Source organism: Cupriavidus phytohabitans, from assembly GCF_000426345.1.
Lineage (GTDB): Bacteria > Pseudomonadota > Gammaproteobacteria > Burkholderiales > Burkholderiaceae > Cupriavidus.
This window is the reverse complement of the sequence record NZ_AUFE01000050.1, coordinates 1-42,248: the sequence shown is the minus strand read 5'-3', so window position 1 is coordinate 42,248 and position 42,248 is coordinate 1. Positions and strand designations below refer to the sequence as shown.

The 42,248-nt window shown below is 69.7% G+C and carries 34 protein-coding genes and 1 pseudogene; 15 read left to right on the top strand and 20 right to left on the bottom strand.

The features are described from left to right. A pseudogene (locus K309_RS0126215) lies at window positions 1-193 on the bottom strand (IS256 family transposase); the annotation flags it as partial. Window positions 194-757: 564 nt separating this feature from the next. On the opposite strand from K309_RS0126215, the gene K309_RS37495 reads away from it, so the two are divergent. Further along, window positions 758-1,447, top strand: a complete 690-nt coding sequence (locus K309_RS37495; RefSeq protein WP_232232492.1) for a malto-oligosyltrehalose synthase — start codon at window positions 758-760, stop codon at window positions 1,445-1,447. 8 nt (window positions 1,448-1,455) lie between these two features. Here K309_RS37495 and treY read toward each other — a convergent pair whose 3' ends face one another. The 8 genes from treY to K309_RS0126170 all read right to left on the bottom strand — a co-directional run bounded on the left by treY (window position 1,456) and on the right by K309_RS0126170 (window position 22,586). Beyond that, the gene (gene treY, locus K309_RS0126205) at window positions 1,456-4,119 is read right to left on the bottom strand and encodes a malto-oligosyltrehalose synthase (RefSeq protein ID WP_051320613.1); all 2,664 of its coding nucleotides are present in this window, start codon (window positions 4,117-4,119) and stop codon (window positions 1,456-1,458) included. Continuing rightward, window positions 4,119-6,125: a malto-oligosyltrehalose trehalohydrolase gene (gene treZ / locus K309_RS0126200; protein WP_029049150.1), complete on the bottom strand. Its 2,007-nt coding sequence runs from the start codon at window positions 6,123-6,125 to the stop codon at window positions 4,119-4,121. The genes treY and treZ overlap by 1 nt, the downstream gene beginning before the upstream one ends. Before the next feature lie 239 nt (window positions 6,126-6,364). Then, window positions 6,365-8,908 carry a glycogen/starch/alpha-glucan phosphorylase gene (locus tag K309_RS0126195; RefSeq protein WP_029049149.1) on the bottom strand — a complete coding sequence of 848 codons (2,544 nt, stop codon included), beginning with the start codon at window positions 8,906-8,908 and terminating at the stop codon, window positions 6,365-6,367. Window positions 8,909-9,021: 113 nt separating this feature from the next. Next, on the bottom strand, window positions 9,022-11,277 hold the full coding sequence (gene malQ / locus K309_RS0126190) for a 4-alpha-glucanotransferase (RefSeq protein WP_029049148.1): 2,256 nt from the start codon (window positions 11,275-11,277) through the stop codon (window positions 9,022-9,024). Beyond that, window positions 11,274-13,514, bottom strand: coding sequence for a glycogen debranching protein GlgX (gene glgX, locus K309_RS0126185; protein ID WP_029049147.1), 2,241 nt, complete (start codon window positions 13,512-13,514; stop codon window positions 11,274-11,276). Before glgX ends, malQ begins: the two co-directional genes overlap by 4 nt. A gap of 11 nt (window positions 13,515-13,525) precedes the next feature. After that, window positions 13,526-15,799 (bottom strand): 1,4-alpha-glucan branching protein GlgB, encoded by a 2,274-nt coding sequence (gene glgB / locus K309_RS0126180; protein WP_029049146.1) that lies wholly within the window; start codon window positions 15,797-15,799, stop codon window positions 13,526-13,528. Next, a complete protein-coding gene (treS, locus tag K309_RS0126175; protein WP_029049145.1) occupies window positions 15,796-19,158 on the bottom strand; it encodes a maltose alpha-D-glucosyltransferase in 3,363 nt (1,120 codons plus the stop codon). The genes glgB and treS overlap by 4 nt, the downstream gene beginning before the upstream one ends. A gap of 20 nt (window positions 19,159-19,178) precedes the next feature. Next, window positions 19,179-22,586 carry an alpha-1,4-glucan--maltose-1-phosphate maltosyltransferase gene (locus tag K309_RS0126170; RefSeq protein ID WP_029049144.1) on the bottom strand — a complete coding sequence of 1,136 codons (3,408 nt, stop codon included), beginning with the start codon at window positions 22,584-22,586 and terminating at the stop codon, window positions 19,179-19,181. Between the two features lie 327 nt (window positions 22,587-22,913). On the opposite strand from K309_RS0126170, the gene K309_RS0126165 reads away from it, so the two are divergent. The 3 genes from K309_RS0126165 to K309_RS0126155 are packed head-to-tail and all read left to right on the top strand — an operon-like array spanning window position 22,914 to window position 24,403. Then, window positions 22,914-23,297 carry a hypothetical protein gene (locus K309_RS0126165; protein WP_029049143.1) on the top strand — a complete coding sequence of 128 codons (384 nt, stop codon included), beginning with the start codon at window positions 22,914-22,916 and terminating at the stop codon, window positions 23,295-23,297. 36 nt (window positions 23,298-23,333) lie between these two features. After that, a complete protein-coding gene (locus K309_RS37490; protein ID WP_084402553.1) occupies window positions 23,334-23,834 on the top strand; it encodes a PA2169 family four-helix-bundle protein in 501 nt (166 codons plus the stop codon). After that, a complete protein-coding gene (locus K309_RS0126155; RefSeq protein WP_051320612.1) occupies window positions 23,774-24,403 on the top strand; it encodes a hypothetical protein in 630 nt (209 codons plus the stop codon). Before K309_RS37490 ends, K309_RS0126155 begins: the two co-directional genes overlap by 61 nt. Before the next feature lie 77 nt (window positions 24,404-24,480). Here K309_RS0126155 and K309_RS0126150 read toward each other — a convergent pair whose 3' ends face one another. Continuing rightward, window positions 24,481-24,819: a hypothetical protein gene (locus K309_RS0126150; protein WP_029049141.1), complete on the bottom strand. Its 339-nt coding sequence runs from the start codon at window positions 24,817-24,819 to the stop codon at window positions 24,481-24,483. Window positions 24,820-24,900: 81 nt separating this feature from the next. Beyond that, window positions 24,901-25,488 carry a CinA family protein gene (locus K309_RS0126145; protein ID WP_029049140.1) on the bottom strand — a complete coding sequence of 196 codons (588 nt, stop codon included), beginning with the start codon at window positions 25,486-25,488 and terminating at the stop codon, window positions 24,901-24,903. Between the two features lie 348 nt (window positions 25,489-25,836). Between K309_RS0126145 and K309_RS0126135 the strand changes: the two genes are divergently transcribed. From K309_RS0126135 to K309_RS0126120, 4 genes are all read left to right on the top strand, one after another. Further along, a complete protein-coding gene (locus K309_RS0126135) occupies window positions 25,837-26,979 on the top strand; it encodes a flavodoxin family protein (RefSeq protein ID WP_029049138.1) in 1,143 nt (380 codons plus the stop codon). A gap of 83 nt (window positions 26,980-27,062) precedes the next feature. Further along, window positions 27,063-27,617: a BON domain-containing protein gene (locus K309_RS0126130; protein WP_029049137.1), complete on the top strand. Its 555-nt coding sequence runs from the start codon at window positions 27,063-27,065 to the stop codon at window positions 27,615-27,617. Window positions 27,618-27,632: 15 nt separating this feature from the next. Then, window positions 27,633-27,911 carry a BON domain-containing protein gene (locus tag K309_RS0126125; protein ID WP_029049136.1) on the top strand — a complete coding sequence of 93 codons (279 nt, stop codon included), beginning with the start codon at window positions 27,633-27,635 and terminating at the stop codon, window positions 27,909-27,911. A gap of 114 nt (window positions 27,912-28,025) precedes the next feature. Further along, a complete protein-coding gene (locus tag K309_RS0126120; RefSeq protein ID WP_029049135.1) occupies window positions 28,026-28,337 on the top strand; it encodes a hypothetical protein in 312 nt (103 codons plus the stop codon). A gap of 8 nt (window positions 28,338-28,345) precedes the next feature. On the opposite strand, the gene K309_RS0126115 is transcribed toward K309_RS0126120, so the two are convergent. Beyond that, complete coding sequence (locus tag K309_RS0126115; protein WP_084402552.1) at window positions 28,346-28,624, bottom strand: erythromycin esterase family protein; 279 nt, start codon at window positions 28,622-28,624, stop codon at window positions 28,346-28,348. Between the two features lie 26 nt (window positions 28,625-28,650). Between K309_RS0126115 and K309_RS41955 the strand changes: the two genes are divergently transcribed. Further along, entirely contained in the window at window positions 28,651-28,824 is a 174-nt protein-coding gene (locus tag K309_RS41955; protein ID WP_156914454.1) for a hypothetical protein, read from the top strand. 89 nt (window positions 28,825-28,913) lie between these two features. Here the strand turns inward: K309_RS41955 and K309_RS0126105 are convergent, their stop codons facing one another. After that, a complete protein-coding gene (locus K309_RS0126105; RefSeq protein WP_029049133.1) occupies window positions 28,914-29,135 on the bottom strand; it encodes a DUF2188 domain-containing protein in 222 nt (73 codons plus the stop codon). A gap of 183 nt (window positions 29,136-29,318) precedes the next feature. Here K309_RS0126105 and K309_RS0126100 point away from each other — a divergent pair, with 183 nt between their 5' ends. After that, window positions 29,319-29,627: a hypothetical protein gene (locus K309_RS0126100; protein WP_029049132.1), complete on the top strand. Its 309-nt coding sequence runs from the start codon at window positions 29,319-29,321 to the stop codon at window positions 29,625-29,627. A 66-nt stretch (window positions 29,628-29,693) separates the two neighbouring features. Here K309_RS0126100 and K309_RS0126095 read toward each other — a convergent pair whose 3' ends face one another. The 4 genes from K309_RS0126095 to K309_RS0126080 form a co-directional block, all read right to left on the bottom strand. After that, window positions 29,694-31,100 carry an MFS transporter gene (locus K309_RS0126095; protein WP_029049131.1) on the bottom strand — a complete coding sequence of 469 codons (1,407 nt, stop codon included), beginning with the start codon at window positions 31,098-31,100 and terminating at the stop codon, window positions 29,694-29,696. Between the two features lie 173 nt (window positions 31,101-31,273). Then, complete coding sequence (locus K309_RS0126090) at window positions 31,274-31,504, bottom strand: DUF2783 domain-containing protein (RefSeq protein WP_029049130.1); 231 nt, start codon at window positions 31,502-31,504, stop codon at window positions 31,274-31,276. 48 nt (window positions 31,505-31,552) lie between these two features. After that, on the bottom strand, window positions 31,553-33,271 hold the full coding sequence (locus K309_RS0126085) for an FAD-dependent oxidoreductase (RefSeq protein ID WP_029049129.1): 1,719 nt from the start codon (window positions 33,269-33,271) through the stop codon (window positions 31,553-31,555). A 64-nt stretch (window positions 33,272-33,335) separates the two neighbouring features. Then, window positions 33,336-34,295 (bottom strand): MBL fold metallo-hydrolase, encoded by a 960-nt coding sequence (locus K309_RS0126080; protein WP_029049128.1) that lies wholly within the window; start codon window positions 34,293-34,295, stop codon window positions 33,336-33,338. Window positions 34,296-34,616: 321 nt separating this feature from the next. Here K309_RS0126080 and K309_RS0126075 point away from each other — a divergent pair, with 321 nt between their 5' ends. Then, complete coding sequence (locus tag K309_RS0126075; protein ID WP_029049127.1) at window positions 34,617-35,480, top strand: IclR family transcriptional regulator; 864 nt, start codon at window positions 34,617-34,619, stop codon at window positions 35,478-35,480. Beyond that, the gene (locus tag K309_RS0126070; RefSeq protein WP_051320611.1) at window positions 35,477-36,337 is read left to right on the top strand and encodes an IclR family transcriptional regulator; all 861 of its coding nucleotides are present in this window, start codon (window positions 35,477-35,479) and stop codon (window positions 36,335-36,337) included. The genes K309_RS0126075 and K309_RS0126070 overlap by 4 nt, the downstream gene beginning before the upstream one ends. A 9-nt stretch (window positions 36,338-36,346) precedes the next feature. Here K309_RS0126070 and K309_RS0126065 read toward each other — a convergent pair whose 3' ends face one another. Together K309_RS0126065 and K309_RS0126060 are read right to left on the bottom strand one after the other, a co-directional pair. Beyond that, window positions 36,347-37,327 carry a Bug family tripartite tricarboxylate transporter substrate binding protein gene (locus K309_RS0126065; protein ID WP_029049125.1) on the bottom strand — a complete coding sequence of 327 codons (981 nt, stop codon included), beginning with the start codon at window positions 37,325-37,327 and terminating at the stop codon, window positions 36,347-36,349. Between the two features lie 135 nt (window positions 37,328-37,462). After that, complete coding sequence (locus tag K309_RS0126060) at window positions 37,463-39,430, bottom strand: PAS domain-containing hybrid sensor histidine kinase/response regulator (RefSeq protein ID WP_029049124.1); 1,968 nt, start codon at window positions 39,428-39,430, stop codon at window positions 37,463-37,465. A gap of 237 nt (window positions 39,431-39,667) precedes the next feature. On the opposite strand from K309_RS0126060, the gene K309_RS37485 reads away from it, so the two are divergent. From K309_RS37485 to K309_RS37480, 3 genes are all read left to right on the top strand, one after another. Further along, window positions 39,668-40,468: a helix-turn-helix domain-containing protein gene (locus K309_RS37485; RefSeq protein ID WP_232232491.1), complete on the top strand. Its 801-nt coding sequence runs from the start codon at window positions 39,668-39,670 to the stop codon at window positions 40,466-40,468. Then, window positions 40,465-40,857 carry a flagellar transcriptional regulator FlhD gene (gene flhD, locus K309_RS0126050; protein WP_084402550.1) on the top strand — a complete coding sequence of 131 codons (393 nt, stop codon included), beginning with the start codon at window positions 40,465-40,467 and terminating at the stop codon, window positions 40,855-40,857. Before K309_RS37485 ends, flhD begins: the two co-directional genes overlap by 4 nt. Window positions 40,858-40,928: 71 nt before the next feature. Further along, the gene (locus K309_RS37480) at window positions 40,929-41,720 is read left to right on the top strand and encodes a hypothetical protein (protein ID WP_051320610.1); all 792 of its coding nucleotides are present in this window, start codon (window positions 40,929-40,931) and stop codon (window positions 41,718-41,720) included. A 36-nt stretch (window positions 41,721-41,756) separates the two neighbouring features. Here K309_RS37480 and K309_RS0126040 read toward each other — a convergent pair. Then, window positions 41,757-42,248: aldehyde dehydrogenase family protein (locus K309_RS0126040; RefSeq protein ID WP_029049122.1), on the bottom strand; the 492-nt coding region annotated here is incomplete at its 5' end.

Sequence of the window (42,248 nt, the reverse complement as noted above, 5' to 3'; positions counted from 1 at the left end):
GGAGGTAGCCATTGCGAACCACGGCACGCTGCCCGCTCAACGTCTTGACGTTACTGAACTGCTCAAGCAGCTCTGCCAGCTCCACTTCAATCGCCTCCTGGATGACCCGTCGGGCCCCGCGCCTGATCAGCTCCTCGAGCCCAAGCCCGATTTCCGATAGACCGACTGCTTCTTTCCCTTTATCCTTGCTCATGGTGGACCTTTCTTGTGCTGGTTTCCGATCTCGACAATCAGATTCTCAGCGGAAAGCTCCACCGCCCTCTACTCCGCGCCTCAAATTCCCCGCCTGTACACCAGTTTCGACTTTAGCTCCTGCGTGAGCGGCGGGCTGCGCAACGTTGCCCGCACCTGCCCCACACCTGCAAGCTCCGTTCCCGCCGGCCGTGAAGGCGGATTGTGCGCCTTGCGCCGCAGCGTAGCGGGCCATGCGGAGGCGCTTCACGGTCGGCCGGCGCCGTACTTTTTACAGTAGCAGCAGAAAGTGCACGCGTCCCGCGGACAGCGTGAATGGTGCCGTCGGGGCCGCCCGCGGCGGTGCGCACTGCAACAGGTGGCGCGCCGCTTGCGTAGCGTGTGCTTGCGTGCCGCCCTGTCTATAGTGAAAGCAATGCTGGCCAGAACTGGCGGACGGCATGTGCCGCCGAGCACAACCCGCCACGCCGGCCCCACGCCGCGGCGGCTCCGTTGGCCGCGTGCTGGCGGGGCCTATCAGGGCAGCCGGCCCGGGGGAGCGGCACATCCTGTTGCGAGGGTAGAAATGAATTTCGCCAGCATCCTGTCCACCGTCATCCTGGCCTCGTCAGTGTCGGTTTCCTCGGCGCCGGTCGAACGCCAGCTGCTCGCGATCACACCCCTGGATTTCGCCCAGCGCTTTAACACGGTCGCGCAGGACACGGGCTCGGGGTTGACGCTGCCCAGTTTCAAGATCAAGCCCGGCTGGCATCGCGCCGCGCCGAGTTCCGGCGTCTCGGTCCTGGTGCGTGCCAGCCGTTCCGGTTACGCGCTCGATGAAGTGGTGGTGGTCTGCCGCGAAGTCGAGCGCTGCTTCCTGACCATCTGCACCGCCGCGCTTGCGATCGACGACAGTGTCAACCCGCTGCTGCTGCAGCGCTTTATCGTGGCGCGCATCGCCACCGAACTGGGCGAAGTGGGGCTGGTCATGTCCGGGCTTGCCTATATCGTGGTGACGCCGAAGGAAGACGACTACGTCGCCGTCGTGATCCGGCCCTACCTGCCGCAGGACCGCGGCGCCTCGCCCAGCCAGGCCCTGCGCGAGCCGCCCGCCGGAGCCCGCCCATTCCACCATGGCCAGGCGGTCCCCCACGACCCGCATGGGCTGAATGGTCCGCATGGACTGCCTGGACCCTATGCAGCGCCGAGCGCCCCGCGGCCGCCGCTGACCCCGATCATTTCGCAAGCCACGATCTCCCGGTTGTCCAGCCTGTGACGAGCGCTTCATGGCTCGCGCAGCAGCAGTGCCACCGGCAGCCCGCCCAGCACGTCGCGCAGGCGCAGGCGCCCCGCCGGCGCGTCGAGCGGGTGCCCCGTCAACGCGTCGATCCAGCGGCCTGGCTGCGGCGCGCCAAGGTTCAGCGTGGTGTCGCCCCAGCATGCCGGCGGAATGCGCGGCACGGCCGGGTCGACCAGCGCCGCTGACAGCCGCGTGACCACGGTGACGGCCTGGCGCGCAGCGGTGCTGCGCGCAAATGCCAGCACCTGCTGCGCCAGCGTGCCCTGCGCGGCCAGCATGCTGTACTGGCCATCGGCAAACAGCGCGGGGTCGGCGCCGCGCGCCGCGAGCACATGGCGCACCAGCTGCTGCTTGAGCCGGCCGTCGCGCCAGTGCGCCAGCCAGTGCGCCCAGCCCGCGCCGCACGCCAGCCGTGCCTGCAGCCGCCCGAAGTCCGGCGCGCGGCGGTTGTCCGGATCGACCAGGCTCAGGTCCCAGCCCTCGGTGCCCTGGTAACGGTCGGGAATGCCGGGGGCGGTCAGTTCCACCATCACCTGCGCCAGGCTGTTGAGGGCACCGGCGGTGGCGATGCGCTGCGAGAAGCGGCCGATCTGCGCCAGCACGCCCTGTGGCCACGCGGCCGCGATGCCGCGCAGGAAGGCCTCGCATGCTGCTTCGTACTCGGTATCGGGGCAGGTCCAGTTGCCATGGCGCTTGGCTTCGCGGATGGCCTTGACCTGCCACGCGGAAATCCGCGCCAGCAGTGCTTCAGGTACAGGCTCGGCGTCGCCGGCATGCTCCATTGGCCAGGTCCCTACCAGCGCCTGGTACAGCATCAGCCGGTCGGCCGCGTCGGGCGCGCGCGGCAGCGTGGCGAGCAGCGGCGCGCAGTCGCGCTCCCACGCGGCGACCGCGTCGGCGAAGGTGCCCGGCAGTTCGCTCAGCACGGCCAGCCGCATGCGCGTGTCCTCGCCGCGCTTGTGGTCGTGCGTGGCAGTGGCCAGCATCGCATGCGGGACGGCCAGCCGGCGCGCGGCCATGCGGGCGTGGAACTGCGCCGGCGGCATGGCCAGCCGCGCCGGGTCGCTGCCAACCTCGTTGCGCGACAGCAACCGCCCATAGCGGTAGAAGGCGGTGTCCTCGCCGGCCTTGGCCGCGAGCGCCGGCATCAGCTGCTGCAGGCGGCGGCGCAGCACGCCGGTGTCGCTGTCAGGCGCTGCCTGCGTGCGCAGGCAGCCGGCGATGAATGCCAGCGCCACGGCCTCGTCCGGCGCCAGGCCGCTGCGCGCAGACTGCAGGGCCTGATCGACCATGGCGTCATCGGCATGTGCCGCGGCCGCGTCGCGTGCCGACGGCTGCGCGTCGTAGTAGCTGCGGTAGACCGGCACGGCCGCCATCAGCGCCATCAGCGCGTGCCGCAGCGCGGCCGGCGTGAGGTCGCGCGTGCCGGGCTCCTGCTGCGCGCTGGCGTGCAGGCGGGCGGTCAGGCCCTCGCATTCGGTAACGAGGTGCCGCCGCAGCACCAGGCAGCGGGCCGCGCGCACGTGCTCGGCATACGGGCGCGCGTCGCCGCTGGTGATGGCCCACAGCGCGGTCAGCGCCGCTTCGCCGGCCTGGTCGTGCAGCACTGCGGCCACGTCATCCATGAAGTCGTAGCCGGTGGTGCCATCGACCTGCCAGTCCGGCGGCAGCCGTTCGCTGCTGCCGAGGATTTTCTCGACCACCAGCCAAGGGCGCTCCAGCTGCAGCGGCGGCGGCCGCGCGGCGGCGTGCCGGTCGAGTCCGGCGCGCAGGCGGCGGCAGTAGCCGGCGGGATCGGCGAGGCCGTCGACATGGTCCACGCGCACGCCGTCGATCCAGCCTTCGCGCAGCAGGCGGAAGACGAGCGCATGGACCGCGTCGAAGACCTGCTGGTCTTCCTCGCGCACGCCGACCAGGTCGCTGATCTCGAAAAAGCGGCGCCAGTTCAGCGAGGCGGCAGCGGTGCGCCACCAGGCCAGCCGGTAGTGCTGGCGCTCCAGCAGCGCATGCAGCCGGATGCGTCCGGCGTGCTGCGTGGTGTCGTACCAGCCGGGGTCGGCGGTGGCCTCCGCTTCAGGGCTGTCCGGCGCCAGCGGCAGCACATGGTCGAAGTACCGTACGTGGGCCGGCTGCTCGCCGCTCGCGGGCACCCACTGCAGCTCCCCGGCGACGACTGTGTCCCAGTACGGCTGCCCCAGGATCGGCAACAGGACCTTGCCATGCAGCGCCGGGTCGCACGGCGTCCAGTCGATATCGAAGCAGCCGGCATGGGGACTGGCGCGTCCACGCGCCAGCACGTCGCGCCACCAGCCGTTGTGGGTGCAGTCGGCCGCCATGTGGTTGGGCACGATATCGGCGATCAGCCCGAGGCCGGCGCTGCGTGCGCGCGCAGCCAGCGCCTTCAGGCCCGTCTCGCCGCCCAGTTCCTCGCGCACGCGGGTGAAGTCGGTGACGTCGTAGCCGTGCGTGGAGCCTGGCCTGGCCTCGCAGACCGGCGACAGGTACAGGTGGCTGACCCCAAGCGCGGCGTAGTAGTCGACCACGCCGGCGGCATCGGCAAAGGTGAAGGCAGGGTGCAGCTGCAGCCGGGCGGTGGCGCGCGGCAGGCCGCGCGCTGTTGCCGGCGCGGTGGCTGCCTTGGCCGGCATTACCTGGGGCGCGCCGCGGCGGGCTCGCACAGGGTGGCGACGCAGGCCAGCGGCGGCAGCATGCCGGCGGAAAGCTCCGCGGCAGCGCCCGGCGCGCTCTCGTGCAGCGCAGTGCGTTGGTCGCGGCAGGAGTGGGTGGCGGGCACCGCTTCGTCGCCCAGGTTCAGCCACAGGCTCAGCTCCACGCCGTCCACCAGATGCCAGCGCGCGCACAGCGCCGCGGGGCCAAGGATGTCGACGCCGGCGGACTGGCTGCCCGGCAGCCGGTGCAGCAGCTCGCGCCGCCGGATCGACAGCAGCTCGCGGTAGTAGGGGGCCCAGTCGGCGTCGTCCGCCAGCGCAGGCCGCGACGCTTCGAACGTTGCCGGGTCGTTGGGATCGGGGATGGCCGCGGCGCGCGCATCGTCGCCGAAGGCCGCGCTGGCGGCGAATTCGCGGCGGCGGCCGTCGCGCACGGCTTTGGCCAGTTCCGGCGAATGGCTGGTGAAGTAGAGGAATGGCTGCCGCGCGCCGGTTTCTTCGCCCATGAACACCAACGGCACCTGCGGGCACAGCAACTGCAGCGCCACCGCGGCACGCAGCGCACGGGGGTCGGCCAGGCTGGCCAGCCGTTCGCCGAAGGCGCGGTTGCCGGCCTGGTCGTGGTTCTGCAGGAAGGTGACGAAGGCGGTAGGCGGCAGATGCGCGCTGGGCTGGCCGCGGCACACGGCGGCCGTGGCGGTGGCGGTGGCGGTGGCGGTGGCGCCGCCGGAACGGTGCAGCGACGGCTCGCCCTGGTAGGCGAAGCCTTCCGCCAGCACGCGTGCGAGATGGCGCAGCGCGTGTTGGCCACGCTCCCCTGCATCGACGGCGGCGACAGCGCCGGCGGGCCTGGCGTAGTCGCGATAGTAGCTATCGTCCTCGCCGGTCAGCAGCACATGCAGCGCATGGTGGGCGTCATCGTTCCATTGCGCATCGAAGCCGTGCGCCAGCAGCGCGGCGTCGTTTTCGTCGTTCTCCAGCACCAGGTGCAGGTGGCGGTTGCCGCCAGCGCCATCGGCCAGCATGGGGCGCAGTTCGCCAGGCAGCGCGGCCAGCCAGCCTTCGTCCTCGATGGCGTGGACCGCGTCGAGCCGCAGTCCGTCAAAGCGGAACTGGTCCAGCCAGTAGCGCGCATTCTCGGTGAAGAAGCGCCGTACCTGCGGCCGCCGGAAATCGATGGCGGGGCCCCACGGGGTCCGCCGGTCGGCGCGGAAGAAGGCGCTGGCATAGCGGTGCAGGTAGTTGCCCTCCGGCCCGAAGTGGTTGTAGACCACATCCAGCAGCACCATCAGGCCGAGCGCGTGCGCACGGTCGACCAGCGCGCGCAGCTCGTCCGGCGTGCCGTAACTGGACTCCGGCGCGAACGGCAATACGCCGTCATAACCCCAGTTGCGTCCGCCGGGAAACTCCGCCAGCGGCATCAGTTCGATGGCGGTGAAGCCCAGCGCGGCCAGCCGCGGCAATTGCTGCGCGGCGCCCGCAAAGCCGCCGCACAGGCCGACGTGCATTTCATAGACGATGGCTTCATGCCACGGCCGGCCGCGCCAGTCGGGGCAGGTCCAGGCGTACGAGGCACCGGCATCGCGCGCCGGCACGATGCTCGGGCCGTGCACGTCGTCGGCCTGCCAGCGCGAGGCCGGGTCGGGCACCGTGGTGCCGTCATCGAGCCGGAACCAGTACCGCGCGCCCTCGCAGCACGGCACGATCGCCTCGAACCAGCCGTTGGGTCCCGCCGCCATATGGACGGGCCCCAGTCCCGCGATCTCCAGCCGCACGGCATGGCCCTGCTCCGCCGCATCGGGCGCCCACAGGCGGAAGCGCACGCGCCCATCGGGCAACCAGGCCGGCCCGAACAGGTAGTCCTGCGCATGTTCGTCATTGGAGGAGAAGGCCCGCGAAGAGGGCGCGGCAAAGCAGTCGAACGGGGCCAGGCTGGGCAGGGCGGACCTGGCACCCGGGGCGAGTAGAAACGGGTTTGCGTTCAAATTCGGCTCCTGCCATCGGTTGGCGTCCGGGTAGGCGGACTCAAGTTGCCTTGCGGCGGACCCCTGGCGCGATGCGAACTCCATGCCAGCAGAACGGCGCTTTTGCGGCGCGGCGCGCGGGCAGGGGAGCGGCCGTGCCGAAGCCTTGTTACAAGGGCGATTGTAGAAAGTACTGCCCGGCATGCGGCGCCCCGCGCATGCGATACCGCACACTACGCGCGCGTCCTGCGCGTGCATGGCTATGCCGCGCGCGGCCCGCGGGCGCCCGGGTCGACCTGCCACGGCGCGCCGCTGGCGCGGTGCAGCAGCCGCACCGGCACCGCCTCGACGTTCCAGATGCGCTCGCAGTACTCGCGGATGGCTCGGTCCGACGAAAAACGGCCGGAACGCGCACACGACAACACCGACATGCGCTGCCAGCGATCCGGGTCGGCATAGGCGTCGGAGACGATCTGCTGGCATTCGGCATAGGAAGCGAAGTCCGCCAGCAGCAGGTAGGGATCATGCCCCGCCTGGGGATCGAACAGCGGCCGGAACAGCGCCGGATCGCCGCGCGAGAAAAACCCCTGCTGCACCAGGTCGATCACCGCGCGCAGTTGCGGGTTGCTGTGGTAATAGGCGGCCGGGTCGTAGCCGCTCGCGCGCAGTGCGTAGACCTCGGGCGCGGTCAGCCCGAACGGGAAGAAGTTGTCGTTGCCGACGGCCTCGCGCAGCTCGATATTGGCGCCATCCATGGTGCCGATGTTGAGCACGCCGTTCATCGCGAACTTCATGTTGCCGGTGCCGGAGGCTTCCTTGCCCGCCAGCGAGATCTGCTCGGACAGGTCCGCCGCCGGATAGATGCGCTGGCCGTAGGTGACATTGAAGTTGGGCAGGAACACCACCTTGAGCCGGTCGCGCACCTGCGGGTCACGGTTGATCACGTCGGCGACCGAGGTGATGAAGCGGATCATCAGCTTGGCGTATTCGTAGCCCGGCGCGGCCTTGCCGCCGAACAGGAAGGTGCGCGGCTGGATCTCGGCGTGCGCGTCGGACTTGATGCGGTGGTACAGCGCGATCACGTGCAGCACCGCCAGATGCTGGCGCTTGTATTCGTGGATGCGCTTGACCATCACATCGAACATCGAGGTCGGGTCCACCACCACGCCGGTGATGTCGCGGATCAGCTGCGCCAGGTCTTCCTTGTTGGCGCGCCGCATCGCCTGCCATTGCTGGCGGAAGCCGGCATCGTCGGCATAGGGCTCGAGCACGCGGATCCGCTCCAGGTCGGAGATCCAGCCATCGCCGATCGCATCCGTCACCAGCCGCGTCAGCCTCGGGTTGGACAGCGCCAGCCAGCGCCGCGGCGTGACGCCGTTGGTGATGCTGGTGAATTTCTCCGGCCACATGGCGTAGAAGTCCTTGAGCACGTCTTCGCGCATCAGCTGCGAGTGCAGTTCGGCCACGCCGTTGATGGCATGGCTGCCGACGCAGGCCAGGTTGGCCATGCGCACATGGCGCTCGCCGTGCTCGTCGATCAGCGACAGCCGCGACAGCCGCGATTCGTCCCCGTAGAAGCGGATGCGCACCTCGTCGAGGAAGCGCGCGTTGATCTCCAGGATGATCTCCAGGTGACGCGGCAGCACGCGGCGGAACAGCGGCAGCGGCCAGCGCTCGAGCGCCTCGGGCAGCAGCGTGTGGTTGGTGTAGGCGAAGGCACGACAGGTGATATCCCAGGCCTGGTTCCATGGCAGGTCGTTTTCGTCGACCAGCAGCCGCATCAGTTCGGCGATGCCTACCGCCGGGTGCGTGTCGTTCAGCTGGACCGCGAACTTCTCGTGGAAGCGCGTCACCGGGATGCCGTCGACGGCCAGCAGCCGCAGCATGTCCTGCAGCGAGCAGGCGACGAAGAAGTACTGCTGTTCCAGCCGCAGCTCCTTGCCCTGGGTGGTCTCGTCGTTGGGGTAGAGCACCTTGGTCAGGTTTTCCGACGTCACCTTCTTGCTCACGGCGCCGAGGTAGTCGCCGCGGTTGAAGGTATGGAAGTCGAAGGCTTCGGTCGCATCGGCGCGCCACAGCCGCAGCGTGTTCACGGTGTTGACGCGGTAGCCCAGGATCGGCGAGTCGAAGGGCACGCCGGCCACGGTCTTGGCCGGCACCCAGCGCACGCGGTAGTGGCCGCGGTCGTCGGTGTAGTGCTCGGTGTGGCCGCCCAGGCGCACCTGCACCGCCCATTCGGAGCGCTGGATCTCCCACGGGTTGCCGTTGCGCAGCCAGGTATCGGTCTTCTCCACCTGCATGCCATCCATGATGGTCTGCTGGAAGATGCCGTACTCGTAACGGATGCCGTAGCCGAGCGCCGGGATCTCCAGCGTCGCCAGGGAATCCATGAAGCACGCCGCCAGCCGGCCCAGGCCGCCGTTGCCGAGCCCCGGCTCGACTTCCTGCTCCAGGATGCGCTCGAGGTCGAGTCCTGCCGCCGCCATGGCCTCGTTGACTTCGTCGAAGATGCCGAGGTTGACCAGGTTGTTGCCCAGGTGCGGCCCCATCAGGAATTCGGCCGACAGGTAGGCCACGGTGCGCGAAGGCTGGCCCAGGTAGGCTTCCGCGGTGCTGATCCAGCGCTGCACCAGGCGGTCGCGCACGGTATGCGCCGCAGCCTGGTAGAGGTCGTTCTGGCTGGCGTGGCCGGGCAGCTTGCCCTGGGTATGGAACACGTGGTCGAGGAACGCGCGGCGCAGGCTGGCGCCGGACAGGGCGGTACGGGTATCGTCGGCGTGCTCGGGCCGGATCACTTCCTTCATGGCGGAACCTCCTGCGCATGCTGGTGGGTCAAGCTTAGCGGATGGGGGACAAGTGCGCGCCCGGATCGCGGCGCGGGTGGGTTCGGCGCCACCCTGGCAGGCGGCACCGGCGGCTAGCCGCGCGGCGGCGGATGCCGGGTGCCGTGGCCGCCACTGCGGACGGCTTGCCGGATCGAATGCGCCCGGTCGCGCAGCGCCGGCGCGTCGGCCAGCGTGCGCACGTCGGGGTCGAGCCGGCGCTGCCAGTTGGGATGGACGCTGGTGGTGCCGGGCAGGTTGGGCTGCTCGAACTCGCCCAGCAGGTCTTCCAGCGGCACCACGCGCATGGCGGTGCGGGCGGTGCCCAGCCAGGCCAGCACGGCATCCAGCGGCGCGTGCGCGGGGTCGGGTTCGGGGCCGTGGCACAGCCCGGCCTGGTTCAGCGCCTGCCACAGCGCGCTGCGCTCGCGGGCGCGGCCTGCCTGCGCCTGCGCCAGGGTTGCGCCGGGCGCGAGCAGCTTCAGCCGGTCGCGCCAGTCGAGGTCGCGTCCGGCCCACCAGCCGGCAACGGTGGGCAGGTCGTGCGTGGAAGTGGTGGCGATGGCTTCGGGCGGCCACTGCGCGGGCGGCTGGAACGGCGCCGGATCGGCCTCGATGGCCGGATCGGCCGCCTCTGCGGCCGCCTTCACTTCCTCGCGCTGGAACCACAGCACGTCGATGCCGAGCACGCCGCGCGCGGCCAGCGCCGCGTTCAGCTCGGGGGGAACCGTGCCAAGGTTCTCGCCGATGATGATGGCGCGGTGCCGCCAGGATTCCAGCGCCACCAGCCGCAGCAGGTCTTTGAGCGGGTAGCGCAGGTAGGCGCCGTCGCTGGCGGACGCGCCCGCGGGCACCAGCCACATACGTGCCAGCCCCAGGACGTGGTCGATGCGCAGCCCGCCGCAATGGGAAAGGTTGGCGCGCAGCATCTCCAGGAAGGCGGCATAGCCTTGCCGGCGCAGGCCGCGCGGCGAGAACACCGCCACGCCCCAGTCCTGGCCAAGCGGGTTGTACACGTCCGGCGGCGCGCCGGCATGGAAGCCGGCCAGGATTTCCTGCTGTCGTGTCCACGCCTGGCTGCCGCCCGGGTCGGCGCCGACGGCCAGGTCGCAGACCACGCCCACCGCCATCCCGGCGTCGCGCGCGGCGCGCTGCGCACGTGCCATGCCATCGGCGGCGAGCCATTGCAGGAAGGCGTGAAAGGCCACGTCGTCGGCGTGGTCGCGGGCGAAGGCCGCCACCGCGGCATCAGCGGGCGAGCGCAGCGTGACTGGCCAGCAGCGCCAGTCCGGCGCCGCAGCGTGGTTCATGCCGTTGCTGGCCGTGGCGAGCCGCTGCGCCTGGATCGCTTCATAGCAGGCATGCGCATGCAGTGCCGTGCCGCCGCGGGCACGGAAGGCGGCGCAGTCGTCCAGCACCGTGCGCGGCAGCAGGGTCTCGCGCCGCTGCCAGAGCCAGTGCAGCACGGCGTAGCGCAATGGCGCCAGCGTGAGCCAGTCGATCTCAGTGAGCGCTTCGAGCGCCGCCAGCTGCTCGCCGATGCCGAGCGCCGCGATGGCAGAGTCCAGCGCCTGCTGGCCGAACATCGCGGCGGGATCGGCGTACAGCGGGTTCAGGAACAGCCGGCTGGAGGGCGCGTACGGGCTGTAGCGCTGCGGCAGCGCTGCAAAGCCGGCGTGCAGCGGATTGATCGCGACCGCGTCGGCGTGCAGGGCGGCGGCGCTGGTGCAGCACTGGGCCAGCGCGGTCAGGTCACCCATGCCGCAGTCGGCGCCGCGGCGCAGGCTGTAGAGCTGCACCGCCAGGCCCCATGGGCGTGCGCCGGCGCCGGCGGCAGTGCGGCCGGCATGACGCAGCGCGTCCGCTACGCCGTAGCAGCGCGCAGGTGCCACCGACAGCACCGTTTGCGCATCGCCCAGTTCAAGCCGGTGGTAGCCGCAGACGTCGACCGGGGGCAGCAGCATGGCGCCGGCCGGATCGCCGCCCGCGTGTGGCGCGCGCACCGCGGTGCCGGTCACGATGGCGCCGTCTTCGAGCGTCAGCCGGTACGCGCGCTGCGGCAGCGTGTGCGGCCACGGCACCGCCACGGGCTGGCCGCGTTCGGCGGTGACCAGCGGCGGCAGCGCGTGGGCGGCATCATCGGCCGCGAGCCAGGCGTGCGAGGCCTCGCACTGGCCGGCGGTGGAGCAGGGCAGGCCAAGGCCGTCCAGCACGCGCCGCAGCGCGTCGTCGGACACGGTCCGGGGCTGGTCCCAGGCATCCGTCCAATGCGGCTGCAGGTCAGCGCGCAGCGCCAGCTTCTGCAGTGGCGTTGGAGGCGGCGCGGCGCTGCGGTGCATGCGTCGGGTCATTCCTGTGTCTCCTGCGGCGCCCCCAGCGGCGGGCTTTCCTGGTGCGGGCTCTCGCGGCTGCGCGCGGGGGCAGCCAGCAGCACCAGCGAATGCCCCGGCACCATTTGGCTTTCGCCCACCGTTTCGCCGGCAAGCTCGGATTCGGTGGCTTCGGGCCGGCTGCTGTCGAACAGCAGGGTCCAGGCCAGCCTGGGCTCCGGCAGCAGGAACGACGCGTCGGCCTCGCCGGCGTTGAGCAGCAGCAGCGTCACTTGCACGGTGCGCGCATCGTCCCCCTCCGCCTCTTCTTCCGGCAGCGAGCCCAGTTGCGGGCGCTCGGGTTGCGGCGGCGGGGCAGCGCGGCGCAGCGCCAGCGTGCGGATTTCGGGGTCGGCCCATTCCTCGGGCGTGGGCGGATTGCCGTCGGTATCGAACCACGCAATATCGGCGATGCCGCGCGCCGGCTCGTGCCGCCCATGGGCAAAGCGGTCGCCGGTGAGCGCGTGCAGCCGCCGGCGCAGCGCAAGCAGGCGCCGGACCATGTGCTGCAGCGGCTGCGCACCAGGCGTCTGGGCCTGCTTCCAGTCCAGCCACGAGATCTCGTTGTCCTGGCAGTAGGCGTTGTTGTTGCCATGCTGGGTGCGGCCCCATTCGTCGCCGGCGGTCAGCATCGGCGTGCCTTGCGCGAGCAGCAGCGTGGCCATCAGTGCCTGCGCCACGCGGCTGCGGCGCTCCAGGATTTCCGGATCGTCGGTCGGGCCTTCAATGCTGCCGTCCGGGCTCCAGTTGGCGCTGGCGTTGTCATCGGTGCCGTCGCGGTTGTCCTCGCCGTTCGCCTCGTTGTGCTTGGTGCTGTAGCTGGCCAGGTCGGCCAGCGTAAAGCCGTCGTGCGCGGTGATGAAGTTGACGCTGGCCCACGGGCGCCTGTGGCGCCTGTCGAACAGGTCGGCCGAGGCCGCCAGCCGCGCGGCCAGTTCGCCGCGCTTGCCGGCATCGCCGCGCCAGAAGCGGCGCACGGCGTCGCGGAACTTGTCGTTCCACTCGGCAAAGCCGGGCGGGTGGTTGCCGAGCTGGTAGCCGCCGGGGCCCAGGTCCCACGGTTCCGAGATCAGCTTGACGCGGCTCAGCACCGGGTCCTGCATCAGCGCATCGAAGAAGCCCGAGCCCTGGTCGAAGCCGTTGCCCTCGCGCCCCAGCGTGCTGCCCAGGTCGAAACGGAAGCCATCGACGTGGTAGCACTCCACCCAGTAGCGCAGCGAGTCCATCACCATCTGCAGCACGCGCGGGTGCGACAGGTTGAGCGTGTTGCCGCAGCCAGTGTCGTTGATGTAGTGGCGCCCGTCGTGCGGCATCAGGCGGTAGTAGCTGGCGTTGTCCAGGCCGCGCCACGATACCGTCGGCCCCAGCTCGTTGCCCTCGCAGGTGTGGTTGTAGACTACGTCCAGGATCACTTCGATGCCGGCCGCATGCAGGCGCCGCATGGCCACCTTGCATTCCTGCAGCTGCCCGGTGCCCAGGTAGGCCGGTTCCGGGGCGAAGTAGGCCATGGTGTTGTAGCCCCAGTAATTGCGCAGCCCGCGCTCCAGCAGGAAGCGGTCCTGCAGGATGGCATGCACGGGCAGCAGCTCGACGGTGGTGATGCCCATCTGCACCAGGTGGTCGATAAAGCGCGGGTCGCACAGCGAGGCGAAAGAGCCGCGCAGGTTGGGCAGCAGGTCGTCGCGCAGCATCGACAGGCCACGCACATGGGCTTCATAGATGACGGTGGCAGGCCACGGCACCGCGGGCGGACGGTCGTCGCCCCAGTGGAAGCTTTCGTCGATCACCACGGCCTTGGGCATGCTCTGGGCGCTGTCCCGGCGGTCCGGTGTCAGGTCCCCGCGCGCGCTCTGCAGGCGGTAGCCGAATAGCGCGTCGGCCCAGCGCACCGGCCCGCTCAACTGGCGCGCGTACGGATCCAGCAGCAGCTTGTGCGGATTGAAACGGTGCCCGTGCGCGGGATCGTAGGGGCCGTGCGCGCGGTAGCCGTACAGCGTGCCGAGCGCGGCGTTGGGCAGGTAGCCGTGCCAGATCTCGTCGGTGCATTCCGGCAGCGGCAGGCGTGCCAGTTCCTTGCGGCCGCTCTCGGAGAACAGGCACAGGTCGATGCGCGAAGCATGCGCCGAGAACACCGCGAAGTTGACCCCCAGCCCGTCCCAGTGGGCGCCCATGGGGTAGGGCTTGCCCGGCAGCAGCCGGTCCGCGAAGGGTCGGGTCATGTCGTTGCGCCTTATTCACCCTCGGCATGCTCGAGCCGCAGCACCAGCGTGGCCAGCGGCGGCAGTGTCAGCGCGAGCGAGGCCGGCTGCCCGTGCGAGGGCACGTCCACCGCCGTCACCGTGCCGCCGTTGCCGACATTGCTGCCGCCATAACACTCGGCATCGGTGTTCAGGCATTCCCGCCAGGTGCCGGCAAAGGGCACGCCGACCCGGTAGCCCCGGCGCGGCACCGGCGTCATGTTGACCACCACCAGCACGACTTCGCGGCTGCCCGGCGCGGCGCGCCGCAGCCACGCAAACACGCTGTTGTGGTTGTCGTCGCCGACCACCCACTGGAAGCCCTCGGGGCTGTGGTCGAGCGCGTGCAGCGCCGGCAGCTCGCGGTAGAGCCGGTTCAGGTCGCGCACCAGCGCATGCATGCCGCGGTGCATGGGGTGGTCCAGCAGCGCCCAGTCGAGCTCGGCGTCGTGGTTCCATTCCTGCCACTGCGCCAGCTCGCCGCCCATGAACAGCAGCTTCTTGCCGGGATGGGTCCACATGAAGCCGTAGTAGGCGCGCAGGCCGGCAAAGCGCTGCCAGTTGTCGCCGGGCACCTTGCCAAGCATCGAGCCCTTGCCGTGCACGACCTCGTCGTGCGACAGCGGCAGCACGAAGGCCTCGGACCACGCATAGACCAGCCCGAAGGTCATGTCCTGGTGGTGCCAGGCGCGGTGTACCGGCTCATGCCCAAGGTAGCGCAGCGTGTCGTGCATCCAGCCCATGTTCCACTTGAAGTCGAAGCCCAGCCCGCCGCTGGCCACGCTGGCGGTGACGCCGGGCCAGGCGGTGGATTCCTCGGCGATGGTGAGCGTGCCGGGGCAGCGTTCATGGACCACGCTGTTGAGTTCGCGCAGAAACGCGACCGCCTCCAGGTTCTCGCGGCCGCCGTAGCGGTTCGGTACCCATTGCCCCGGCTCGCGGCTGTAGTCGCGGTAGAGCATGGAAGCGACCGCGTCGACGCGCAGCCCGTCGGCATGGAAGTGCTCCAGCCAGTGCAGCGCGCCGGCCAGCAGGAAGCCGCGCACCTCGTTGCGGCCGAGGTTGTAGATCAGCGTGTTCCAGTCCTGGTGGAAGCCTTCGCGCGGATCCATGTGCTCGTAGAGCGCGGTGCCGTCGAAGCGCGCGAGCCCGTGCGGGTCGGTCGGGAAATGCGCCGGCACCCAGTCCAGGATCACGCCGATGCCGGCCTGGTGGCAGCGGTCGACGAAGGCGGCGAAGGCCTGGGGCGGCCCCAGCCGCGCGGTCGGCGCATACAGCGACAGCGGCTGGTAGCCCCACGAGCCGCCAAAGGGGTGTTCGGTAATGGGCAGCAGTTCGATATGCGTGAAGCCGAGCTCCTGCACGTACGGCACCAGCCGCTCGGCCAGGATGTCCCAGCCGTGGCGGCTGTCGTTGGCGGCGCGCAGCCAGGAGCCGACATGGACTTCGTAGACCGACATCGGCAGGGCGTAAGGATCGGCGGCCCTGCGGCGCGCCATCCAGTCGTCGTCGTGCCATTCGAACGGCGGCGCGCCCTTGCCCGGCGCGGTGACGACCGAGGCGGTCTCCGGCGGCGCTTCGGTGGCGAGCGCGAGCGGGTCGGCCTTGTCGGGCAGCTCGGTGCCGTCCGGGTCGAGCAGGTCGTACTTGTAGCGGCTGCCGGGCTCGGCGCCCAGTGCGGCCGGCACGAACAGCTCCCAGATGCCGCTGGGATGGCGCAGCCGCATCGGATGGCGCGCCTGGTGCCAGCCGTTGAATTCGCCGATCACGGACACGCGCCGCGCGTTCGGCGCCCACACCGCGAAGCGCACACCGTCGATGCCGTCCACACGCTGCCATTGCGCGCCCAGGCACTCGCCCAGCTCGAAGTGGCGGCCCTCGGCAATCAGGTGCAGATCCAGTTCGCCCAGCAGCAGGTTGAAGGCATACGGGTCGGCGCTGCACTGCTCGGTGCCGTCCGGCCAGGTCACGCGGATGCGATAGTCCGACGCCGTGGCGCGGCCCGCGTTGCCGGGCAGGCGCGCAGCGAAGATGCCGCCGGGGTGCAGCCGTTCCATCTCGGCCAGCGTGGCGCCATCGGCAGAGGCCAACTGCGCTGCCACGGCGCCGGGCAGGCAGGCGCGCACCAGCAGCCCGTCGCCGTCGGAGTGGGGGCCCAGCACCGCGAACGGGTCGTGGTGGCGCGCGCCCAGCAGCGCGTCGAGTTCGTGGCCCGGCAGCATGCCGGTGCCCGGCGCGCCGCGCGTTGCCGCGGTCGGGGGGCTCATGGCTGGCCTCCCGGCCGCGCCAGCAGCTTGCGCAGCAGGCGTGCCAGCCCGCTGACCGGCAGGTCGATCCACGCCACCCGGTTGGCGGCTTCGTAGTCGACCTCGTAGGCGGCGCGTTCAAGCAGGAACAGGTCCAGCAGCGGCTGCAACTGGCCCGGGTCGACCCAGGCAGCGGGCGATGCCTCCATATGCTGGCGGTAGCAATTCAGGAAGGCCTCGTTGGCGGTGGCGCGGAAGCGCTCGAGCAGCAGCGCGCGGCGTTCCGCCAGCTGCGGCGGCAGCTCGGTGTGGGTGCGTTCCTGGCGGTCGGTGCCGACCGTGGCGGCGGCATAATCCAGCGAGCGCAGCAATCCGGCCACGTCGCGCAGCGGCGAGGTCTTGCGCCGGCGCCAGTCCAGCGGCATGCCCGGCTCGCCCTCGAAATCGACCAGGTAGGTGTCGTTTTGCGCGATCAGCACCTGGCCAAGGTGGAAGTCGCCGTGGAAGCGCGTCCGCAGGCTGCCGGGCGCGGCCATGGCCAGTTGTTCGACCAGCGCGGGCAGTGCGCCGTGCGCGGCCAACAGTGTCTGCGCGTCGGCTTCGAACGCCGGCTGCACCGAGCCCTGGACGCTGTCGGCGCGCTTGCCGACCAGCGCCAGCGCGCGGTGCAGCGCCTGCAGCGCCTGCGCCGCCCAGTCGCGCGCATCGGCCTCGGTGGCGGGCACCGGCGCAAAAGCCTCGTCGTCGGTCGGGCGCGCCAGCACCGCATGCAGCTCGGCCAGGCGCCGCCCCAGCGTGCCCGCCAGCGCCGCGTAGCCGGTCATGGCCTCGGCGAACTCGGCCTCGCTTTCCTGCGCCGGCAGCGCATCGTCGATGGCGCGGCCCAGGTAGTCCAGGGTCCAGTCCCAGCCGTTGCCCTGGTTCAGGATATAGCCCTGCAGCAGCATCAGCGTATGCGGCACGCCGTCGGCGCCGGTGCGTACGACCTCGCCCAGCAGCGGGGCCGAGTGCGCATAGCCCCGCGCGGTCAGATAGCGCGTCATCTCGGCCTCGGGATGGATGCCGCCGGATAGCCGCCGCACCAGCTTGAGCACCGCGGTGTTGTTGTACGACAGCGAACTGTTCGACTGCTCGGCCGACATCCACTCGATCGGGTCGCGCTCCAGCTCCAGCGCTGCCAGTCCGGGCTCGGCGCGGAAACGGATCCGGTCCGGTCCGGCCTGCAGCTCCGCGCCCCGGCGCAGCGCCTGCACCACCTCGCGCGCGAACGGCTCGACCACGAAGCCGTCGGTGGCCAGCCCCACGCGGCTGCCCTGGCGCACACGCGCCATCGACAGCCCGTGCGCCAGCTGCGACACGCTGTCGGCGCTTTCGCGGTCCCACAGGATGCCGACCGGCAACTGGTAACGCTCGGTGCGGCCGGACAACGCCACCTCGACTTCGCCAAGGTAGACATCCTCGCCGCTGCTGCCGCGCGTGAACGGCAGCAGGTACGCCATGCCGACGCGCTCGATACGCTCGTGCTTGCTGCCGAACCAGCGGCGGCGGCTGATGTAGTGGGGCAGCACCTCGGTGGCCAGGGCACGGCGCGACGCATCGGTCAGTTCGGGGCGGCCGATGTTCTGCATCACAAGGGTGATCTGGTCTGGCATCTGCTCAGGCGCTTCCACATGCCATGACGGCGGCTGTGCCTCCTCGCTCAGTACGAACCAGTAGAAGCCATAGGGCGGCAGTGTCAGCAGGTAGGTCAGCGTGCCGATCGCGGGGAAAGGCGTGGCGCCCATCATTTCGACCGGCACTCGGCCGTTGAACGCGGACAGATCCAGCTCGACGGCCTGCGGGGCGCGCGACAGGTTGGCCACGCACAGGATGTGCTCGCCCTCGTGCTCGCGCAGGTACGCCAGGATCTTGCGGTTGCCGGGGAACAGGAAGCGCAGCGTGCCGCGGCCGAAGGCGCGGTGCTTGCGCCGCAGCGCCAGCATGCGTCGCATCCAGTTGAGCTGCGAATGCGGGTCGCGCGTCTGCGCCTCGACGTTGACGGCCTCATAGCCGTACAGCGGTCCCTGCAGCGGCGGCAGGACCAGCCGCTCGGGATCGGCGTGCGAGAAGCCGCCGTTGCGGTCGGGCGACCACTGCATCGGCGTGCGCACACCGTCGCGGTCGCCCAGGTGGATGTTGTCGCCCATCCCGATCTCGTCGCCGTAGTAGATCACCGGCGTGCCCGGCATCGAGAACAGCAGGCTGTTCATCAGCTCGATGCGGCGCCGGTCGCGCTCCATCAGCGGCGCCAGCCGGCGGCGGATGCCGAGGTTGATGCGCGCGCGCCGGTCGGACGCATAGACCTCCCACAGGTAGTCGCGCTCGCTGCTGGTCACCATTTCCAATGTCAGCTCGTCATGGTTGCGCAGGAAGATCGCCCACTGGCAGTTGGGCGGCACCTCCGGCGTCTGGCGCATGATGTCGGTGATCGGGAAGCGGTCTTCGCGCGCGATCGCCATGTACATGCGCGGCATCAGCGGGAAGTGGAAGGCCATGTGGCATTCGTCGCCTTCGGGCTCGGGGCCGGTCAGGCCGAAGTACTGCTGCGCGTCTTCCGGCCACATGTTGGCTTCGGCCAACAGCATGCGCCCGCGGAAGTGCTGGTCGAGGTAGGCGCGGATATTGCGGATGACCGCGTGGGTCTCGGGCAGGTTCTCGTTGCTGGTGCCCTCGCGCTCGACCAGGTACGGCACCGCGTCCAGCCGCAGCCCGTCGATGCCCATGTCCAGCCAGAAGCGCATGACCGACAGCACCTCGTTGAGCACCTGCGGGTTATCGAAGTTCAGGTCGGGCTGGTGCGAGTAGAAGCGGTGCCAGAAGTAGGCGCCGGCGACCGGGTCCCAGCTCCAGTTGGATTTCTCGGTATCGCAGAAGATGATGCGCGTGCCGGCATAGGCCTGGTCGTGGTCAGACCAGACGTAGTAGCGGCGCGCGGCGGAGCCTGGCTTGGCCTTCCGCGCGCGCTGGAACCACGGGTGCTGGTCCGAAGTGTGGTTGATCACCAGCTCGGTGATCACGCGCAGCCCGCGCGCATGCGCCGCGGCGATAAAGCGGCGCGCCTCGGCCAGCGTGCCGTAGTCGGGATGGACGTTGCGGTAGTCGGCGATGTCGTAGCCGTCGTCGCGGCGCGGCGACGGGTAGAACGGCAGCAGCCAGATGGTGTCGACGCCAAGGTTCACCAGGTAGTCGAGCTTGGCCAGCAACCCGGCGAAATCGCCCACGCCGTCGCCGTTGGCATCGAAGAACGACTTGATGTGCAGCTGGTAGATGACCGCGTCCTTGTACCAGAGCGGGTCGGCATTGAGCAGCGCGGCGCTGGCGGTTTCGGTGAGGCGTTTCATCGTGTCTCCACGTATGCCGGTCAGGCGCCATGCGGGTCGGCCGATGCCGGGGCGGCGGCGGGGCGCGGCGCCGGCCGGTCCAGCGGGCGCACGTGCCACACCGCGAAGGGCAGTTGCTCGGGGTCGAGGCGGATGCGCTGGTGCTTGCCCTGCAGCTCGAAACGCTGGCCGCGCATCAGGTCGTGCACGGCCACGCGCGCATGGTCGGACAGGCCCCATTCCCATAGCGGCAGTTCGATATCGGCCTCGTGCGCATTGTGCGGGTCCAGGTTGATCGCGGCCAGCAGTACGTCGTCGCCGAACAGGTAGTCGCTGCCCGGGATGAAGCGCGCGAACCACAGCACGGCATTGCTGCCGGCGTGGTAGAAGCGCAGTCCCAGGTGGCTCTGCAGCGCGGGGTGGCCGGCGCGGATTTCGTTCAGGCGCGAGATCTCGGCGACGATGTTGCCGCTCTGGTGCCAGTCACGGGCGCGCAACTGGTATTTCTCGGAGTCGAGGTATTCCTCGCGCACTTTGCCGTCGAGCACAAAGGGCGCGCTCTCGCACAGCTCGAAGCCGTTGTACATGCCCCACAGGCCCGACAGCAGCGTGGCCAGCGCGGCGCGGATCAGGAATGCGGGGCGGCCGCCGTGGTGCAGGAAGTAGGGGTTGATGTCCGGCGTATTGACGAAGAAGTGCGGGCGGAAGAATTCGCGCAGCGGGCCCTGCGTCAGCTCGGTCAGGTACTCGGTCAGCTCCCACTTGGTATTGCGCCAGGTGAAGTAGGTGTATGACTGGCTGAATCCCAGCTTGGCGAGCCGTGCCATCATCTTCGGCCGCGTGAAGGCCTCGGCCAGGAAGATGGTGTCCGGGTGGCGCGCGCGCACGCCGGCGATCATCCATTCCCAGAACGGCAGCGGCTTGGTATGCGGGTTGTCGACGCGGAAGATGCGCACGCCGTGATCCGCCCAGAACATCACCACGTCGCGCAGGGCCTGCCACAGCGCGGCGCCGGCGGGTGGCACGGCGTAGAAGTCGACGTTGACGATGTCCTCGTACTTCTTCGGCGGGTTCTCGGCGTAGCGCAGCGAGCCGTCGGGGCGGTGCGCGAACCATTCGGGATGGTCTTTCAGCCACGGGTGGTCGGGCGAGCACTGGATCGCGAAGTCGAGCGCGATCTCGAGCCCGTGCGCGGCCGCGGCGCCGCACAGCCGGCGGAAGTCGTCGAACGTGCCCAGCTCGGGGTGCAAGGCATCGTGCCCGCCTTCCTCGCCGCCGATGGCATAGGGGCTGCCCGGTTCGCCGGGCTCGGCGCGCAGGCTGTTGTTGCGGCCCTTGCGGTGGGTGCGGCCGATCGGGTGGATAGGCGTGAAGTAGAGCACGTCGAAGCCCATCGCGCGGATGGCAGGCAGCCGCGCGATGACATCGTCGAAGGTGCCGTGGCGCTGCTCGTCGTTGCTTTGCGAGCGCGGGAACAGCTCGTACCAGCTGGCGTAGCGGGCGGCGAGGCGGTCGGCTTCCACCGGCAGCGCCACCGGGTGGCGCGAGACGAACTGGCGGCCGGCCGGCGTGGCCATGTGGGCCTGCATGGCGGCGGCGGTGCGTGGCGACAGCAGGATCTCCAGGCGTTGCTCGTCGTCGCGCGCGGCAGCGGTCAGTTCATCGACGATGGCCGACAGTTCGCTGTCCGAGGCGGGCTCATGGACGCTTTTCCTGCCATTGCCTTTCCTCGCGTTGTTGCCATGCCTGGCGGCGGGCGGCAGCAGGGCGTCGGCAATCAGCCGGGCGCCTTCCTCGATTTCGAGGCTGACGTTGAGGCCGGCGGCGCGCTTCTTGCCGATTTCGTCGAGCCAGCTGGCATAGGCATCGCGCCACGCTTCGACCGTGAACTCATGCCGACCCAGCGCCACCAGCGGGAAGCTGCCTTGCCAGCGGTCGTTGACCACGGGGAGCAGCGGCGCTTCGTGCCAGTCGGTCTCGCCGGGGGCGCGCCACAGCACCGCGGCGGCAAGCTTGTCGTGCCCGTCCATCCAGATATCGGCGCTGACTTCCACGCGTTCGCCCACCACGCGCCGCACCGCGAAGCGGCCGTCGTCGCAGGCGGGCTCGACCCGCTCGATGGCGATGCGCGGGGCTTCCATGGCGGCGACCACGCTGCCCAGCCCGGTCGCGGAAAGGGTTTCGTGTCCGTGCGGCGCGCTGGCATCGGCGCGCGGCATGCCGGGCCGGGTCAGCGGCACCGGCGGCGCTTCAAACAGGCGGATGTCGGCGGGTGCCAGCGTGATCGAGCCCAACGCGTCGAGCCGGTGGTAGGCGTCGAGCGTGCCGCCGGGTCCGCCCGGCGTGGCTTCGAGATGGGCGCTGGCATGCGGCAGCGCGCTCAGCACGCGGTCGGCACCGAGCGTGCCGGGCGCCATCGGGTCGGGATTGACCACCACCGTCAACGCCGGGGCGCCATCGGGCTCGGCAAAGCCGTTGCCTGCGGCGGGATCCGCGCACAGGCTGTTCGGTGCGGGCAGGCGCGCCAGCGCCGTCAGCGGTGCCCCCGGCCCGCTCAGCAGCCGCACCTCCAGCGCCGGCGCGGGGTCGCGCGAGGCGAGCCACGTGGTCGCCTCGAGCAGTTCGTGCGTGATGTCGTAAGGTGCCCCTTCCTGGCCTGCGCCAGCCGGTGCGAGCGGGTCGCGCGCCAGCGCCCCGCCGGTCTCGAAGCCGGCCGGCACCAGGATGCCGTCGCCGATCGCGGCAGCGGTCCACAGCGCGCGGCGTGCGCTCAGCGCATCCTGGCTGGCAGGCGTCAGCGCCGGGGCCGCCAGCACGTGGCCGAAGCGGCGCAACCGTGCGATTTCTTCGGTCAGCCAGGCGCTGCGGAAGTCCCACCACGGCAGCGAGCAGAAGGCGCCATCAAAGCCGGCAGGGGCAAGGTCGTCCAGCTGTGCGGGGGTCAGGCCGGGCGTCCACGCCAGCAGGCGCGGCGTGCCGCGCGCCTCGGGGGGCGCGGCGTCGTTGCGCAGCGCTTCTGCCAGCGCCGCCCAATGCCGGCCGGGCACGCGTGCCGGCGCGCGGCAGCAGAAGCCGGCCACGCCCGAGCCCCATGCCCGGCGCAGCCGCGCGGCCCACCATTGCACCAATGCCACGGCCACCTGCTGGTCATGCCAGCGCAGGCGTGCGCCGGGAATATGGTTGTCGGTTTCGTGGGGGGCGAAGGCGGGGGCGGCGGCGTCTATCCAGCCGGGATCGGCAGCGCGCTCCCCATCGGCGCTGTAGCGGTCCAGTGAGATGTCGAGCAGCGGCGCCAGCCCGTGCCGGGCGCACGCCGCCAGCGTGTCAGCCCCGGCCAGGTGCGGCCAGCCGCCGATCAGTACGTGGTCGAAGCCCAGTGCCGCCACGCGTTGCAAGGCGTGTTCGTCGGCGTCCGGGGTTCCGGTCAGGTCGATCTGGCAGATCCGCACAAAATCCTCCCACTGTTTGGCTCCGGCGGTGCAAAGACCCAAGCCCCCCGGCGCCACATGGCCAGCCGGCGGGGATGGCACATTCATGCGAAGTGCGTGCCAGCGCGCCCGCTCGATAGAAGATATGCGGCGGAGCCCCGCCATGCCAAAGGATTTCCGGCGAAAGGCAATGTGCGTCAAACGCTATCGCTTGTAAAAAGTACCGGGTACGCCATGCCCCATGGCAAGAAGCGGCCGCGGGCCTGGCACGCGGCGCGCACTCACAATGCCCGGTACGCTTCTTGCCCTCTGTCACCTATGTCACGAGGGACAAAACGGGGAGCGCGCATGGACTGGTGGCTGGAGGCTGCGCAATGGCCGGCGATGGTGGTGACGGTGCTGGCCACATGGCTGGTTGGATCGCGCTCCATCGGACGGCGCCGCGCCGGGTTCTGGGTGTTCCTGGCCAGCAACGTGCTATGGATCGCGTGGGGGTGGCACGGCGATGCCTATGCGCTGATCGTGCTGCAGCTGGCGCTGATCGGTATGAACCTGCGCGGCATGCGCGAAACACGCGTGGCCTGGCAAGCGGCATCGCGCCGGGCCTTTGGCACGGCCCGCGACAGCACTGGCAGCGCAGACGCCGAGCCACTATCCTTGTCCCGCGCCGACATGCGCCATGTCCAGGGCGCCCGCCAGCAACCGCCGGCCTCGGCCGGCCCCGATCGATGACTTCACGGGTCCGACCGCGGACCAGGCAGGTGTGCGATGGCAAAGAAGAAGATCCTGGTGCTCAACGCGCTGATCGCGGTCTCGCGCGAGGGCGAGCACGATTGCCGGCGCGCGGCTCGCGCCGCCGCCAATCCGCATCTCAAGTCGCTGCTGACCAGCCGCGCCAATGCCTTTGCGCTGGCTGCGCAGGAACTGCAGGCGTGCCTGCTGGAGCTCGGGCAGTTGCCAGAGGCGATGCCGGCCGAAGCATGCCGGGGCGGTGCTGGCAAGCACCGCTCGGACCGCGCCATCCTGCATGCGGTCAGCAAGGGCGAGCTGGCGGTGCAGCGGCGCTATGCGCGCGCGCTGCGGGCGCTCGCATTGGGCTCGCGCGTGCGGGCGGTAGTGCGGCGCCAGTATCGCGGCGTGCAGGTCAACCATGAGCTGTTCCGGGTGCTGCGCGAACACTGCCGGGACACTGTCGGGATCCCCCCACCATGCCCACTGCAGCTTCTGCCGACCTGCAAGCTTTCGAACACGCCGCGCGCCTGGTGTTGATGTACGGCCTCGTGCCGCTGTGGCTGCTCGCCGGCGCAGGGGACTGGCTGTGCCACCGGCTTACGCACATCGAGCGCAACGCCGGCGTGCGCGAATCGTTGCTGCACATGCTGATGCTGGCCGAGGTCGGCCTGCCGCTGCTGATGGTGCTGTTCCTGGAAGTCAATGCGCTGGTGATCGCCGTCGTGCTGGCGGCGCTGGTGCTCCACGAGGCCACGGCGTGGTGGGACGTGCAGTACGCGAGCAAGCGCCGCCATATCGCGCCGGTCGAGCAGCATATGCACAGCCTGCTCGAAGTCCTGCCGATGGCTGCGGCCTCATACGTGATGGTGATGCACTGGGGCCAGTTCCTGGCGCTGTTCGGCGCGGGCAGCGAACCGGCGCGCCTGGCGCTGGTGTGGAAGCCCACGCCGCTGCCGCCAGGCTATCTGGGCGGACTGCTTATCGCGGTCGCCTTGCTCGCCGGACTGCCATACCTGGAAGAACTGTGGCGCTGCCACCGCTGGCGCAAGCGCGAGCGGGAAGCCGCGCTGGCGCAGGCGACCCGGGCGCTGCGCGGGGATACCTGAGCAGCGCCCATCGGGCGGGAGCCCGTCCGCAGAAGCCCCGCTACGATTGCGCTCAACGCATGCGCAACGGCAATGCGCTACTGCTTGGTCGCCGGGTCCGGCGAGTCGCCCTTCGGGCCGCTCGGCGCATCGGCGGTCGGTGCGGCCGGCGCGCCCTGCTCACGAGGCTTCTTGCTGCGGGCGGTCTTGGCCTCCTTGCCGGTCGACTTGGACTTCTTGGCGGTGTCCTTGGTCGTGTCGGTCGGCGCCGTGGTCATGTCGGTGGCGGCCGGCTGGTTGCGCGAGGCGCCGGCGCCTTCGATCGGTGGCGCGCTTGGATTCGGCGCGGTAGGCGAGGCCGGCGCCTGTTGGGCGAAGGCCGGCAGGCAGAGCGCGGTGCCGACGACCAGTGCCGTGGTAGCGAGGGTGCGTTTCATGATGGTCTCCATTGCAAGACTACGTCGGTCGGGCCCAGGGCCCTGGGTTATGCCGTTGCGCCCGAGGGCGTGTCCGGCAATTCAGCCGCGCGCCGCGGTGCGGGTGCCTTCGCCGCGGCGCGCCAGTTCGTGGTAATGGCAGATCCGGGCCAGCGCCCAGTCCGCCGCGGCTTCCCGCACGGCATTGCGTTCGCCGGGGAAGCGCCGGGTTTCCGTGAACACCGCCACGCCCGCCGGCGCGGCCAGCACTTCGCGGTCCACATGGCCGGCATGGCCGGGTCGGCGGAAGACCCACGCAAAGCATTGCGTGCCGGCCGGGGTGTCACCGTCGCCGCCGTCGTCGGCCACGCCGGTGTTCGCCAGCGCCAGGTCGGCGCCGGTGAGCTGCATCGCGCCCAGTGCCATCGCCAGCGACACTTCTTCGCTGGTCAGCCCGTACCGGCGGATGGTTTCCGACGGCACGCGCAGCAACTGCTCCTTCGCCGATGGCGAATACGCGACGATCGAGCAATACAGGACATCGCCGCAGCCCGGCACCTCGGCGATGCGCGATGCAATGAGGCCAGCGGTACACGATTCCGCAGTCACCACCTGGATGCCGTGGCGCCTGAGGTAGCGGGCGATGCTGCGGTTATCGCCCGAGCCGGCGCTCGCGTCGCGTTGGGTCATTGCCGGGCACTCCGGCACGGTACGGCGGGATTCTTCTTCAGCGCCTCGTCCTCGCGCATCACATCGACCAGAATTTCCATCACATCCATGACGGCATCCGGAGTGGAATTGATGGCAGCGGCGGCAGTTTCCGTGCCAGTGCCGCCGCACCGGCGCCGCGCCGGCCAGCGGTCGTCGCAGCGTCGCGCAGGCGCCTCAAGCGAGGAAAAATGTACATGCAGCGCCGGCGGCGGCCTTGTAAAAGCTGCGTGGCCGCACCCGCTGCACTTGGCGGGCGGATGGTGGCGTCTATCTTGCATGTCCTGCATCGGCACCCACACCAGAGTCAAGAGTCGCATGGAGATACCTATGCCAGACCCGACGCACAAGCCGAACCAGCCGGCGCCGGATGCACCCCGCAAGCCGCGCTATCCCGGCGATCCCGCCGATGTCCGCAAGGGACAGGTGAGCGAGCCGCTGCCGCGCGAAACCTTCCGGCGGCGCTTCATGGCGCGCTTCACCGACCCTGCCTACCGTGACGAGGATGAAGCCCTGGCGCGGCTCGAGCGCATTGCGTGGGAGGCCTACCAGGAGGGCCGCAAGGCGCCGCTCAAGCACAGGGCCGGGCCCGGCTACGCCGATCCGGACTACGAGCTGTCCGACGAATGGCGCGCGGCCAGCGAGGCGGTGCGCGTGGCGCAGCAGCGGCAGGCCGACCCTGCCACACCCTCGCGGGTGCTGCTGGTCTGTGCCGCGGCGCGCAACGACTACACCTGCCCCGGCGAGATGTCCAAGTCCTGGCGACTCTCGCAGCGTGCGCGTGCAACGCTGGAAGCGGAGGGCATGGAAGCCGATATGCTCGACCTGAGCCTGCTTGCGTCCGATGCCGACTTGCGCATCCATCCGTGCAAGGGCTGCGTCTCGACGTCGATGCCGCTATGCCACTGGCCCTGCAGCTGCTACCCCAACCATGCGCTCGGCCAGATCAACGACTGGATGAACGACATCTATCCGCGCTGGGCCGGCTGCCATGGCGTGCTGATCGTCACGCCGGTCTACTGGTACCAGGCCAGCAGCCCGCTGAAGCTGATGATGGACAGGCTGGTCTGTGCCGATGGCGGCAACCCGGATCCGACCAGCACGCAGGGCAAGGACGTGGTGCGAGCCAAGTCGATCGAACTGGCGGGGTGGGACTATCCCAAGCATCTGGCAGGCCGTACCTATGGGCTGGTGGTCCACGGCGACGTGGCCGGCATCGAAGGCGTGCGCCGCGCGCTGTCCGACTGGCTCGACTGGATGGGCCTGGTCGATGCCGGCCCGCAGGCGCGGCTGGATCGGTTTATCGGCTACTACAAGCCATATGCCACCAGCCATGTGGAATCGGACGAGGATGAAGGCGTGCTTGGCGAGGTGGATAACGTGGCGCGTGCGCTGGCATGCGCGGTGCGGCAGTTGCGCGCCGGCAAGCTCAGCCAGCCCGACCGCGGCCTGGTGCCGCCGCGGCAGAAATAGCGGTACGGCAGATAGCAGTACGGCAGACAGCGGTACTGCAGATAGCGGCGCTGCAGATACCGGCACGGCAAGCGGAGACGACAATGGACCGAAGAGACAACTGGCGCGGACAACCGTGGCACGAAAGCGCCGTGCCCGAAACCGACATGCGCAGCCATTACGTAGGTGCCTATGGCGTCTATGACTATGACAAGCCGGTGAAGCCCGGCGAATTCGGCGGCACGCACGGCCGGCAGCCCGGCAGCGCGTCAGACGCACGCGCCGGGCAAGCGCCGCGCGGGCGTGATCCTTACCGCCAATTCACCGGCTACAACGAGCGCATGGACCTGTATCGCGGCGGCCCGCGCCCGGTACGTCCGGTAGGTCCGCGCAACTACCAGCGCAGCGATGCGCGCATCCTCGAGGACCTGTGCGAGCAGCTCACGCGCAGCGCCCGGCTTGAGGTGGAAGACGTCGAGGTGCGGGTGGAGCAAGGCGTGGTCACGCTGGAGGGCTGCGTGCCCCATCGCCAGCAGAAGTACCGGATCGAAGATATCGCGGACGAGATCTACGGCGTCACGGAGGTGGTGAACCACCTGCGCGTGGCGCGGGGCGAGGCTACGGCTGCGCATCCGGGCCATGGCATGCGCATGTACTGACGCCGGGGGCCACGCATGCAGGATTCTTCCAATACGCCGCCAGCCAATCCGCGCGGCACTGCTGTCACCGCCGCTGACGTCGAACTGCAGGCCGCGCTGTGCGCGCGGCTGTGGGACAGCGGCCTCGATGTCAGCGAGATCGCGCTGAACGTCTCGAACGGGCGCGTCACCATCGAAGGCGCGGTCGGCACGCAGGCGGCTCGTGCGGCGATCGAGGCGTGCATCCGCGCGGCCGGCGGCGCGCGAGAGGTCGTCAACCACGTCAGCGTGGCGCCGGACCGTACCGGCGGGTGAGGCGCAGGGGAGCGCCGCATGGCACGACTTTCGCATCGGCCAAGGCTTCGCGGCCGGCTGCCAAGGTGTTGGCCGGCTATCCACGGCAACAAGGAGAAACAAGGAGTTACTGCCATGAAGCACCTTGCAAGCTTTGCACTGGCCGTGCTGCTGAGTGTTCCGGCCTGGGCGCAGACCACGCGGCCGGGCGCCGACACCCGTGCGCCGGGGATGGCTGCGTCCGATGTCATTCCGGGGCAGGGCGATACGCGCCGCGCCACGCCGGCTACGCCTGCTTCCCCTGCTTCGCCTTCCACCAGCGGCGGCCGCGCAACACCGGCCACGCCCGCCATGCCGGCGTCGCCAGCGGTGAACGAGGGGCCGCAGTCTGCGCAGCGGTATGACTATCCGGCGTCGGAGCCGAAGGCTCCAAAATCCCGCAAATAGCCTCTGCTCTATAGTCCGGCCGGCCACGTTTCCGTCGGGCCCGGAGCCGGACTGGCCGGAAACGCCGGGACCGCACGCGAGCGGTCTAACCACAGCAGCGCGTCGAACTGCCGCGGCAGTGTCGCGCGCGCATAGTGGCTCTGCAATTCTGTTTCGGGCCGGTAGATGACCCCGATGAAGCGCTCCTGCCGCGGCGGCAGCAACGCGTTGCGGGCGTCGTCGAGCGCGCCGCCGCGCGCGCCCCGCAAGTCGAGCCAGCATTGCGCGTGCCCGGCCTGGTGGAACAGGTGTTCGTAGCTGTCGGGCCGGGTGCATGGTAGAACTCCGCGGTACCGTGCGTGCTTTCGCCCAGCAGTACCACCCGGTGCGTGGCAAGCGCTTCGGCCTGCACCGCGAGGGCATTGGCGAAGGGGCCGGAGAAGGGGCTCTGCGCGGGGGCGTCGACCCGAGGCAGCGGCACCGCCGCGGCTGCGATGGCGGCAGCTGACTTCAGGTCATTGTGGTCGTCCCGGTGCGGTGGCATCGATGCGCCTGCGCAGGGTTGGACGCCGGAAGCGTTATCCGGCGAGACGCGGTTTAGCCCGGTATGGTGCGCGGATCGTGGCCGAAGCTGTTGCGCGAGCGGATCTGGCCATCGCGGCCGTGGACCAGCAGTTCAACATGCTCGCGTTGCGCCTGCGTGGTCGCGACGGCGATGGCTTCTTCCTGGGTGGCGTGGTGGGATTCGGCGTAGCGAGCGCCTTCATGGATGACATCCCAGCCATCCCGATGCGGCACGACGTGTATGCTGGTGCCCATTTTGCTGTCTCCGTGACTGTCGATGCCTTTATTGTGGGCAATGTACGGCGGCTGTCTATCCGGCGCTGTCTGACAGCCCAGAGTGCGCGCGGAGGGCAGCAAGCCCGACTTTCTCGTTGAAATTTCTGGTTATTTGGCGCCCCTCTTGTAAGCTGGACTTGGATCGCATTAGAGGAGCGGACCATGCGTGCAAGATTTGCCAGGGGACTGACGCAGTCGCCGGTGACCGTGGTGGCCCGGGCGTTCGACGGAGAATCGGTCCGGGCACCCCAGATTGGTGACCTGGTGACGGTGTACAGCCAGGACCAGGACACCGAGTTCAATATCCGCCTGTGCGAGGCCGTCGAGCCCGGCCGCTGGCGCGGCGTGGTCTACGCGATCGGCCGCGGACAGGACGTGCTGGTGACGGCCGAAGGGCTGGAGATCGATGATGTGGTCGAGGTGATGCGCGAGGAGATCGCGCAGGTCATTCCCTGCGGCCGGTCCCACTGAACGCCGCACCCGCGCGGGTGCGGACATTCCGGTTTGACGAAACCCGTTGCAGGCCTTTCCTGCAGGTCAATCCTGCCGGGCCTGGCGGGATCCTTGCGTGGCCTGGCGCGGTACGCCCAGCCACATCGCGAGCCCGCTGGCGAGCAACAGCGCGGCCAGCAGCAACAGCGCATGGTCGAGGCTGCCGGTGCGGGTCTTGATCTGCCCGATCACCCATGGGCTGACGATGCCGCTGGTGATGCCGACGCTGCTGATCATCGCAATGCCGGCCGCTGCCCCTGCGCCCGGCAGGTAGCTGGGCGGCAGCGACCAGAACACCGGCAGCGCGGCAAAGATCAGCACGGCGGCAACCGAGAGGATCGCCAGCATCATGGCCAGGCTGGTCGGATGCAGCGTGAGCGCGGCCAGCGCCAGCGCGCCGCCAGCGGTGCACAGCAGGAAGTGCCGGTGGCGCTCGCCGGTGCGGTCGGAGTGGCGCGCGATCAGGATCAGCCCGACCGCGCCGACGGCATTGGGCACCACCGAATACAGGCTGACCGACATCACATCGGTGATGCCGAAGTCGCGGATGATCAGCGGCATCCAGAAGCTCAGCGCGAGCGAACCGCACGTCAGCGAAAAATAGATAAAGGCGAACAGGTACACGCGCGGGTTGCGCAGCACCTGGCGCAGCGCCTGCAGCGAATGGCCGCCTTTGCCTGCATCGGCGGCGTTGGCCGCCTCGCCGGCCGCGGCGCGGATCAGATAAGCGCGCTCGCCGGCGCTGAGCCAGCGGGCGTGTTCCGGACCGTCCACCAGGCAGCGTGCGGCAATCAACCCCAGGAAGACCGCGGGCGCGCCTTCGATCGCGAACATCCATTTCCAGCCCTGCAGGCCAAGCACGCCGGCCATGTCGCGCATGATCCAGCCGGAGACCAGGCCGCCGAGCACGCCCGCCACCGCCACGCCGGCAAAGAAGATGGCCATGACCGCGGCGCGGCGCCGCGCGGGGAACCAGTAGGTCAGGTAGAGCACGATGCCGGGGAAAAAACCAGCCTCGAACACGCCCAGCAGGAAGCGCAGCGTGTAGAACTGCGCCGGCGTCGACACGGCCATCATGCCCACCGATGCCAGGCCCCACAGCACCATGATGCGGGTGAAGGTGCGGCGCGCGCCGAAGCGCGCCAGCAGCATGTTGCTGGGCACCTCGCACAGCACGTAGCCGACGTAGAAGATCGCGGCGCCCAGCCCGTACATGGCGTCGCTGAAGCCGAGGTCCTGCTTCATCTGCAACTGGGCGAAACCGATGTTGATGCGGTCCAGGAACGAGACCACGTAGCAGACGAACAGGAAGGGGATGATGCGCAGCCATACCTTGCGGTAGAGCGCGTCTTCCTCGCACGCCGCCAGCGTGGGCGGGGCAGTGGTGGAAGTGGTGGAAGTGGTGGGCGTCAGGTGCAGGGACGCAAGATCCCCTGAGACCGGATGGCTCATGGTGTTTGTCTCCGTATTGTTGGTAGCTGCGGTGGTGGCTGCGCGGGTTGCGTCGGGGTGGTTGCAGCCAGGGATGGCGCTGCCGGGCGCGTCTGCTGCGCGCTAGCTGGCGGACCTGGGTCGGGCCAGGGAAAGAGCGGTGTGGGGCGCGGCCTGGCCGCGCCCGTGCCGGGTCAGGCTGCCGGCGCTGCCGCGCCCGGCATGTCGGCCACGCCTTCGCGAGCCGCCTGCAGCGCGGCCAGCAACACGTCGTGGTCGCCGATATGGTTGGCCAGCAGCAGGATCAGCTGCGCGTTGGCGGCCTGGCTCTGGGCGTCGTCGAGGTCGCGGTGCATCTCGATCAACGCTTCGTAGAAATCGTCGGGCCGGGCCAGGTTGGGTTGGGTGTTGAGGGTGGCGGGCATGTTGTCGTCTCCTGTTTTCGTGCTGTCCGGCGTGCTGTCCGGCGTGATTCAGGCGGCGATCCGGTCCGGGGCCGGCGCGGCCAGGCCGGCTCCGGTGGCGCGCGCCAGCGCGGCGCGGATCGCGGCGGGGTCGGCGCGGCGCCAGCGCGCGCACACATGCTGGTCGGGGCGCACCAGGTAGCAGGTGCCGGGCGCGGCGCCGTAGCGGGCCGCGGCCAGGCCCTGGTCGTCGCGCAGCACCGTGGCGCTGGAACAGGTCATCGCCGGCTGCGCCGCGTCCGTGACGTAGACCAGCCGCAGCGGTACGGTGCCTTGCCTGAGCGCGGACAGGTCCGCCAGCGTGGCGGCGTCGATGGCATCGGGATTGCCGAACAGCAGCACGGTGAAATCCTGCCCCAGGTGCGACAGCAGCCAGCCGGCACCTTGCGGCCCGGACACCGGCGCGTCGGCGCAGACCGCTCCCGGCACCATGCCGCCGGCATAGCCTTCATCGGCGTCGGCGGTGTTCAGCGGCGAGCCGTGCAGCACGGCCGGCACCGACAGGCGGCCGCTGTTGACCAGGCCGCGGGCAAAGGCGTGCCGCTTCGACAAGGTCAGCACCGCGTCGCGGAACACGCGGCTGACGGCGCTCTTGGGCGTGATGAAATCGGTGGCGCGGGTCGAGTTCAGCAGGTTCTCGTCGGCGGCGTATTCGCGCTCGCTGGCATAGGTGTCGAGCAGGCTGTCGGCGGCGTGGCCCTGCAGCACGTAGGCCAGCTTCCATGCCAGGTTCTCGGCATCCTGCACGCCGCTGTTGGCGCCGCGCGCCCCGAACGGCGACACGCCGTGCGCCGAGTCGCCGGCGAACAGGATATTGCCGTGGCGGAAGCTGTCCATGCGCAGGCACGAGAAGGTGTACACGCTGACCCATTCCAGCTCGAACTTCACGTCCTTGCCGAGCAGCGCCTGCACGCGCGGGATCACGCGCTCGGGCGTTTTTTCCAGCACCGGATCGGCATCCCAGCCGAGCTGGAAGTCGATGCGCCAGACATTGTCCGGCTGGCGGTGCAGCAGCACCGACTGGTTGGGGTGGAAGGGCGGGTCGAACCAGAACCAGCGCTCGCTGGGGAAGTCGGCCTCCATCTTCACGTCGGCGATCAGGAAGCGGTCGCGGAAGGTGCGGCCCTTGCTGTCCAGGCCGAGCAGCTTGCGCATCGGGCTGCGCGAGCCATCGGCGGCCACCACGTAGCGCGCGGCCAGCGGATAGCAGCGTTCGGGCGTCTCGATGGTCAGCACCGCTCCATCCGCGCGCTGCTCCAGCCCGACCACCTTGTTGTGCCAGCGGATCTCGATATTGGCCAGCGCCTGCGCGCGCTCCAGCAGGAAGCCTTCGACGTAGTACTGCTGCAGGTTGATAAAGGCCGGGCGACGGTGGCCGCTTTCCGGCAGCAGGTCGAAGCTGTAGACCTGCTGGTCGCGCAGGAACACCTTGCCGACGTTCCAGCTCACGCCCTTGTCCACCATGCGCTCGCCACAGCCCAGCCGGTCGAAGATGTCCAGCGTGCGCTTGGCGAAGCAGATGGCGCGCGAACCGGTGGACAGCGTGCAGTCGTCGTCGACCAGCACCACGCGCACGCCGCGCTGGGCCAGGTCGATGGCGGTAGCCAGTCCGATCGGGCCGGCGCCCACCACCACGACAGGATGGACCGGGCCATCCGCCTGCGCGCCGCGCTGTTCCGCGCAGGGCTGGTACTCAAACGACAACCGCTGGTAGTCGATGTTGCTCATTGCCTGTCTCTCCATCCAACTCTTGATGCTTCGTTGCCCGACTTGTCGTGGGTTCTTCTGTCGCTCAGTCCTGCAGCGCGGCCCACATTTCCTTGTCGCGCTGCGTGGTCCAGATGCGCGGGTGGCGGATGCCGCTGGCTTCGTCATAAGCGCGCGAGACATCGAACGGCAGGCAGTGCTCGTAGATGAAGACATGGCCGAACTTGGGATCCATGGCCTGGCGCGTATGCGCCATCGCGGCCTTCAGGTCGAGCTTCTCGGCCACGGCTTCCTTGCCCGACTGGAACAGCGTGGTGACGAAGTCCTTGGTGTAGGCAAGGCCCTTCTTCACCTCGTCCGGCGTGGTCAGCGCGGGACCGCGGCCGGGAACCAGCTTTTCGGGGTTGAGCGCCTGCAGCGCGTCGAGCGTGGCGGGCCATTCTTCCAGTTGGGCGTCGCCGCAATAGCAGGCGGCGTCGTACTCGACCAGGTCACCCGAGAACAGCACCTTCTGCTGCGGCAGCCAGACCACGGTGTCGCCCTTCGTGTGGCCCGAGCCCAGGTGGGCGATGCGGACTTCCAGCTTGCCGAGGAACAGCGTGATTTCCTTGTCGAACACCAGCGTCGGCCAGGTCAGGCCGGGCACGGTTTCGACGCCGGCGAACAGGCGAGGGAAGCGCTCGATCTCGGACTTCATGTCGGCCTCGCCGCGCTCGACGATCATTTCCCACGTGCCGCGGCTGGCGATGATCTGCTGCGCGCCTTCGGCGAAGTAGGCCGATGCGCCCAGCACGCGCACCGCGTGGTAGTGCGACAGCACCACGTACTTGATGGGCTTGTCGGTGATGGTGCGGATGCGCGCGATCAGGTCCTGCGCCATCGCCGGGGTGGCGGTGGTGTCGACGATCAGCACGCCGTCGTCGCCGATCACCACGCCGGAATTGGGATCGCCCTCGGCGGTGTAGGCCCAGGCGTTCTCGGACAGCTGGGTAAAGGTGACTTGCTTGGCTTCGAGGTCGGCCTGGGATGCGAATGCCTTGGACATGGCGTCTTTCCTTTGTGTGGGGAGGCAAGACGGCACATGCGCACGGCGCTGGTGCCGCAGACTAGGCTGGCGGCACGGGCTGTCTCGCCCCGTTTCTATGGGTCTTCCACGCGGTGGTGCCTGCGTGTTGCGACGGGGTAGTGCAATCTTAGGAAACGCCGTTAAATTAATCAATAGCTAAAGCGTTAGCCTATGGCAAATTTATTTGCGACCTCCTGGATTACCAGATCAGGTGCCGATCGATTGCGGGTTTACCCTGGTTGGAGGGCGCGTGGATGGCGTTCGATTAATATCCGGGGTTTCCGATCACACAAGGTGGCGATGGCCAGGGGCAAGGCAACCGGCGCGGCCGGCAACGCTGAAATGGAAGGCAAGCCGGAAAAGGCTGACAAGGCCCAGCGCGGCATCCAGAGCGTGGAAGTCGGAGGCCGGCTGCTGGCCGCGCTGGCGGCGGCACGCGTACCGATGCCGCTGGCCGCACTGGCCGAGGCGGCGCAGCTGGCGCCCGCGCAGGCGCACGCCTACCTCGTCAGCCTGACGCGCCTGGGCCTGCTCAAGCGCGACCATGTCTCCGGCCGCTACGAGCCCGGACCGCTATCGCTGCAGCTCGGCATGCTGCGCCTGGAGCAGGATCCGGCCTACCGCGCCGCGCTGCCGCGCGTCGACGCGCTCGCGCAGTCGTCGGGCTTCAGCGTGGCCATCAGCATCGCGGCGCCGCAGGGGCCGACGATCGTGCGCTACGTGCCCGCCAGCGCGCCGCTGCATGTGAACCTGCACGTGGGCACGGTGATGGCACTGGCGGCCACCGCTACCGGCCGCGTCTACTGCGCGTTCCGGCCGCCGGCGCAGTGGCAACCGCTGTGGCGCGCGCAGCAGCCGGAAGCCACGGACGCGCAGTTGGTGGCGCAGTTGGCTGACTTCGGCGCCACGCTGCAGGCCATCCGCGAACGCGGCATCGAGCGCAGCATCGACACGCCCAGCCCCGCGGTCAGCAGTCTCAGCGTGCCGGTGCTGGACGCTGCCGGGGCGCTGCGGCTGGTGCTCACGCTGGTTGGCTCGACCGGCGCCATCGACGTCGACTGGAATGGCACCGCCGCACGGGCGCTGCTGGCGGCGGCGGCCGATATCGCCGCGACCCTGCGCGCGGAAGGTGGGGAAGGTACGGAAGAGGAAAGCCCGGCATGACCCCGACCCGCATACCCGACCAGGACGCCATCACCAGCCCGGAAGCCGACGCCGAAGGCGGCAAGCCGCAGCGCGGTATCCAGTCCCTCGACAGCACCGGCCAGCTGCTGGGCGCGCTGGTCGCCGCGGGCCGTCCGCTGGCCTTGCGCGACCTGGCGCTGGCTGCCGGCATGCCCGCCGCCAAGGCATTCCCGCACCTGGTCAGCCTGCAGAAGACCGGGTTGCTCGCGCGCGATGCCGCGGGCAACTACCGGTGCGGCCCTCTGGGCCTGGAGCTCGGCCTGGTCGCGCTGCAGCGGCTGTCGCCGACGCGCGAGGCCGAGCCTGAAGTGATCGAGCTCGCCGGCACCACCGGCCTGAGCGTGGCCATGGCCGTGCTGGGCCCGATGGGTCCGACCGTGGTGAGGCTGGAGGAATCGGCGCGGCCGCAGCATGTCAGCTTGCGCGTCGGCACGGTGCTGTCGCTGGTCAATACCGCGATCGGCCGCACCGTGGCCGCGCACCTGCCCGGCAACGTGCTGGCCGGGCTGCTGCAAACCGATTACCTGCGCATGGCCGGCGCTGCCGTCGGGCAGGTGCTGGGGGAAGACGGAAAGCTTACGGCCGACTACGCCGCCCGCCTGGCACAGGTGCGCGCGGCGCAGATCGACAACGCGCTGAGCCACCCGGTGCCGGGCATCGATACGCTGGCGGCGCCGGTGTTCGACCATACCGGCAGCCTGGCACTGGTGATCGCGGTGATGGGGTCGAGCGGCAGCTTCGACAGCGGCACGCAAGGCGCGCCCGCCGCGCTGGTGCGGCAGGCGGCGCGGCGGCTGTCCTGGCGCTTTGGCGCGCTGCCCGGCGCCGCCGGCTGACCCGGCCGGTTACTGGTCCAGCCGGATATTGGCGGACTTGATCAGGCCGTCCCACTTCTCGTACTGCGCACGAATATAGCTGCCGAACTGCGCGGGCGTGGCCGGGAACGGCACCGTGCCCTGGCCCGCCAGCTTTGCCGACAGCTCCGGCTGCTTCAGTGCGGCAACGATCTCGCCGTTCAGCCTGTCGATCACGGCCTTGGGCGTGCCGGCAGGCGCCGCCACGCCGAACCACGCCGTCAGTTCATAGTTGGGCACGCCCGCGGCAGCCAGCGTTGGCACGCCCGGCAGCTGTTCCGAGGGCTTCTGCGTGGTCACCGCCAGCGCGCGCACGCGATTGTCGCGGATATACGGCAGGGCGGTGGAGACGCTGTCGAACATCATCGTGATGCGGCCGCCGATCAGGTCGGTCATCGATGCGGCGCTGCCCTTGTACGGAATGTGCGCGATATTGACACCGGCGAGGTGCGTGAACAGCTCACCCGCCAGGTGCGACGACGAGCCGTTGCCAAACGAGCCGTAGGTCAGCTTGCCCGGCTCCTTGCGCGCCAGCGCCAGCAGTTCCTGAACGGTGCGCGCCGGCACCGACGGATGGACCACCAGCACATTGGGCAGGTAGGCCACGGATGCGACCGGGGCGAAATCCTTGAGCGGGTCGTAGCCGGGCCTGGCGTACAGGCTCTTGTTGACTGCCAGGGAGCCGAAGGTGCCGAACAGCAGGGTGTAGCCGTCGGCCGGTGCCCGCGCCACGGCGACGGCAGCCAGGTTGCCGCCGGCGCCGGGACGGTTGTCGATCACCACCGGCTGTTGCAGGCGCGCCGACAGGGCATTGCCGATCTCGCGCGCCAGCAGGTCGGTTGCGCCGCCGGGCGGGAAGGGAACCACCAGCCGGACCGGCTTGTCCGGGTAGTCCGCCATTGCCGTGCCTGCCGCCGTGGCGGCGAATGCCAACAGCAGCCCGCTGGCTGCACGCCTGATCCAACCCTGCATCGCTGTCTCCTCCATGTGTTTTCTGGCGATGGAACGGGCCTCAGTGTGTCGCAGCGCAAGCGGGCGCGGGTTTGGCTTTGGCGAAGGTGGCCTTCCGCCGCGCGCACGGCGTGCAGCGGGCGCTCGCGGCGCAAGTTATTCGGACTGCTGCAGTCGGGCGATGGTGCCGAACAGCGTTTCCAGTTCCACCGGCTTGACCAGGTGCGCATCGAACCCCGCGCGCTCGCTCTGCTCGCGGTCGGCGGGCTGGCCGAAGCCGGTCAGCGCGACGTAGTGGGTCTGTCCGGTGCCGGCCACGCCGCGCATGGCGCGCACCACCTCGAAGCCGTCCATGCCCGGCATGGCCAGGTCGATCAGCGCGATATGCGGGCGGCAGCGCGGCGCCACGTGCAGCGCTTCGACGCCATCGTAGGCTATGGTCACGTCGTGGCCGCACATTTCCAGCAGCATCGCCAGGCTGTCGGCGGCGTCGCGGTTGTCGTCGACCAGCAGGATGCGCTTTGCCTGTTGCACGATGGTGGCATGGCCGCCGGCCGCGGCGTGCCCCGGGGGCTGCATCGTGGCGGTCTCCTGCGCCACCGGCAGCGGCAGGCGCAGCGTGAAGGTGCTGCCCATGCCCGGCCCGCCGCTGTCCGCGGCAATGGTGCCGCCATGCAGCTCCACCAGCGCGCGGCACAGCGACAGGCCGATGCCGAGCCCGCCATGCGCATCGGTGCCGGGGCGGCTTTCCTGCACGAACATGTTGAAGATGTCTTCCAGCGATTGCGGCGCGATGCCGCGGCCCTGGTCGATCACCTGTACCAGAAGGGTACGTTTTTGTACGGCGGTGACGATGCTGACGGTCGTCCGCGCCGGCGAGAATTTCGACGCATTCAGGATCAGGTTCTGCATCACCTGCACCAGCCGGGTCTTGTCGGCGTGCATCGGGATCGACGCGGCGTGGGTCTGCACCGCGACGTGCTGCGACTTGGCGTCGAGCGACGGCCGTGCGGCCTCGGCGGCGAGCGCGATCACTTCGTTGAACTCCAGCGGCCCGGTGCGCAGCTCGATGCGCCCGGAGTTGATGCGGCCGATGTCGAGCAGGTCATCGACCAGCCGGCTCAGGTGCGTGACCTGGCGTTCGATCAGGCTTAGGCTCCTGTCGGCCAGCGCCGCGTCGCCGGGCGCCAGCCGTATCGCCGCCAGCGCACTGTGCACCGGCGCCAGCGGATTGCGCAACTCGTGCGACAGCGTGGCCAGGAATTCGCTCATGCGCTGGCTGGAGCGCTCCAGCTCCTCGTGGCGACGGCGCTCGCTCATGTCGCGGGTGACCTTGGCAAAGCCCCGCAGCGCGCGCGATTCGTCATAGACGGCGGTCAGCATGACGTGGGCCCAGAACAGCGAACCGTTCTTGCGCACGCGCCAGCCCTGGTCCTCGACGCGGCCGGCGCGCCGGGCCTGTTCGAGCAGCCGCGCCGGCTTGCCGGCGGCAATGTCGTCGGGCGAGTAGAACACCGAGAAATGCCGGCCCAGGATCTCGTCGCGGCGGTAGCCCTTGATGTATGAGGCGCCGGAATTCCAGCTGACGATATTGCCGGCGGGATCGAGCATGAAGACCGCGTAGTCCTTCACGCCTTCCACCAGCAGCCGCAGCGTTTCCTCGCTCTGGCGCAGCGCTTCGGCGGTGCGGCGCTGCGCGGTCATGTCGCGCGTCACCTTGCCGAAGCCGATCAGCTTGCCGTCGGGCTCCTTGAGCGCCGTGATCACCACATTGGCCCAGAAGCGGCTGCCATCCTTGCGCACGCGCCAGCCTTCGTCCTCGAAGCGCCCGAACTCGGCGGCGGCTTTGAGTTCGGCATCCGGCCAGCGTCGTGCCACGGCGTCGGGCGTGTAGAAGGTAGAGAAGTGCTTGCCCAGGATCTCTTCGCGGGTATAGCCCTTGATGCGCGCCGCGCCCTTGTTCCAGCTCGACACGTGCCCGGTCACGTCGAGCGTGAAGATGGCGTAGTCCTGCACGGACTCGACCAGCGTCCGGTAGGGCGCGTCGCTGGCCGTGTTGGCTTGCGCTTCGCGGGGTGACGCGTGTGCGGCCGGGCCGTCGGCACCGGCGGGGGCTTTCTTCATGGCGAAATCTGGGTTCGCTGCTGCCGGCTTGCCGGCGCTGTCCGTAAAGCACGCGCCGCGGCGCTGCGCGTTACGTAAGCATACCGCGCCCCGCGCCGAAGCAGGCGAGCCGCGGCGCCTGAGCGGTCGGAAGCTTCGCGATGGTGATTCGGAATGTACAGATTGTTACGCGGTGTGCAATTCATAGAATGGTCACAGCTTTTCTACGCCGTCAATCTTTGTCACGGAACGATGCAATTGCCACCGACCAAAGGCCAGTCCGCGCCGCCTGACGCCCTGCCTTGCTGCGACAGTTGCCCCCAGGCGCGTGGCTGCCACGCGGCCGGCCTGGTACTGCGTGCGCATCCCGCGGCGGGTCCGCAGCCGCTGCGCAGCATCCGGCTGCGCAAGGGCCAGCCGCTGTACCTGATCGGCGATCCGGTCACCGCGCTCTATGCGATCCGCTTCGGCACGGTCAAGACCCATGTCACCACCGAAGACGGGCGCACGCAGGTGGTTGGCTTCCATTTTCCGGGCGAGCTGGTCGGGCTCGACAGCCTCGCGCGCAGTTGCTACGTGTCGTATGCCACGGCGCTGGAAGACACCAGGCTGTGCGTGATCGCGCTCGACCCGGGCAGTGCCGCCACAGCCGCAGCGCCTGCCTTGGCCAGCCAGCTGTTCCTGGCGCTCGACTACCAGGCGCGGCGCGCGCGGGCGATGCAGACCATGCTGGCACTCATGACCGCCGAGGAGCGGCTGGTGACGTTCCTGCTGTGGATGGCCGACGGCTTCGCGGCGCGCGGCTTTTCATCGTCGGCCTTCGTCTTGCGCATGAGCCGCGAGGAAATCGGCAGCTATGTGGGCCTGACGCTAGAGACGGTCAGCCGCCAGTTCTCGCGGCTGGCCGAGATCGGGCTGATCCGCGTACGGCACCGTAGCGTCGAGCTGCTCGACAAGCCCGCGCTGCGCGCCATCGCCGAACGCCCGACGATCTCGGCGCACAACGTGCCGGCCACTGCCGCGGACCTTGCCGCGGGGACCACAGCATCCATCCAATGAAGCGCAAACCAGAGCACGCCGACGTCACGGACGCGGGCGCGGGCACGGCGCCCGTCGCGGCGGACCGCAACAATGCCGGGGCTGACATCCTGCGCGACGTCCAGCAGCTGAACCTGTCATACCTGATGCTGGCGCAGCGCCTGCTGCGCCAGCACGAAGCCGAGGCGCTGTTCCGGCTTGGCATGCGGCAGGAGCTGGGGCGCGCGCTAGCCGAATTATCACCGGCGCAAATGGTGGCCCTGGCACGCTCGAACCTGCTGCTGTGCCGCTTCCGGCTGGACGACTGCAAGGTGCTGGCATCGCTGACGGCAGCCGAGGCGCGGCACCCGCTGGGCGGCATGCATGCGGCGATCGTGATGGCCTCGCAGCCCGCTGGCGGGACGCGCTGATGCCAGCCCTTCCTCTTTTTGCGCCCCGCCACCGGCCGCAAGGCCATAGCAACCAAAACACGGAGTCATTGATGACGGGTACAGCCCCGAGCTATGTCGAGACCAGCCTGAGACTGTCCGGCAACCCGGGCCAGCCGGGCGCGTTCCTGCCGACCCGAACTGAAATCACCGGCATGCCGCACGCGCATGCCCTGGTCCGTGCGCTGTCGGGCGACGGCATCGCGCAGCGCTGCATCGAAGGGGCGCTTCGCGTGCTGGTGCAGGCGGGGCACCAGCCGGTGCGCACGGTGGTGTGCAGCGGGCAGGGCCGGCAGGCGTCGCTGGACTTCTACGTTGAGGCCGACGTGGTGGCCTGCTGCGAGCTCGATGGCGCATTGCAGCGCCAGCTGGCCAGCCTGTGCACCAGCGTGCTGCCACCGGGGCTGACGCTGTCGGTGCGACCGCTCGGCACCTATGTGCCCGACTGCCCGCCGGCGGGCGAGCACGGCGCGGCGGAGCGCTTGCGCAGGTGCGCTGGCGACCTGCTGTGCCGCGGTGGCGAGATGAACCAGCGGCTGTCGGCGGTGTGCGCCTATCTGGCTGCGCTCCATGACGCGCAGGCCACTGCCGACCGGCTCGGCCATCTCGACCAGAGCCTGTTAGGCCAGGGCCAGGAAGCGCTGTCGTGGCGCCTGCGCCGGCATCGCAGCGTGGAAGGGCGGGCGCTGGCGCAGGCGCTCGAAGGGCTGTCGCGGGCCGCCGACGGTGCGCTGCATGAGCTAGGCAAGCCGTACGGGGCCGACCATGCGCGCTACCAGCTCGAGCAGATGCAGCGCTTCCGCGACCAGATCGAGCGCTTCCGCTCGGCCTGCTCGCTGGAATAACCCCCCTGTGTTCGCGCTGGTCGCGCCGCCGCGGCTTCAGATCCCGGCCATGCAGGTGTACTTGATCACCAGGTAGTCCTCGATGCCGTAGTGCGATCCCTCGCGGCCGACGCCGGACTGCTTGACGCCGCCGAACGGCGCCACCTCGTTCGAGATCAGCCCGGTGTTGACGCCCACCATGCCGTACTCCAGCCGCTCGGACACGCGCCAGACGCGTCCCAGGTCGCGCGCATAGAAGTAGCTGGCCAGGCCGAACTCGGTATCGTTGGCCATCGCCACGACCTCGTCCTCGGTGTCGAAGCGGAACAGCGGCGCCAGCGGCCCGAAGGTTTCCTCGCGCGCGACCTGCATGCCGGGCGCGACATCGGCCAGCACGGTCGGCTGGAAGAACGAATGGCCGAGCGCGTGGCGCTGGCCGCCGTGCAGCACGCGCGCGCCCTTGCCGAGCGCGTCGGCGATATGCTCCTCCACCTTGGCCACGGCCTTGTCGTCGATCAGCGGGCCGATGCGCACGCCGTCGTCCATGCC

What these genes read in the sequence shown, in the direction of transcription:
- K309_RS0126065 (WP_029049125.1), bottom strand. Translation starts at nt 37,327, where the DNA reads ATGCAGGGTTGGATCAGGCGTGCAGCCAGCGGGCTGCTGTTGGCATTC.
- K309_RS0126165 (WP_029049143.1), top strand. Translation starts at nt 22,914, where the DNA reads ATGGACTGGTGGCTGGAGGCTGCGCAATGGCCGGCGATGGTGGTGACG.
- K309_RS0126080 (WP_029049128.1), bottom strand. Translation starts at nt 34,295, where the DNA reads ATGTCCAAGGCATTCGCATCCCAGGCCGACCTCGAAGCCAAGCAAGTC.
- glgB (WP_029049146.1), bottom strand. Translation starts at nt 15,799, where the DNA reads ATGAGCCCCCCGACCGCGGCAACGCGCGGCGCGCCGGGCACCGGCATG.
- K309_RS0126120 (WP_029049135.1), top strand. Translation starts at nt 28,026, where the DNA reads ATGAAGCACCTTGCAAGCTTTGCACTGGCCGTGCTGCTGAGTGTTCCG.
- treS (WP_029049145.1), bottom strand. Translation starts at nt 19,158, where the DNA reads ATGAAACGCCTCACCGAAACCGCCAGCGCCGCGCTGCTCAATGCCGAC.
- K309_RS0126085 (WP_029049129.1), bottom strand. Translation starts at nt 33,271, where the DNA reads ATGAGCAACATCGACTACCAGCGGTTGTCGTTTGAGTACCAGCCCTGC.
- K309_RS0126060 (WP_029049124.1), bottom strand. Translation starts at nt 39,430, where the DNA reads ATGAAGAAAGCCCCCGCCGGTGCCGACGGCCCGGCCGCACACGCGTCA.
- glgX (WP_029049147.1), bottom strand. Translation starts at nt 13,514, where the DNA reads ATGACCCGACCCTTCGCGGACCGGCTGCTGCCGGGCAAGCCCTACCCC.
- K309_RS0126135 (WP_029049138.1), top strand. Translation starts at nt 25,837, where the DNA reads ATGCCAGACCCGACGCACAAGCCGAACCAGCCGGCGCCGGATGCACCC.
- malQ (WP_029049148.1), bottom strand. Translation starts at nt 11,277, where the DNA reads ATGACCCGACGCATGCACCGCAGCGCCGCGCCGCCTCCAACGCCACTG.
- K309_RS0126130 (WP_029049137.1), top strand. Translation starts at nt 27,063, where the DNA reads ATGGACCGAAGAGACAACTGGCGCGGACAACCGTGGCACGAAAGCGCC.
- K309_RS0126105 (WP_029049133.1), bottom strand. Translation starts at nt 29,135, where the DNA reads ATGGGCACCAGCATACACGTCGTGCCGCATCGGGATGGCTGGGATGTC.
- K309_RS0126150 (WP_029049141.1), bottom strand. Translation starts at nt 24,819, where the DNA reads ATGAAACGCACCCTCGCTACCACGGCACTGGTCGTCGGCACCGCGCTC.
- flhD (WP_084402550.1), top strand. Translation starts at nt 40,465, where the DNA reads ATGAAGCGCAAACCAGAGCACGCCGACGTCACGGACGCGGGCGCGGGC.
- K309_RS37480 (WP_051320610.1), top strand. Translation starts at nt 40,929, where the DNA reads ATGACGGGTACAGCCCCGAGCTATGTCGAGACCAGCCTGAGACTGTCC.
- K309_RS0126070 (WP_051320611.1), top strand. Translation starts at nt 35,477, where the DNA reads ATGACCCCGACCCGCATACCCGACCAGGACGCCATCACCAGCCCGGAA.
- K309_RS37495 (WP_232232492.1), top strand. Translation starts at nt 758, where the DNA reads ATGAATTTCGCCAGCATCCTGTCCACCGTCATCCTGGCCTCGTCAGTG.
- K309_RS0126195 (WP_029049149.1), bottom strand. Translation starts at nt 8,908, where the DNA reads ATGAAGGAAGTGATCCGGCCCGAGCACGCCGACGATACCCGTACCGCC.
- K309_RS0126145 (WP_029049140.1), bottom strand. Translation starts at nt 25,488, where the DNA reads ATGACCCAACGCGACGCGAGCGCCGGCTCGGGCGATAACCGCAGCATC.
- K309_RS0126155 (WP_051320612.1), top strand. Translation starts at nt 23,774, where the DNA reads ATGCCCACTGCAGCTTCTGCCGACCTGCAAGCTTTCGAACACGCCGCG.
- K309_RS0126125 (WP_029049136.1), top strand. Translation starts at nt 27,633, where the DNA reads ATGCAGGATTCTTCCAATACGCCGCCAGCCAATCCGCGCGGCACTGCT.
- K309_RS37490 (WP_084402553.1), top strand. Translation starts at nt 23,334, where the DNA reads ATGGCAAAGAAGAAGATCCTGGTGCTCAACGCGCTGATCGCGGTCTCG.
- K309_RS0126095 (WP_029049131.1), bottom strand. Translation starts at nt 31,100, where the DNA reads ATGAGCCATCCGGTCTCAGGGGATCTTGCGTCCCTGCACCTGACGCCC.
- K309_RS0126090 (WP_029049130.1), bottom strand. Translation starts at nt 31,504, where the DNA reads ATGCCCGCCACCCTCAACACCCAACCCAACCTGGCCCGGCCCGACGAT.
- K309_RS0126075 (WP_029049127.1), top strand. Translation starts at nt 34,617, where the DNA reads ATGGCCAGGGGCAAGGCAACCGGCGCGGCCGGCAACGCTGAAATGGAA.
- K309_RS41955 (WP_156914454.1), top strand. Translation starts at nt 28,651, where the DNA reads ATGGTAGAACTCCGCGGTACCGTGCGTGCTTTCGCCCAGCAGTACCAC.
- K309_RS0126100 (WP_029049132.1), top strand. Translation starts at nt 29,319, where the DNA reads ATGCGTGCAAGATTTGCCAGGGGACTGACGCAGTCGCCGGTGACCGTG.
- treY (WP_051320613.1), bottom strand. Translation starts at nt 4,119, where the DNA reads ATGCCGGCCAAGGCAGCCACCGCGCCGGCAACAGCGCGCGGCCTGCCG.